The organism is Burkholderia sp. MR1-5-21, from assembly GCF_053427715.1.
In genome coordinates this window covers 1-56,612 of record NZ_JBSAXD010000041.1, presented here as the reverse complement: position 1 = coordinate 56,612, position 56,612 = coordinate 1, and the positions used below count along the sequence as shown (strand labels likewise).

The 56,612-nt window shown below is 64.5% G+C and carries 52 protein-coding genes and 6 pseudogenes (1 of these 58 running past the window's edge); 26 read left to right on the top strand and 32 right to left on the bottom strand.

What is annotated here, in order from left to right; all coding sequences use genetic code 11:
• Window positions 1-262, bottom strand: partial view of a TFIIB-type zinc ribbon-containing protein gene (locus ACV229_RS36050; RefSeq protein ID WP_448087836.1) — the 5' portion only. The gene continues 41 nt to the left of window position 1, outside the view; only the first 262 of its 303 coding nucleotides appear in the window; the start codon lies at window positions 260-262; the stop codon falls past the left edge of the window.
• Between the two features lie 56 nt (window positions 263-318).
• Window positions 319-1,074, bottom strand: a complete 756-nt coding sequence (locus ACV229_RS36045) for a TerC family protein (RefSeq protein ID WP_448087835.1) — start codon at window positions 1,072-1,074, stop codon at window positions 319-321.
• Window positions 1,075-1,216: 142 nt separating this feature from the next.
• Here ACV229_RS36045 and ACV229_RS36040 point away from each other — a divergent pair, with 142 nt between their 5' ends.
• Together ACV229_RS36040 and ACV229_RS36035 are read left to right on the top strand one after the other, a co-directional pair.
• Window positions 1,217-2,101, top strand: coding sequence for a LysR family transcriptional regulator (locus tag ACV229_RS36040; protein ID WP_448087834.1), 885 nt, complete (start codon window positions 1,217-1,219; stop codon window positions 2,099-2,101).
• A 197-nt stretch (window positions 2,102-2,298) separates the two neighbouring features.
• Window positions 2,299-3,480 carry a DUF2242 domain-containing protein gene (locus ACV229_RS36035; RefSeq protein WP_448087833.1) on the top strand — a complete coding sequence of 394 codons (1,182 nt, stop codon included), beginning with the start codon at window positions 2,299-2,301 and terminating at the stop codon, window positions 3,478-3,480.
• A 144-nt stretch (window positions 3,481-3,624) separates the two neighbouring features.
• Here the strand turns inward: ACV229_RS36035 and ACV229_RS36030 are convergent, their stop codons facing one another.
• A complete protein-coding gene (locus tag ACV229_RS36030; RefSeq protein ID WP_448087855.1) occupies window positions 3,625-4,545 on the bottom strand; it encodes a pyridoxal-phosphate dependent enzyme in 921 nt (306 codons plus the stop codon).
• A gap of 155 nt (window positions 4,546-4,700) precedes the next feature.
• Between ACV229_RS36030 and ACV229_RS36025 the strand changes: the two genes are divergently transcribed.
• Window positions 4,701-5,600 carry a LysR family transcriptional regulator gene (locus ACV229_RS36025; protein ID WP_448087832.1) on the top strand — a complete coding sequence of 300 codons (900 nt, stop codon included), beginning with the start codon at window positions 4,701-4,703 and terminating at the stop codon, window positions 5,598-5,600.
• 65 nt (window positions 5,601-5,665) lie between these two features.
• Here the strand turns inward: ACV229_RS36025 and ACV229_RS36020 are convergent, their stop codons facing one another.
• A complete protein-coding gene (locus tag ACV229_RS36020) occupies window positions 5,666-5,803 on the bottom strand; it encodes a hypothetical protein (protein WP_448087831.1) in 138 nt (45 codons plus the stop codon).
• A gap of 210 nt (window positions 5,804-6,013) precedes the next feature.
• Window positions 6,014-6,316, bottom strand: coding sequence for a hypothetical protein (locus tag ACV229_RS36015; protein ID WP_448087830.1), 303 nt, complete (start codon window positions 6,314-6,316; stop codon window positions 6,014-6,016).
• A gap of 419 nt (window positions 6,317-6,735) precedes the next feature.
• Here ACV229_RS36015 and ACV229_RS36010 point away from each other — a divergent pair, with 419 nt between their 5' ends.
• On the top strand, window positions 6,736-7,641 hold the full coding sequence (locus tag ACV229_RS36010; RefSeq protein ID WP_448087829.1) for a LysR family transcriptional regulator: 906 nt from the start codon (window positions 6,736-6,738) through the stop codon (window positions 7,639-7,641).
• A gap of 120 nt (window positions 7,642-7,761) precedes the next feature.
• Here ACV229_RS36010 and ACV229_RS36005 read toward each other — a convergent pair whose 3' ends face one another.
• A complete protein-coding gene (locus ACV229_RS36005) occupies window positions 7,762-8,070 on the bottom strand; it encodes a hypothetical protein (protein WP_448087828.1) in 309 nt (102 codons plus the stop codon).
• A 164-nt stretch (window positions 8,071-8,234) separates the two neighbouring features.
• On the opposite strand from ACV229_RS36005, the gene ACV229_RS36000 reads away from it, so the two are divergent.
• Complete coding sequence (locus ACV229_RS36000; protein ID WP_448087827.1) at window positions 8,235-9,449, top strand: MFS transporter; 1,215 nt, start codon at window positions 8,235-8,237, stop codon at window positions 9,447-9,449.
• 96 nt (window positions 9,450-9,545) lie between these two features.
• Here the strand turns inward: ACV229_RS36000 and ACV229_RS35995 are convergent.
• From ACV229_RS35995 to ACV229_RS35975, 5 genes and pseudogenes are all read right to left on the bottom strand, one after another.
• Window positions 9,546-9,863 (bottom strand): annotated as a pseudogene (locus tag ACV229_RS35995) (histone deacetylase family protein); the annotation flags it as partial.
• Window positions 9,864-9,965: 102 nt separating this feature from the next.
• Window positions 9,966-11,012, bottom strand: a complete 1,047-nt coding sequence (locus ACV229_RS35990; protein ID WP_448087854.1) for a porin — start codon at window positions 11,010-11,012, stop codon at window positions 9,966-9,968.
• Between the two features lie 206 nt (window positions 11,013-11,218).
• A complete protein-coding gene (locus tag ACV229_RS35985) occupies window positions 11,219-12,652 on the bottom strand; it encodes a purine-cytosine permease family protein (RefSeq protein ID WP_448087826.1) in 1,434 nt (477 codons plus the stop codon).
• Window positions 12,653-13,003: 351 nt separating this feature from the next.
• Window positions 13,004-13,666: an SOS response-associated peptidase family protein gene (locus ACV229_RS35980; RefSeq protein ID WP_448087825.1), complete on the bottom strand. Its 663-nt coding sequence runs from the start codon at window positions 13,664-13,666 to the stop codon at window positions 13,004-13,006.
• A 91-nt stretch (window positions 13,667-13,757) separates the two neighbouring features.
• Entirely contained in the window at window positions 13,758-14,210 is a 453-nt protein-coding gene (locus ACV229_RS35975) for a phosphate-starvation-inducible protein PsiE (RefSeq protein WP_448087853.1), read from the bottom strand.
• 22 nt (window positions 14,211-14,232) lie between these two features.
• Between ACV229_RS35975 and ACV229_RS35970 the strand changes: the two genes are divergently transcribed.
• The 6 genes from ACV229_RS35970 to ACV229_RS35945 all read left to right on the top strand — a co-directional run bounded on the left by ACV229_RS35970 (window position 14,233) and on the right by ACV229_RS35945 (window position 23,033).
• Window positions 14,233-14,511 carry a hypothetical protein gene (locus tag ACV229_RS35970; protein ID WP_448087824.1) on the top strand — a complete coding sequence of 93 codons (279 nt, stop codon included), beginning with the start codon at window positions 14,233-14,235 and terminating at the stop codon, window positions 14,509-14,511.
• Between the two features lie 363 nt (window positions 14,512-14,874).
• Window positions 14,875-15,924, top strand: a complete 1,050-nt coding sequence (locus ACV229_RS35965; protein ID WP_448087823.1) for a Dyp-type peroxidase — start codon at window positions 14,875-14,877, stop codon at window positions 15,922-15,924.
• Window positions 15,917-16,729, top strand: a complete 813-nt coding sequence (locus ACV229_RS35960; protein ID WP_448087822.1) for a family 1 encapsulin nanocompartment shell protein — start codon at window positions 15,917-15,919, stop codon at window positions 16,727-16,729. Before ACV229_RS35965 ends, ACV229_RS35960 begins: the two co-directional genes overlap by 8 nt.
• A 173-nt stretch (window positions 16,730-16,902) precedes the next feature.
• A complete protein-coding gene (locus ACV229_RS35955) occupies window positions 16,903-17,166 on the top strand; it encodes a hypothetical protein (RefSeq protein ID WP_448087821.1) in 264 nt (87 codons plus the stop codon).
• Between the two features lie 580 nt (window positions 17,167-17,746).
• A complete protein-coding gene (locus tag ACV229_RS35950) occupies window positions 17,747-20,605 on the top strand; it encodes an AAA family ATPase (RefSeq protein WP_448087820.1) in 2,859 nt (952 codons plus the stop codon).
• Between the two features lie 148 nt (window positions 20,606-20,753).
• Window positions 20,754-23,033: an FdhF/YdeP family oxidoreductase gene (locus ACV229_RS35945; RefSeq protein WP_448087819.1), complete on the top strand. Its 2,280-nt coding sequence runs from the start codon at window positions 20,754-20,756 to the stop codon at window positions 23,031-23,033.
• 187 nt (window positions 23,034-23,220) lie between these two features.
• Here the strand turns inward: ACV229_RS35945 and ACV229_RS35940 are convergent, their stop codons facing one another.
• From ACV229_RS35940 to ACV229_RS35930, 3 genes are read right to left on the bottom strand one after another with little or no spacing between them, the layout of a single operon-like run.
• Window positions 23,221-24,141: a bestrophin family protein gene (locus tag ACV229_RS35940; protein WP_448087818.1), complete on the bottom strand. Its 921-nt coding sequence runs from the start codon at window positions 24,139-24,141 to the stop codon at window positions 23,221-23,223.
• A gap of 8 nt (window positions 24,142-24,149) precedes the next feature.
• Window positions 24,150-25,157 carry a cytochrome d ubiquinol oxidase subunit II gene (cydB, locus tag ACV229_RS35935; protein ID WP_448087817.1) on the bottom strand — a complete coding sequence of 336 codons (1,008 nt, stop codon included), beginning with the start codon at window positions 25,155-25,157 and terminating at the stop codon, window positions 24,150-24,152.
• Between the two features lie 3 nt (window positions 25,158-25,160).
• Window positions 25,161-26,561, bottom strand: coding sequence for a cytochrome ubiquinol oxidase subunit I (locus tag ACV229_RS35930; RefSeq protein ID WP_448087816.1), 1,401 nt, complete (start codon window positions 26,559-26,561; stop codon window positions 25,161-25,163).
• A 408-nt stretch (window positions 26,562-26,969) separates the two neighbouring features.
• Here ACV229_RS35930 and fdhD point away from each other — a divergent pair, with 408 nt between their 5' ends.
• From fdhD to moaD, 5 genes are all read left to right on the top strand, one after another.
• Complete coding sequence (gene fdhD / locus ACV229_RS35925; protein WP_448087815.1) at window positions 26,970-27,812, top strand: formate dehydrogenase accessory sulfurtransferase FdhD; 843 nt, start codon at window positions 26,970-26,972, stop codon at window positions 27,810-27,812.
• A 6-nt stretch (window positions 27,813-27,818) separates the two neighbouring features.
• A complete protein-coding gene (locus ACV229_RS35920) occupies window positions 27,819-29,039 on the top strand; it encodes a molybdopterin molybdotransferase MoeA (RefSeq protein WP_448087814.1) in 1,221 nt (406 codons plus the stop codon).
• A 268-nt stretch (window positions 29,040-29,307) separates the two neighbouring features.
• A complete protein-coding gene (gene moaA / locus ACV229_RS35915) occupies window positions 29,308-30,429 on the top strand; it encodes a GTP 3',8-cyclase MoaA (RefSeq protein ID WP_448087813.1) in 1,122 nt (373 codons plus the stop codon).
• A gap of 46 nt (window positions 30,430-30,475) precedes the next feature.
• Window positions 30,476-31,042, top strand: a complete 567-nt coding sequence (locus ACV229_RS35910; RefSeq protein WP_448087812.1) for a molybdenum cofactor biosynthesis protein MoaE — start codon at window positions 30,476-30,478, stop codon at window positions 31,040-31,042.
• Between the two features lie 49 nt (window positions 31,043-31,091).
• Window positions 31,092-31,349, top strand: a complete 258-nt coding sequence (gene moaD / locus ACV229_RS35905) for a molybdopterin converting factor subunit 1 (protein WP_448087811.1) — start codon at window positions 31,092-31,094, stop codon at window positions 31,347-31,349.
• 76 nt (window positions 31,350-31,425) lie between these two features.
• On the opposite strand, the gene ACV229_RS35900 is transcribed toward moaD, so the two are convergent.
• From ACV229_RS35900 to ACV229_RS35890, 3 genes and pseudogenes are all read right to left on the bottom strand, one after another.
• Window positions 31,426-32,850: an aminotransferase-like domain-containing protein gene (locus tag ACV229_RS35900; protein ID WP_448087810.1), complete on the bottom strand. Its 1,425-nt coding sequence runs from the start codon at window positions 32,848-32,850 to the stop codon at window positions 31,426-31,428.
• Window positions 32,851-33,250: 400 nt separating this feature from the next.
• Window positions 33,251-34,231 carry an NADPH:quinone oxidoreductase family protein gene (locus tag ACV229_RS35895; protein WP_448087809.1) on the bottom strand — a complete coding sequence of 327 codons (981 nt, stop codon included), beginning with the start codon at window positions 34,229-34,231 and terminating at the stop codon, window positions 33,251-33,253.
• Window positions 34,228-34,542 (bottom strand): annotated as a pseudogene (locus ACV229_RS35890) (AMP-binding enzyme); the annotation flags it as partial. The gene ACV229_RS35895 and the pseudogene ACV229_RS35890, both read right to left, overlap by 4 nt.
• 6 nt (window positions 34,543-34,548) lie before the next feature.
• Here ACV229_RS35890 and ACV229_RS35885 point away from each other — a divergent pair.
• Window positions 34,549-34,914, top strand: a complete 366-nt coding sequence (locus ACV229_RS35885) for a hypothetical protein (protein ID WP_448087808.1) — start codon at window positions 34,549-34,551, stop codon at window positions 34,912-34,914.
• A gap of 155 nt (window positions 34,915-35,069) precedes the next feature.
• Here ACV229_RS35885 and ACV229_RS35880 read toward each other — a convergent pair whose 3' ends face one another.
• Both ACV229_RS35880 and ACV229_RS35875 read right to left on the bottom strand, forming a co-directional pair.
• Window positions 35,070-36,896, bottom strand: coding sequence for an acyl-CoA dehydrogenase (locus ACV229_RS35880; protein ID WP_448087807.1), 1,827 nt, complete (start codon window positions 36,894-36,896; stop codon window positions 35,070-35,072).
• Window positions 36,893-37,297, bottom strand: a complete 405-nt coding sequence (locus ACV229_RS35875) for a hypothetical protein (RefSeq protein WP_448087806.1) — start codon at window positions 37,295-37,297, stop codon at window positions 36,893-36,895. The genes ACV229_RS35880 and ACV229_RS35875 overlap by 4 nt, the downstream gene beginning before the upstream one ends.
• Window positions 37,298-37,558: 261 nt before the next feature.
• On the opposite strand from ACV229_RS35875, the gene ACV229_RS35870 reads away from it, so the two are divergent.
• The gene (locus ACV229_RS35870) at window positions 37,559-37,972 is read left to right on the top strand and encodes a lysozyme inhibitor LprI family protein (protein ID WP_448087805.1); all 414 of its coding nucleotides are present in this window, start codon (window positions 37,559-37,561) and stop codon (window positions 37,970-37,972) included.
• A gap of 632 nt (window positions 37,973-38,604) precedes the next feature.
• Here ACV229_RS35870 and ACV229_RS35865 read toward each other — a convergent pair.
• Both ACV229_RS35865 and ACV229_RS35860 read right to left on the bottom strand, forming a co-directional pair.
• Window positions 38,605-38,976: a hypothetical protein gene (locus ACV229_RS35865; protein ID WP_448087804.1), complete on the bottom strand. Its 372-nt coding sequence runs from the start codon at window positions 38,974-38,976 to the stop codon at window positions 38,605-38,607.
• Window positions 38,977-40,032: 1,056 nt separating this feature from the next.
• Window positions 40,033-40,500, bottom strand: a complete 468-nt coding sequence (locus ACV229_RS35860) for a hypothetical protein (protein WP_448087803.1) — start codon at window positions 40,498-40,500, stop codon at window positions 40,033-40,035.
• Window positions 40,501-41,078: 578 nt separating this feature from the next.
• On the opposite strand from ACV229_RS35860, the gene ACV229_RS35855 reads away from it, so the two are divergent.
• On the top strand, window positions 41,079-41,972 hold the full coding sequence (locus ACV229_RS35855) for a DUF2971 domain-containing protein (protein WP_448087802.1): 894 nt from the start codon (window positions 41,079-41,081) through the stop codon (window positions 41,970-41,972).
• 20 nt (window positions 41,973-41,992) lie between these two features.
• Here ACV229_RS35855 and ACV229_RS35850 read toward each other — a convergent pair whose 3' ends face one another.
• The 3 genes and pseudogenes from ACV229_RS35850 to ACV229_RS35840 form a co-directional block, all read right to left on the bottom strand.
• Window positions 41,993-43,168, bottom strand: coding sequence for a PIN domain-containing protein (locus ACV229_RS35850; protein WP_448087801.1), 1,176 nt, complete (start codon window positions 43,166-43,168; stop codon window positions 41,993-41,995).
• A gap of 111 nt (window positions 43,169-43,279) precedes the next feature.
• Window positions 43,280-43,618: pseudogene (locus ACV229_RS35845) on the bottom strand (SOS response-associated peptidase family protein); the annotation flags it as partial.
• A 1,782-nt stretch (window positions 43,619-45,400) separates the two neighbouring features.
• Window positions 45,401-45,682, bottom strand: a pseudogene (locus ACV229_RS35840) (DUF159 family protein); the annotation flags it as partial.
• Between the two features lie 238 nt (window positions 45,683-45,920).
• Between ACV229_RS35840 and ACV229_RS35835 the strand changes: the two are divergent.
• From ACV229_RS35835 to ACV229_RS35810, 6 genes are all read left to right on the top strand, one after another.
• Window positions 45,921-46,391, top strand: a complete 471-nt coding sequence (locus ACV229_RS35835) for a hypothetical protein (protein WP_448087800.1) — start codon at window positions 45,921-45,923, stop codon at window positions 46,389-46,391.
• A gap of 90 nt (window positions 46,392-46,481) precedes the next feature.
• Complete coding sequence (locus tag ACV229_RS35830; RefSeq protein ID WP_448087799.1) at window positions 46,482-46,898, top strand: PAAR domain-containing protein; 417 nt, start codon at window positions 46,482-46,484, stop codon at window positions 46,896-46,898.
• A gap of 3 nt (window positions 46,899-46,901) precedes the next feature.
• Entirely contained in the window at window positions 46,902-47,405 is a 504-nt protein-coding gene (locus tag ACV229_RS35825) for a DUF4123 domain-containing protein (RefSeq protein WP_448087798.1), read from the top strand.
• Window positions 47,398-47,865 carry a hypothetical protein gene (locus ACV229_RS35820; RefSeq protein ID WP_448087797.1) on the top strand — a complete coding sequence of 156 codons (468 nt, stop codon included), beginning with the start codon at window positions 47,398-47,400 and terminating at the stop codon, window positions 47,863-47,865. The genes ACV229_RS35825 and ACV229_RS35820 overlap by 8 nt, the downstream gene beginning before the upstream one ends.
• Before the next feature lie 106 nt (window positions 47,866-47,971).
• Window positions 47,972-48,340: a Tox-REase-5 domain-containing protein gene (locus ACV229_RS35815; RefSeq protein ID WP_448087796.1), complete on the top strand. Its 369-nt coding sequence runs from the start codon at window positions 47,972-47,974 to the stop codon at window positions 48,338-48,340.
• A 5-nt stretch (window positions 48,341-48,345) separates the two neighbouring features.
• Window positions 48,346-49,080, top strand: a complete 735-nt coding sequence (locus tag ACV229_RS35810) for an immunity 52 family protein (protein ID WP_448087852.1) — start codon at window positions 48,346-48,348, stop codon at window positions 49,078-49,080.
• A gap of 39 nt (window positions 49,081-49,119) precedes the next feature.
• Here the strand turns inward: ACV229_RS35810 and ACV229_RS35805 are convergent.
• The 7 genes and pseudogenes from ACV229_RS35805 to ACV229_RS35775 all read right to left on the bottom strand — a co-directional run.
• Window positions 49,120-49,665, bottom strand: a pseudogene (locus tag ACV229_RS35805) (DNA adenine methylase); the annotation flags it as partial.
• 95 nt (window positions 49,666-49,760) lie between these two features.
• Window positions 49,761-50,690, bottom strand: a complete 930-nt coding sequence (locus ACV229_RS35800) for a LysR family transcriptional regulator (RefSeq protein WP_448087795.1) — start codon at window positions 50,688-50,690, stop codon at window positions 49,761-49,763.
• A 78-nt stretch (window positions 50,691-50,768) separates the two neighbouring features.
• Window positions 50,769-51,743, bottom strand: a complete 975-nt coding sequence (locus ACV229_RS35795; protein WP_448087794.1) for a quinone oxidoreductase family protein — start codon at window positions 51,741-51,743, stop codon at window positions 50,769-50,771.
• 750 nt (window positions 51,744-52,493) lie between these two features.
• Window positions 52,494-53,603 carry an acyltransferase family protein gene (locus tag ACV229_RS35790; protein WP_448087793.1) on the bottom strand — a complete coding sequence of 370 codons (1,110 nt, stop codon included), beginning with the start codon at window positions 53,601-53,603 and terminating at the stop codon, window positions 52,494-52,496.
• A gap of 220 nt (window positions 53,604-53,823) precedes the next feature.
• Complete coding sequence (locus ACV229_RS35785) at window positions 53,824-54,426, bottom strand: RBBP9/YdeN family alpha/beta hydrolase (RefSeq protein ID WP_448087792.1); 603 nt, start codon at window positions 54,424-54,426, stop codon at window positions 53,824-53,826.
• A gap of 132 nt (window positions 54,427-54,558) precedes the next feature.
• Window positions 54,559-54,756, bottom strand: a complete 198-nt coding sequence (locus ACV229_RS35780) for a hypothetical protein (protein WP_448087791.1) — start codon at window positions 54,754-54,756, stop codon at window positions 54,559-54,561.
• 280 nt (window positions 54,757-55,036) lie between these two features.
• A pseudogene (locus tag ACV229_RS35775) lies at window positions 55,037-55,294 on the bottom strand (Arm DNA-binding domain-containing protein); the annotation flags it as partial.
• Between the two features lie 722 nt (window positions 55,295-56,016).
• On the opposite strand from ACV229_RS35775, the gene ACV229_RS35770 reads away from it, so the two are divergent.
• Complete coding sequence (locus ACV229_RS35770; RefSeq protein WP_448087790.1) at window positions 56,017-56,289, top strand: hypothetical protein; 273 nt, start codon at window positions 56,017-56,019, stop codon at window positions 56,287-56,289.
• 33 nt (window positions 56,290-56,322) lie between these two features.
• On the opposite strand, the gene ACV229_RS35765 is transcribed toward ACV229_RS35770, so the two are convergent.
• Complete coding sequence (locus tag ACV229_RS35765) at window positions 56,323-56,577, bottom strand: hypothetical protein (protein ID WP_448087789.1); 255 nt, start codon at window positions 56,575-56,577, stop codon at window positions 56,323-56,325.
• Window positions 56,578-56,612: the final 35 nt, after the last annotated feature.

Below are 56,612 nucleotides of genomic sequence, written 5' to 3'. Positions count from 1 at the left end.
GGTGCGGCTCGTGCTGGCGGTCGTCGTCGTGCGGCCGCCGGTCGCGGCCCCACGCATCGTCGCGGCCACGCTGCGCGGACGCGTCCCGATGCACGGGCGCGTCGTGGCGGCGGGCCGGTGCGTCGTCGGCGCTGCGCGCGATCAGCTTGTCGAGCTCGCCGCGATCGAGCCACACGCCGCGGCATTCGGGGCAATAGTCGATCTCGATCGACTGACGTTCGGCAAGCAACAGGTCGGGCGTCTTGCAGACCGGGCATTTCATGGTGCGTCTCCTTTGCGTGACGGGGACAGGTGAGGAATCGGGATCGTGCCGCACGTTCAGCGGCCGGATGCCTGGGCCGCACGCTTCGTCTTCGCGCGCCGCGCCAGCATGTTCATGCCCTCGACGAACGCCGAGAACGCCATCGCCGCGTAGATGTAGCCCTTCGGCACGTGCGAGCCGAAGCCTTCCGCGATCAGCGTCATGCCGATCACGACGAGGAACGACAGCGCGAGCATCACGACGGTCGGGTTGCGGTCGATGAAGCGCGCGAGCGGCTGCGCGGCGAACAGCATCACGGCCACGGCGGCGATCACCGCGACGAACATGATCGGGATGTGCTCGGTCATGCCGATCGCGGTCACGATGCTGTCGATCGAGAACACGATGTCGAGCATCAGGATCTGGCCGACCGCCGCCCACATCGTCAGCCCGCCCGCGCCGTTCGGCGCGCCGGCATCGCCGCCGTCGCGCGACACGTGGTGATGGATTTCGGTGGTCGCCTTCCAGACGAGGAACAGGCCGCCCGACAGCAGGATCATGTCGCGCCACGAAAACGCGTGATCGAACAGCGAGAACACGGGCTCGGTCAGGCGCGCGATCCATGCGACGGTGCCGAGCAGCGCGAGCCGCATCACGAGCGCGAGGCCGATGCCGAGCCGCTGCGTGCGCGCGCGCTGCGCTTCGGGCAGCTTGTTGCTGAGGATCGAGATGAAGATCAGGTTGTCGATGCCGAGCACGACTTCCATCACGACGAGCGTCAGAAGCGCCGCCCAGACGGCGGGATCGGCGGCAAGCGTCAGCAGGTAGTCCATGAAGTTTCGGAAGTGAGGTGGAAAGCCCGATGATCGCCGCCCCAACGTTTCGTAAAAATCAGCGAGAATCTGATTTTTGGTTCGGTTTTTACGAAGTAAATTCCGAAGTGAAATCCGAAGCACCTTCCGAAGAGACGCATCGATGCTGAATTTCCGACATCTGTTCTATTTCTGGGTCGTCGTGAAGGAAGGCGGCTTTGCGCGTGCGGCCGAGCGGCTCGACATGGCCGTGCAGACGATCAGCGCGCAGGTGCGCGAACTGGAGAAGGCGCTCGGGCACCAATTGCTGAAGCCGGCCGGACGCGGCGTCGCGATGACCGACGCGGGCCAGGCCGCGTATGCGCGCGCGGAGGAAATCTTCGAGATCGGGCGGTTGATCCCCGACGAGGTACGCGCCGCCGCGAGCCAGCCGACGGTGCGGCTCGCGGTCGGCCTGTCGGACGGCATCTCGAAGCTGGCCGCCCACGCGATCCTCGCGCCGGTGCTCGGCACGCCCGCGCTCAGGCTGCTGTGCCACGAAGGCGAGCACGACGCGCTGCTCGCCGAACTCGCGCTGCATCATCTCGATCTCGTGCTCGCGGGCCAGGGCGCGCCGCCCAACGCGAACCTGCGCGTGACGAGCGAGCGGCTCGTCGCGTCGCCGGTCGACTGGTACGGGCCCGCGCCGCTCGTCACGCAGGCAGCACGGCAGCGCTTTCCGCAGTGCCTCGCCGAGCTGCCGCTGCTGCTGCCGACCGCGCATTCGGCGCTGCGCGCGCGCCTCGACCGCTGGCTGGAGTCGGAGCGGATCGTGCCGCGGATCGCAGGCGAATTCGAGGACAGCGCGATGATGGCGGTGTTCGCGGCGCGCGGCCTCGGCGTGTTTCCGTTGAGCGAACTGGGTGCGAACGACGCGTCGCTGCTGCGGGGCCTGCGGCGGCTCGGGCGCGCCGGCGACGTCACCGAGGAGATCCATGCGATCCGCTCGCGGCGCGGCGAACGTCATCCGCTGACGTCGCAACTGCTAGCCGTGGCCCGCGACGCATGATCGATCGGGGCCAGTCCCCGTCGAAATCGGACACTGAAGCGAGCGCGCCATCAAACGAAACTATAATAGCGCCCCGGCCCTGCGAGTTTGCCTCGCGCCCACCGCCGGCCGCGCCCGTGCGCGGCGGCATCGATACGACCTTCGCGCCATGTGCGCAGTCCCGGCGCGGCAGCGGGCCGTGCCTTTTGAAAGACGCCATGCACAACCGATTTCGCCTGTTTTCCGTTTCGTGCGCGCTCGCGGCCGCGACCGTGCTGGCGGCGTGCTCATCGCCGCCGAAGCCGATCTACCAGCAGGAACAGTTCGACGCGACGAGCAGCCCGTATGCCCGCTCGTTCCACGCGAAATCCGACGCAACCTGCGAAGCCGCGCGCCGCGCGCTGCTGAGCCAGGGCTACGTCGCGACGTCGTCGCGTTCCGATACGGTCGACGGCAGCAAGAATTTCCAGCCGAACAACGACATGCACGTGGTGATCGAATTCCACGTCGTGTGCGCGGACGCGAACGCGGACGGCACGTCGAGCATCGCGTACGTGAACGCGGTGCAGGACCGTTACACGCTGAAGAAGTCGAACACGTCCGCGAGCGTCGGCCTCAGCGTGTTCGGCTCGCTGTCGCTGCCGATCGGCTCGAGCGACGATGCGCTCGTCAAGACCGCGAGCGAGACGATTCCGGCCGGCGTGTTCTACGAGCGCTACTTCAACCTCGTCGACCACTTCCTGAAGATCGATCCGACTCACCGCGACCGCGCGACCGTGAAGGCCGCGGAGAAGGAGCCCGTCACGCCGCTGCCCGAGCCCGCGCCGACGCCGCAGGGAGAACCGATGAAGATGACGACGCCGATCGTGCCGACGCCGCCCGCACCGCCGGTGCCGGCCGCGGCCGCGGCAGCGCCGGTGTCGGCTGCGTCCGCCGTCGCGGTGCCGTCTGCGCAGGCTGCAGTCGTGCCGGCGCCGGCGTCGGGCGCTGCCGCGATTCCGGTTTCGGCATCGGCGCCGGTGGCGGCCCCGGTTTCCACGCCGGCGGCGGGTTCGGCGTCGACGGCCGCGCCGGCGGCAGCATCGTCGGCGGTGCATGCCACGGCACCGTCGACCACGTCGCCTCCCGCTCACGCACCGGCAACGCCGGCCGCCGCCGCGCCCGCTTCGGCAGCGGCGCCTGCGTCCGCTCCCGTTCCGGCTCCGGCGGCCGCACCGACTTCCGCACCGGCACCGGCCTCCGCGGCCGCACCTGCGTCCGCCCCCGTTTCGGGGCCGACGGACGTCCCTGCCGTCGCACCCGTGTCAGCCGCCGCGCCTGCGCCCGCCAGCGGATCGGCGACCGCACCGGCCACGATCGCACCGGTAACGACCGCCCCGCTCACGACCACACCGGTATGACGGCACCGGTATGACGGCACCGGCCGACATCGCGCCGGCCGAGCGCCATTTGCGCAATGACGCGGAACACCGGGCCTCCCGCGTCGTGCTACAACCTCACTCCGTCTCACAGCGCATACGCCACTTCGAGCGAAGCGCCCGCCTTCATCGAAGCCGGTCGTGCAGCGCCTGCAGGTTCGCAACCGTCGCCGTCACGCCGCCACAGACGATCACCGCGATGCTCGACGCGGCCGCCAGCGCCGGCACCGGCTCGTCGAGCGCGGCCAGTGCGGCGCCGCACGCGGGCTCCACGACGATCCGGTGCTCGTCGAGAAACCGCAGCGATGCCGCCACCGCCGCCGCGTCGGACACGACGACGGTGTGGATCGCGTGCCGCGTCGCCCACTCGACGGCCGCATCGCACGGACGCTTCGCGCCGAGCGACGTGGCAACGCTCGTGATCTCCGGCAACGCGACGGGCCGCCCCTGCGCGACCGAACGCGCGTAGCTGTCCGCGCCAGCCGTCTCCACCGCGACCACCGGCACGTCGGCCCAGCCGTTGCGCGCGAGGCCTTCCAGCACACCGCACAACAGGCCGCCGCCGCCGACCGCGACGACGATCGCGCCGGGCTTCGGCCCGGCCGCCGCCATTTCGTCGATCATCGTCGCGTGCCCATGCCACAGCAACGGATCGTCGAACGGATGCACGAACGCGTCATCCGGACCGGCGATCGATTGCGCGCAGGCATTCGCTTCGGCCCACGACGCGCCGTGCACGACCAGTTCGGCGCCCTCGACGCGGATCAGGTCCCGGGCGCGCGCGGACGTGCTTTCCGGCACGACGACGACCACCGGCACGCCGAGTTCGCGTCCGCACCACGCGACCGCGATGCCCGCGTTACCGCCCGACGACGACACGAAGCGACGCGCGCCGGCCGCGCGCCGCGCTTCGCACACCGCGCCGATGCCGCGCAACTTGAACGAACCGGACGGCTGCATCGCCTCGAGCTTGAACAGCACGTCTTTGCCGAGCCGGCGGGAGGCGGCCTGCGAACGGATATAGGGGGTCTGGATGTGGAGCGGCATGGGACGAAGCGTGAAGGATTGGACGACCGCCGGCGGCGCGCGCGGGCCGGCAATGAAGGCATTCATCGTACGCCGCGCCTGTCATGCCTTCCAATACCATCGGATGCCGGCTGCTATGCTTGCCAGGTATATCCACCAGACAGGAAAGGCCCCGCATGCGTCAGGTCGAATTGCGTCATCTGCGTTATTTCGTGGCGGTCGCCGAGGCCGGCAGCGTGATGGCGGGCGCGCGAGCAGTCGGGATCGTCCAGCCCGCGCTGTCCCGGCAGATCCGCGAACTCGAGGACGCGATCGGCACCCCGCTGCTGATCCGCCGCGCGACCGGCGTCGAACTCACGGCGGCCGGCGCGAGCTTCCTGCGGGATGCGACGCGCGTGCTCGCCGATCTGCGCGACAGCCGCGAACGCGCGCTGCGCAGCGCGGCCGGCGAACTCGGCGAGCTGCGTCTCGGCGTGCTGCCGAACTACCTGCCGCTGCCGATGGTGTCGAACGTCCTCAAGGCGTTCCGGGATGCCTGTCCGCACGTGAAGCTGTCGATCGCGCCGCTGCTGTCGGCCGAGCAGGCGGCGGCCATCGCGCGCGGCCAGCTCGACGGCGGCATCATGGCGTGGCGCCAGGACGAAGCGCCGCACCTGTCGGGCGTGCGGCTGCTGCGCGACCGGTTCGTGCTCGCGATGCCCGCGGCGCCGGGCAGCCGTTTGCGCGCCCCCCGCTCGCTCGCCGCGCTCGCGGACGAACCGTTCGTCTGGTTCGATCCGCAGCGTTCCGCCGCGCACCACCGGTTCCTGACCGAGCAATGCCGGCGCGCGGGATTCACGCCGCGCATTGCCCAGGTCGGCAGCGACATCCCGACGCTGATCGGGCTTGTCGCGGCCGGCATGGGCTGTGCGTTCGTGCCGGAAAGCGCGTCGCCGTCCTGCCCGCCCACGGTGCGGCTCGTCGCGCTCGACGCGCTGGCCGACCGTTTCGACGTCGAGTTCGTGTACGACGGCGCCGCCGCCGCGCCTGTCGTGCGGCAGTTTCTCGCCGCGCTGCGCGCGACCGGCCATCCGTGATGCGCGCAGACGCATCGCCGCCGTCGGGCCCGATCTCGCCCGCGTCGGGCCGCCGTCCGCCGTCGTCAGTGGAAGAACATCATGATCAGATGACGCAGATAGTCAGGAATCTCCAACAGCACATGGCGGATATCCACATCCGCCATGTACAGCAACACCGAAAGCGGACCGACCCACAATACAGCAACCACGAACTCCCTCATTCCCGTTCTCCCGACGGCCGGGCGCCGCGATATGCGACATCGCGCCCGTGCCGAAGCAGCCCCGAATGCTGGTATTCGTTCTGTTCGATCGCGGTGCTCGAACGGCATTTGCCGTTTCCGCGCGCCGGCTGCCGTTCAGGCGCCCGCGCGCATCGCCGCGATCCTTCGCTCACCGATCCGTTCGTTCCTTCAACGCCATCCTCGTCTCCTTCATTGCACCAGCCGCGCTGGCGTGATCACGCCATATGACGGCCCGACGCCGGCCGACTGAGCCCCCTCGCACAGGTCCGGGTTGTTGGCCAGCTCGACGACAACGTACTTGTTGCCCGACTTCTGCGTCGAGTCGATCTTCAGGCACGCGAAAGCCACGACCGTCGGCGTCGTGCCCGGCCCGATTGCTGGATCTGCGACGTCGTGTACTTCGGCGACGTCAGCACGACGCCGTAGCGCGCCGCGGCATGCCCCGCGCAATACTTTTTCATTCAGCTTGGGGGTGAGCAGGTTCCGTGCCACGGATCGCGGACTTCAACTGCGGCATGCGAAGCCCGCCGCATGCGGCAGGCGCGACGCAACGGAAGGCGGCCGTTCGGTTTCCGGCCTGAAACAATCGGCCCGACCGGCCGCGACGAAAAGCGGCGCGAAGCGACGCCGGGCGCAGCGAACGGCGCGCGTGCCACCCCTATCGCACCCGCAGCACGACGGGGTTTCCTGACAAACCTGACAACACGCGCGCATCGCGACAGCGACCGCGCGGCGGGCGCCGCCGGTCCGTCGAAACGTTTCAGAAGCGATACGCCCCCGCCGCCGCGCCCGCTTCATGTGCGCCGCGCCGTGACGGCTTCGCATCGACGGCCGCCGGTCTTCGGCCGTCGGCCGCGCAGGATCCGGCGCGATAATACACGCCGGCACAGCACCGAAAGCGAGGCGCATCGATGGATCGGCTGGCAGCAATGGAAACCTACGTGAGCGTGGTGGAAGCCGGATCGTTCTCGGCGGCGGCGAAACGGCTCGACCTCGGCCAGCCCGCGGTGTCGAAGTCGATCGCGCAGCTCGAGGCGTGGCTCGGCACGCGCCTGCTGCTGCGGACCACCCGCGGCATCACGACGACCGACGCGGGCCAGCGCTTCTACGAACACGCCAAACGCGCGATCGACGAAGCGCTCGAGGCCGAACAGTCGGTGCGGGACGCGTCGGCGAGCCTGTCGGGACGCCTGCGCGTGTCGGCGGCGGTCACGTTCGCACGGCTGCACGTCCTTCCCGCGCTGAAGGCCTTCATGGCGCAACATCCCGCGCTCGACGTCGACGTGTTGCTCGACGACCGCAACATCGACCTTTTAGAGGAAGGCATCGACGTCGCGCTGCGGATGGGCGCGCTCGACGACAGCGCGACGATGACCGCGCGCCGCATCGCGCAAAGCCCGCGCCGCGTCGTCGGCACGCCCGCGTATTTCGACGCCGCCGGCCGGCCGCAGTCGCCCGCCGACCTGAGCCGGCACCAGGCGATCGTCTATTCGGTGCGCGGCGGCGGCGACGCGTGGGCGTTCGAGCGCAACGGCAGCGCCGTCTCGGTCGCCGTGTCGGGCAGGCTGCGCGTCAGCGCCGCCGAAGGCATGCGGACCGCCGTGCTGAATCACATGGGCGTCGCGGTCGCGTCGGAATGGATGTTCGCGCCGGAGCTGGCCGACGGCACGGTCGAGGCCGTGCTGGCCGACTGGCGGCTGCCGGCCGTCGACCTGTGGGCCGTGTTCCCGTCCGGCCGGCTCGTGACGTCGAAGGCGCGCGCGTTCGTCGCGTTCGTCGAGCAGGCGCTCGGCACCGCGCCGGCCCGCCCGGACTGACGCACCGCCCGTTTTCCGGAAGGTCGGCGCCCGCCCCCGGCGGCGACAGCGCGCAGCCTGCGGCCGGGTGCCGGCTGTCCACAGGCGGGCGATGCCTGCCCGGCATCGCGCACGACCACTTCAAGATGACAACGTCATGACTACAACCCCTGCGCGGCCATTCGATTGAAATAGACCCCAAAAACGGCCGTTTAATGTCGTTTGAAATCGTAACGAGTCGAAATATACTGCGCGCGCATCCAACCCTCGTGCCAAAGAGCGGATGCCTATTCGCGCCTCGGTCACGGTCCCCCTGTGACCGAGGTTTTTTTTGGCCGCGTGCGGCTCGTCGCCGACACGGTCAGGCCGAGCTGCCGCCGCGGCAACCGTGATCGACCCTGTGTCGACCGCGGCCGCGAACGCGTGGCGTTCGTCGAGCGTGACTTCCATTATTGATTTGAAATCAAAATAATTTCGTCTATAGATCGCTTTTTCCGCAAAAGTAAAGCGGGCACACTCCGTCCTGTCACCCACGGTCCGCCGGACCAGCTGCGCGGTCCGCCGCGCGAGCGTCCCGCGCCGCCGCCAACCGTATCCAGGAAGGAGCCTTCCGCGTGAACCACCCGACTTCACCCCCGCCCCGCCCGACTCACACGCAACGCGGCGCCGCCTTGCCGCTGCTCGCGCTCGCTGCCGGCGCGTTCGGCATCGGCACCACCGAGTTCTCGCCGATGGGCCTGTTGCCCGTGATCGCCGACGGCGTGCACGTGTCGATCCCGACCGCCGGCATGCTGATCAGCGCGTATGCGATCGGCGTGATGGCGGGCGCGCCGCTGATGACGCTGCTGCTCGCGCGCTGGCCGCGGCGCTCGGCACTGATCGCGCTGATGAGCATCTTCACGCTCGGCAACCTGCTGTCGGCCATCGCGCCGGACTATACGACGCTGCTGCTCGCGCGGCTCGTCACGAGCCTCAACCACGGCGCGTTCTTCGGGCTCGGCTCGGTCGTCGCGGCCAGCCTCGTGCCGCGCGACAAGCAGGCGAGCGCGGTCGCGACGATGTTCATGGGCCTCACGATCGCGAACGTCGGCGGCGTGCCGGCCGCGACCTGGCTCGGCCAGGCGATCGGCTGGCGGATGTCGTTCGCCGCGACCGCGGGCCTCGGCGTGCTCGCGATCGTCGGGCTCTTCGCCGCGCTGCCGAAGGGCGACGCGGGCCGGATGCCTGACCTGCGCGCGGAACTCGCGGTGCTCACGCGCCCCGTCGTGCTCGGCGCGCTCGCGACGACGGTGCTCGGCGCCGGCGCGATGTTCACGCTGTACACGTACGTCGCGCCGACGCTCGCGCACATCACCGGCGCAACGCCCGCGTTCGTGACCGCGATGCTGGTGCTGATCGGCGTCGGCTTCTCGATCGGCAACATGGCGGGCGGGCGCCTCGCCGACCGGTCGCTCGACGGCAGCCTGATCGGCTTCCTGTCGCTGCTGGTCGCGACGATGCTCGCGTTCCCGGTGCTCGCCGCGACGCATGCGGGGGCGGCCGTCACGCTGCTCGTCTGGGGTGTCGCGACGTTCGCGGTCGTGCCGCCGCTGCAGATGCGCGTGATGCGTGCCGCGGCCGACGCGCCAGGGCTCGCGTCCGCGGTCAACATTGGTGCGTTCAACCTCGGCAACGCGCTCGGCGCCGCGGCCGGCGGCGCGGCGATCTCGGCCGGGTTCGGCTATGCGGCGGTGCCGATTGTCGGCGCGCTGATCGCGACCGCCGGGCTCGCGCTCGTCGTGCTGCAGGTGCTGCAGCGGCGGCGCGCGCCGCTCGCCGCGAACGCCTGACTCGTCTGCAATCGGTCAGCCCGGCGGACGGCTCAGGATGACGAGACCGTTGTTGTTGTCGTCGTCATCCGCGCCATCTTTCCCCCGGCGCACGGTTCACGGTGCGCCGTCAAAGCCGCCGAAAAAAGCGCGCGCATTCGCGTCGAGACTCTCGAGGTGATACCCGCCCTCCTGCACGATCACCGTCGGCAGCCCGAGCGCGCCGATCGCGTCGCCGAGCCGCCGGAACCCGTCGGTCGTGACCGCGACCTGCGATTGCGGATCGTCCTTGTAGATGTCGAAGCCGAGTGCGAGCACGAGCGCATCGGGCTGGAACCGCGCGAGCGCGCGCAGCGCATCGTCGAACCGCTCGAAGAACGCCGCTTCCGGGGCGCCGTGCGGCATCGGCAGGTTGAGGTTGAAGCCGTCGCCCGCGCTTCGCTTGCGGAGCGGTTGGGGAAGTAGTTCGGTCGTATCGCGTGCGCGGCGATACACCGCGAGGCGACTCCGGAGCACGTGCCCGGAGCCGCAGCGAGATCAGAAGCGATGCACGATGCCGAGCTGCACGCCGCGCGCATTCGCGCCCGGATAGGCCAGCGGCAGACCGGGGTTCGCCGCACCGGCAAGCGTATAGCCGGCCTGGTTGCGGTTGCGCAGGTACGACAGCGCGCCGTAGAAGCTCGTGCGCTTCGACAGGTCGTACTCGTACATCAGCCCGAACTGGTCCGCGTTGTCGCCCTGCGACGCCTGGTCGTGCAGGTACGCATAGCCGAGCGCGACGTAGTTCGCCGGGTTGATCTGGTATTTGACCGACAGCCCGTAGACGCGGGAATCGATCCCGAGGTCGGCCCACTTCACCGCCGAGAAGCCGCCGTAGACGGTCGCCTTGCCGATCGCGTACGACGCGCCCGCCATGATCGTGCGGTCCGTCGTCGCGGCCGTCGCGTTCTTCAGCCACTGGCCCGCGACGAATGCCGCGAACGGCCCGTGCTCGTAGGTCACGTCGAACTGCTGGCTCGACCCGGCCGAGCGCACGCCGCCCGCATCGCCGAAGCCGAAGTACAGGCCCGCCTGGAATCCGGCGATCTCGGGGCTCTGGTACGACACGGTGTTGCTCGTGCGGAATGCGAACACGGTCAGGTTGTCCATGCCGGACGCCTGCGTGACGCCGCCGAACGCATCCTGCCCACCCTGGTCGTTGAACAGCGGCGAGTTCTGCCGGCCGGCGCGCACCTTGCCCCACTGCCCCGCGATGCCGACCCACGCCTGGCGGTTGAACATGCGTCCGGCATCCGCGAACGACCCGTCGTTCGGATTGAAGCCGTTTTCCAGCGCGAACTCGATCTTCTGTCCGCCGCCGATGTCCTCGCCGCCCTTCACGCCGAAGCGGCTGCCCCACTGGCCGCCCGAGCCGATCGCCGCCGTGTAGCCGTTGCCGGTGTTCACGTACTGCGCGAACTCGTCGATCACGCCGTACAGCGTGACGCTGTCCTGCGCGCGTGCGGCGCCCGAGCCTGCGAGCGCCGCGGCCGCGCATGCGCAATGGAAGCCCACACGGGCGAACGGCAGGCGCGACGACGGCATGCGATTTGTCTTGAATTTAGTCATGCTATTCATTTCGATGGAAAGCACTGACCCGGGACGACAGCAACGTGCCGTCCTGCGGTCAGATGGAATGGGAAATCGGGGCGATGCGTGGCGCCTTGCGACGCCCGACGCGTGGCGCACCGTCGCCCGGTGCGGCCGGTCGGAGACTGGACGGCTCCGCGCGCGGCGCGGAGCCCGCGTCGTCAGTTCTTGAGTTCGCCGTGCTCGAACGGCAGGATCAGCCGTTCGGGGATGCTGCGGCGCGACGCGCGCGCGCCGATGTAATACAGGATGGCCGGGACGACGAGGCCGAGAATCCACGAGATGTCGGTGCCGCCCAGCGCGTCGACCAGCGGCCCCGTGTACAGGTGCGTCGACATGAACGGCAGCTGCACGAGCACGCCGACCACGTAGATCCCGATCGCCATGCCGTTCCAGCGGCCGTAGCGGCCGTCCGGGTCGGACAGCGCGGGCACGTCGTAGCGCGATTTCGTGAAGCAGTAGTAGTCGACGAGGTTGATCGCGCTCCACGGCGTGAAGAACGCGAGCAGGAACAGGATGAACGCGGTGAATTCCTTCAGGAACGAATGGCGGCCGGCGAGCGCGACCATCGTCGAGATGAAGATCATCCCGAAGATGTACACGAGACGGCTCTTCGACGACACCGCGCCCTTGCCGCGAAAGCCGCTGACGATCGTCGCCATCGACATGAAGCTGCCGTACGCGTTGAGCGCCGTGACGGTCACCTTGCCGAATGCGATGCTGAAGTACAGCAGCGCCGCGACCGCGCCCGTCGAGCCGAGCCCGACGATATAGGCGACTTCGTGATGCGCGAACTGGCTGCCTGCCAGCGCCGCGGCGAACACGCCGAACACCATCGCCGCCTGCGCGCCGATCACCGAGCCGAGGCCGACCGCGAGGAACGTGCGGACCGACGACGTCGAGCGCGGCAGGTAGCGCGAATAGTCGGCGACGTACGGGCCGAACGCGATCTGCCACGACGCGGACAGCGACATCGACAGCAGGAAGCTCGCGAGCGAGAAGTGCCGGTTCGCGAGCAACGCGCCGATGTCGTGGTTCGCGAACAGCTGCGCGAACATGTAGACGAACGCGGCGATGCCGATCACGCTCGCGATGCGGCCCACCGCGTGGATCGCGCGGTAGCCGAACACGGTCAGCACGACGATCACGGCGGCGAACAGCAGGATGCCGGTCGCGTCGTCGACCTTCAGCAACTGCGCGACGGCCTGCCCGGCCAGCACCGAGCCGCTCGCCGAGAAGCCCACGTACATCAGGCACACGAGCACGATCGGGATCATCGCGCCATACACGCCGAACTGCACGCGGCTCGAGATCATCTGCGGCAGGCCGAGCTGCGGCCCCTGCGCGCCGTGCAGCGCCATCACCGTGCCGCCGACCAGTTGCCCGAGCAGCAACGCGATCAGCGACCAGAACACGTCGCCGCCGAGCACGACCGCCAGGGCGCCGGTCACGATCGCCGTGATCTGCAGGTTGGCGGACAGCCACAGCGTGAACTGGCTGAGCAGTCCGCCATGACGCTCTGAATCGGGAATGAAATCGATCGAGCGAACCTCGATCAGGCCGCCGCCGGCTTTTCCACTTGAATTCGTTGACACGAAGAAATCTCCAGATTGCTTAGGATCACAAAGGTATCCATTGATACGGGGCGCGTGCTGAGCCGACTTTAGAGGCTCGTCGAAGTGGAACGCCGTGGATCGCCGGCATGCGCCAGGCACGCACGGTCAGCACGCTGGCGCGCAATCAGCACAGCCCGTGCCGATATTGCCTGCGAATGATCTTGTATATACAACTTTGCTGATATTGGTGATTACCCGAAACCAACTAAAAATCGTATTTGTCCGATCAAATGGCCCCACTACCACGGCAGCGGTCCGCCGCTTGGGGATCCGTCGGGCGAAAGCTTCTGGAAAGGCGAGCGAGTCGGCGCGGGACGCCGGCACGCGCCGCTATTTCGGATTCGGTTCGGCCACCAGTTCGTCGCCGGGCAGCAGCTGCAGCATCAGGCGTGCGGCCTCGACGTTCGTCGTATGCAGCCATTCGTCGTAGTCGTCGGCCGGCAGGATCACGACGCCCCGCTTCTCGTCGCCGGGCCGGTGCATCCGCGCGAACACCGGATGGCCGTCCGCGTTGACCGTCAGCATCGACATGCCGACCAGCGGCCGTCCGTCGTCGCTTTCGTAGCGCCGCCAGATGCCGGCGATGCAGCAGGTAGCCCAGTCCGCGACGCCGATCCGGTGCCACACGTTGCGGCCCGTCTCGTAGCACGGCTCGCAGATCCAGCGCGCCGGGATCAGGCAGCGCTGCCCGTCGCGCCACGCCTTCGCGTACAGGCGCGACGTGCCGACCGTCTCGGCGCGCGCGTTCATCGTGTCGAGCTTCTTCTTTTTCCTGCCGTTCTCGTCGACCCGCTCGGGCTGCATGAATTTCGGCCAGAAGCCGAACACGGCCTTGACCACCGCAAGGCCGTCGCCCTGCGCGCATGCGATAGGCGCCGCGTAATCCGGATACACGTCCGGCTCCCACGGATCGCGGCGGAACAGGTCGCCGATGCCGATCTTCAGTTCGCTGATGCCCGGATCTTCGTCCGGCGCGCGGTAGTTGGTGCACACGGCGGCGGCCTGCGATGGATTGGAATCCTTTCATCGTAGGACATCGTGCGCCGCGCAGGTGCATCAATATTTCGCGTGAGGAAACAATCTTTCAGCGCGAGGGCCCGCCCGGCACGTCGTCGGCTTCGTCCGGGTCGGCCGGAAACCGGTGCTGTCCGAAACGCAGGATGAGCACGCCGACGGCGAGCAGCACGATGCCGAGCGTCGTCATCAGCATGTGCTCGGGGCTGTCCGTCACGCCGCGCAGGATCAGGTCCCGCGCGAGCGACGTCATCGCGATATACAGCGGGAAGCGCACCGGCAGCCGGCCGAGGCGCAGGTAGCGGACCGTCATCGCGAGCACTTCCAGATACAGGAACATCAGCAGCAGGTCCGTCAGCGACACCTGTCCCGCGACGACGACCTTCCATGCCTCCTGCGCCATCGCGAACGTCGTCGCGAGACCGATCACGACGAGCCCGCCCAGTTCGGCCGCATGGAGAAAGCCGTCGAAGCGCCGGCGGAGGCGATCTGCTGACGTGAGCAGCGGACGGGACGTGTTCAGTGTGTTCACGATGACTCGTTGCGTGAAAGTTGAAGCGGCCGGCGCGCCGCGCGCGTTCGTCCGGTACGATCGTCGGACCGCGCAGCGATCGCGCCGGCTTCTGCGCAATCGTCCATCCGTTGCGCATCATTTCGTTATCCCGATGATTACCGAGCGCATCGCGTCCGGTTTCATCGATTGCCTGCACGATGCGACGGCAGCCGAGATAGCGCTGGAGCGTGTCGAACTGCGCACTCACCTGCGCGACGCCGACCCGCAGCCTCATCGCGATGGCGCGCGCCGGATGGCCGGGCGGTCTTAATCTACTGCATACGACGCGGCAGCATCAAGAGCACAGCTGCTGCCCGCGAGCGGGCCGGGCCGTTGACGGATCGCCTATTCGGATAACAGATCCGCACGATCTGTTCCAAAGACGCACCGAAGCTGCTAGATTGCTTCCGCAACCATGCAATTCGGCCAGCGCCGCACGCCGGGCTGTGCTGCTGCGGCATCGCGACGCGCTTGCAGCGGCGGCCCGCGCGCGACGGATCGCACGCGCCGCGCGACGGCCGCGCCTGTCACAAAAGAGCACAGCGACACCTGACACACTCGTCCGATCCGCTTTCGTGGTGCATCGTTTCGACGCCCCGCGTATCGTATCGGCGTAACCAACCGGCATGCCCCGATGCAGACAAACCCACCCGCCCCGCAGAACGTTCATAGCCCCCCTACCCGCAACGCGATCTTCCTCGTTGCGACCGTCAACCCCGGCGCCGGCCACGCGGACACGATCCGCGCCTGGTGCGGCGACATTGCCGCGCTCGTCCGCTCGGTCGGCAAGCGCGTGCCGGCCGGCAACCTGACGTGCGTGTGCGGCTTCGGCTCCAACGCGTGGGGCACGCTGTTCGGCACGCCGCGGCCCGCGGCGCTGCACCCGTTCCGCGAATTCGGCGCGGGCCAGCGCGTGGCCGTCGCGACGCCCGGCGACATCCTGCTGCACATCCGCGCCGACGCGACCGATCTGTGCTTCGAACTCGCGACGCTGCTCGTCGGCCGCCTCGGCGACGCGGCGAAGATCGTCGACGAAGTGCACGGCTTCCGCTATTTCGACCAGCGCGCGATGATCGGCTTCGTCGACGGCACGGAGAATCCGGCCGGGCGCGAAGCCGTCGACTTCACGGTGATCGGCGACGAGGATGCCGAATTCGCGGGCGGCAGCTACGTGATCGTGCAGAAGTACCTGCACGACATGGCCGGCTGGAATGCGCTGCCGGTCGAGACGCAGGAGCGCATCATCGGCCGCACCAAACTGTCCGACATCGAGCTCGACGCGGCGGTCAAGCCGTCGTCGTCGCACAGTTCGCTGACGACGCTCGTCGAGAACGGCGAGGAAGTGAAGATCCTGCGCGACAACATGCCGTTCGGCCGCCCTGGCGCCGGCGAGTTCGGCACCTACTTCATCGGCTACGCGCGTTCGCCCGCGCCGATCGAGCAGATGCTCGAGAACATGTTCGTCGGCCGGCCGCCCGGCAATTACGACCGGCTGCTCGATTACAGCCGAGCGGCGACAGGGTCGCTGTTCTTCGTGCCGTCGGCCGACCTGCTCGACGCGCTCGCGACACGCGGCGCGCCGGCCGCCGACGCCGCGTCGTCGGCCGCGCCCCAATCGAACGAGCCGCCTTCCGACGGCTCGCTGAAAATCGGCTCGCTCAAAGGAACCCATCCATATGAATAACCTGCATCGCGAACTCGCCCCGATCTCCACCGCCGCGTGGTCGCAAATCGAAGAGGAAGTGGCCCGCACGTTCAAGCGTTCGGTGGCGGGCCGGCGGGTGGTCGACGTCGTCGGGCCGGACGGCGTCGAGCTGTCGGGCGTCGGCACCGGCCATCTGCGCGACATCGCCGCGCCGCGCGAGCACGTCGGCGCGAAGCTGCGCGAGGTCAAGGCGCTCGTCGAGTTCACCGTGCCGTTCGAACTGAAGCGCGACGCAATCGACGCGGTCGAGCGCGGTGCGCGCGACGCCGACTGGCAGCCGGCGAAGGACGCCGCGCAGCAGCTCGCATTCGTCGAGGACAGCGCGATCTTCGACGGCTATGCGGCCGCCGGCATCGTCGGGATCCGCGAAGCGACGTCGAACCGCAAGATCACGCTGCCCGCCGACGTCCGCGACTATCCGGGCGCGATCGGCGACGCGCTCGAAGCGCTGCGGCTCGCGGGCGTCGACGGCCCCTATTCCGTGCTGCTCGGCGCGGACGCGTACACAGCGCTCGGCGAAGCGCGCGAACAGGGTTATCCGGTGATCGACCACCTGAAGCGGATCGTCAACGGCGAGATCGTCTGGGCGCCCGCGATCAGCGGCGGCTGCGTGCTGTCGACGCGTGGCGGCGACTTCGCATTGCACCTTGGCGAAGACGTGTCGATCGGCTATCACAGTCATACCGGCGACGTCGTTCGACTGTACCTGCGCGAGACGCTCACGTTCCTGATGCTGACGAGCGAGGCCTCGGTCGCGGTGGCCGCACAGCCGCCCGCAGCCTGAAGATCGGCCCGGCGCCAAGGCGCCGGGCCGCTTCATCGTCGACGTCGCGCGCCCGCCCGCATCGGCGCGGGCTCCGCTTCGGCGCGACGACTGTCGCTCGAAGCCGGCCGGGTACGCGAATTGCGGACGCGCGGTGCGACACCGCACGCCGGCGCACTGAACGGGAGGTCCTCATGAGCGACACGGACGATGCCATCCGCCAGCTGCAGGCCACGATCGATGCCGTCAGGCAATCGGTCGACGCGGCGGCCAACCGTCAGACCAGCGAAATCGCCGCGCTCTTTGCGGCGACCGCGCTGATCTTCGCCGAACTGCCGCCCGAAACCCGCAGCATGATCCAGGACTCGTTTTCCGACTGGGCCCGCAGCCTGCCGGATCCGTCGCTCGCGGACGGCATGAAACAGATCGCGCGGGATCGGCTCGGCATGCATTTCTGACGCCGACGCACACTACGTCGGTGTTGTCCCGGGTCTGGTCCCATGCTCGAGGGACGCGCACGCAAGCCGCGGACAGCCCGCGCAGCACCCCTGCGCGTGCGATGCCCGATGCGGCTTCCTCCGGACGAAATCGCGACGCTCGCCATCCGGCGCCGCCCGGCGGCAGCGCGCGTGCTGCCATCGCTGGCCATCCCTCCTCCGCTCCCTGTCTCTCTGCGCGCTGAGCCCGCGTCGCGCATGCGCGCCCGCTGCCTGAATCCGTTCGCGGGACGCCGTGACGCACATCGTTTCCGCAATCATGACAAACGCATGTCCGTCTGTACTCCTCGCATTCGCGCGACACGGGTGCGCAAGGGTGCAATTCGCCCGCCACGACGCCCTCGAACTGTGTCTTGGACAGCGTCTGTCGATCCGCTATTTTTGGACGCAGTCAACGTGATGCGATGGGTTCGTCGAAGCCTGTGCGTTCCCGTCGCCTGCGGTGTCCGCGTCGCGCCCGATGCCGCACGGCCGGCAAGCCCGCGCGCCGCACCGCAACGGCCATTGACCCATCGACCTCTTTACTGACAGGAGCCACCCAATGCCCGCACTTTGCGATATCTGCCATGCCCGCCCCGCCGTGGCGCGCGCCACGGTGACGCAGAACGGCGAGCGCAAGTCGATCTCGATCTGCGACTACCACTACCGTCAGCTGATGCGGCATCAGAGCATGCTCAATCCGTTCGACACGCTGCTCGGCGGCGGAAGCGACCTGTCGCACTTCTTCGGCGGCTTCGGCGAAGGCGCACACGACGACGGCCATCTCGCCGCGGAACTGCCGCGCGAATCGGTCGACCCGACCGACGCATTCAGCGAGCAGACGCTCGAGCTGCTGCAGCGCGCCGCGGAAAAGGCGCACGAGCTGCGACGCACCGAACTGGACACCGAGCACCTGCTGTACGTGCTCGCCGATACCGACGTCTGCGCCGCGTTGCTGAAGGAGCTGAAGCTTTCGCCGGACGACATCACGCGCTACATCGACGAACACGCGCACACCGGCACCGCGGACCCCGACGCGTCCGTCGACCGGATGACGATCTCGCCGCGCGTGAAGAAGGCGATCCAGTTCGCGTTCCAGGCGTCGCGCGATCTCGGCCACTCGTATATCGGTCCCGAGCATCTGCTGATCGGCCTCGCGGCCGTGCCCGACAGCATCGCGGGCACGCTGCTGAAGAAATACGGCGTGACGCCCGAAGCGCTGCGCCAGAAGGTCGTGAAGGTCGTCGGCAAGGGCGCGGAAGACGGCCGCGTCGACACGCCGACCGGCACGCCCAATCTCGACAAGTTCGGCCGCGACCTCACCGCGCTCGCGCGCCAGGGCAAGCTCGATCCCGTGCTCGGCCGCGCGCAGGAAATCGAGAGCACGATCGAAGTGCTCGCGCGGCGCAAGAAGAACAATCCGGTGCTGATCGGCGAGCCGGGCGTCGGCAAGACGGCGATCGTCGAAGGCCTCGCGCAGCGGATCGTCAACGGCGACGTGCCCGAAGTGCTGCGCAACAAGCGGCTCGTCGAGGTGAACATCAACTCGATGGTCGCCGGCGCGAAGTACCGCGGCGAGTTCGAGGAACGCGCGAAGCAGCTGATCGACGAGGTCACCGCGAAGCAGGATGAACTGATCCTGTTCATCGACGAGCTGCACACGATCGTCGGCGCGGGGCAAGGCGGCGGCGAAGGCGGCCTCGACATCGCGAACGTGCTGAAGCCGGCGCTCGCGCGCGGCGAGCTGAGCCTGATCGGCGCGACGACGCTCAACGAATACCAGAAGTACATCGAGAAGGACGCGGCGCTCGAGCGGCGCTTCCAGCCCGTGTTCGTGCCCGAGCCGACCGTCGAGCAGACCATCGTGATCCTGCGCGGGCTGCGCGACAAGCTCGAAGCGCACCACCAGGTGACCTTCACCGACGACGCGTTCGTCGCGGCCGCCGAATTCGCGGACCGCTACATCACGTCGCGCTTCCTGCCCGACAAGGCGATCGACCTGATCGACCAGGCGGCCGCGCGCGTGCGGATCAGCGCGACGTCGCGGCCGGCGGAGATCCAGGAGCTCGAGGCGGAACTCGCGCAACTGAAGCGCGAGCAGGACTACGCGTCGTCGCGCAAGCGCTTCGACGAGGCGAAGGGCTTCGAGGAGCGCATCGCCGACAAGCAGAAGCAGCTCGACGACCGCATGGAGGCGTGGCAGCGCAAGACCGGCTCCGAAACGCTCGAGGTGACGGTCGCGTCGGTCGCCGATGTGGTGTCGCGCCTGACCGGCATCCCGGTCAACGAACTCACGCAGGAAGAACGCCAGAAGCTGCTGCAGATGGAGGCGCGGCTGCGCGAGCGCGTCGTCGGCCAGGAGGATGCGGTGGTCGCGGTCAGCGACGCGGTGCGGCTGTCGCGCGCGGGCCTCGGCCAGACGCACCGGCCGATCGCGACGTTCCTGTTCCTCGGGCCGACCGGCGTCGGCAAGACCGAGCTCGCTAAGGCGCTCGCCGAAACCGTGTTCGGCGACGAGCAGGCGATCATCCGCATCGACATGTCCGAATACATGGAGCGGCATGCGGTTGCACGGCTGATCGGCGCGCCGCCCGGCTACGTCGGCTACGACGAAGGCGGCCAGCTCACCGAGCGCGTGCGGCGGCGCCCGTACAGCGTGATCCTGCTCGACGAGATCGAGAAGGCGCACCCGGACGTGTACAACGTGCTGCTGCAGGTGTTCGACGACGGCCGGCTGACGGACGGCAAGGGTCGCGTCGTCGACTTCAGCAACACGATCCTGATCGCGACCAGCAACCTCGGCGCCGCGATCATCATGGACAACCTGACGCAGCCAGAGGCCGCACGCAAGACCGACAAGGCGATCAAGCAAGAGTTGATGCAGGTGCTCAAGGGACATTTCCGCCCCGAGTTCCTGAACCGGATCGACGAGATCATCGTGTTCGATGCGCTGTCGAAGGACAACATCCGCGCGATCGTGCAGATCCAGCTCGACCGCGTGATCCGCACGGCGGCCGCGCAGGACATCACGCTCACGATCGGCGCGTCGCTCGTCGACCATCTCGCCGATGTCGGCCACCAGCCCGAATTCGGCGCGCGCGAACTGAAGCGCCAGATCCGCCAGATCATCGAGACGCGCCTCGCGAAGGAGATTCTCGGCGACAGGCTCAAGTCGGGCGATCGCGTCGAGATCGACTACGACAAGGCCGGCGACGACGTGACGTTCAACACGCTGCCGCCGGCGGCGGACGCATCGAAGGACGGCAAGGCGACGGCCGACGGCAAAGCATCGGGCGACGGCGAAACGGCGGCCGAGGCGGCCGGCGACATCCCGTCCGACGTGAAGGACGCCGCCGGCAAACCGGCTGCCCGGAAGGCCTCGCGCGCGAAGTCGTCCGGCGACAAGAAGGAAGCCCGCTAGCCCTGCTACCCGGGCCCCGAACGGCGCGTGCACCGGCACGCGCCACCGGCGCCGCGACGCTCTCGCGGGACGGCGCCGCACATAGCCGCGACGCGGCATAACCCGAGCCCGGTTCCGGCGTGTCCGGCACGGCTCACGGAGCATTCACATGACAAATCGACGCGAAGTGCCAGGTATCAGGAAGTACGAAGGGCCCGCCGGCGGTTGGGGCGCGCTTCGCGCCACGGCCGACGCGGTGCGCACGCAGATGGACGCCTTCGAGGCGCCGATCATCCTGATGCGGACCAACCAGCCCGACGGCTTCGACTGTCCCGGCTGCGCGTGGCCCGACAAGGAGCACCGCTCCACGTTCCAGTTCTGCGAGAACGGCGCGAAGGCCGTCACGTGGGAAGCCACCACCAAGCGCGTGACGCCCGAATTCTTCGCGGCGAACACGGTATCGTCGCTGTTGCGCATGTCGGACTACGAACTGGAGAACATGGGCCGGCTCACGCATCCGCTCGTCTACGATCGCGCAACCGACACGTTCCGCCCGGTCGAATGGGACGATGCATTCGCGCGCATCGGCGACGTGCTGCGCGGCCTCGCGCCCGAGCAGGTCGAGTTCTATACGTCCGGCCGCGCGTCGAACGAAGCTGCGTACCTGTACCAGCTGTTCGCGCGCGAATACGGGACCAACAATTTCCCCGACTGCTCGAACATGTGCCACGAGCCGACGAGCGTCGGGCTGCCGCAATCGATCGGGATCGGCAAGGGCACCGTGTCGCTGGAGGATTTCGACCACTGCGAGCTGATCATCTCGATCGGCCACAACCCCGGCACGAACCACCCGCGGATGATGGGCACGCTGCACGAATGCTCGCGGCGCCACGTGCCGATCATCGTGTTCAATCCGCTGCGCGAGCGTGCGCTCGAACGCTTCGCCGATCCGCAGGACATGATCGAGATGGCGTCGTTCGGCTCGACGCGGATCGCGTCGACGTACTACCAGCTCGACGCGGGCGGCGACGCGGCCGCGCTCAAGGGCATCATGAAGGCGCTGCTCGCGCTCGATGCCGAACAGGGCGACGTGCTCGACCGTGCGTTCATCGCCGAGCACACGAGCGGGTTCGATGCGTTCGCGGCCGATCTCGAAGCGACGTCGTGGGACGACATCGAACGCGCGAGCGGCCTCAGCCAGGCGCAGCTCGAACAGGTCGCGCTCGCGTATGCGAAGTCGAACGCGACGATCGTGACGTACGGGATGGGCGTCACGCAGCACAACAAGGGCACCGCGACCGTGCGCCTGATTGCCGACCTGCTGCTGCTGCGCGGCAACTTCGGCAAGCCCGGCGCCGGCATCTGCCCGCTGCGCGGCCACTCGAACGTGCAGGGCAACCGCACGGTCGGCATCACCGAGAAGCCGGCGGCGGACTTCCTGAAGAAGCTCGAAGATGTATTCGGCTTCACGCCGCCGACGCATCACGGCCACGACGCGGTCCAGGCGATGCAGGCGATGGTCGCCGGCACCGCGAAGGCGCTGATCTGCCTCGGCGGCAACTTCGCGGTCGCGCTGCCGGATCCCGAGCAGTCGTTCCCGGCGATGGGCAAGCTCGACCTGAGCGTCCATCTCGGCACGAAGCTGAATCGCTCGCACCTGCTGGTCGCGAAGGAGACCTACATCCTGCCCGTGCTCGGCCGCACCGAGCTCGACGTGCAGGCGAACGGCCCGCAGTCGGTGACCGTCGAGGATTCGATGTCGATGGTCCACGCGTCGGCCGGCAAGCTGACGCCCGCGTCCGAGCACCTGCGCTCGGAGCCCGCGATCGTCGCGGGCATCGCGCACGCGACGCTGCCCGCCAGCAAGGTGCAGTGGCTCGACCTCGTCGCCGACTACGACCGGATCCGCGACCTGATCGACCGGACGATTCCGGGCTTCGAGGCGTTCAACACGCGGATCCGCACGCCGGGCGGGTTCCGGCTGCCGCTGCCGCCGACCGAGCGCGTGTGGCCGACGCCCACCGGCAAGGCGATGTTCTCCGTGTACAAGGGCGTGAAGGAAGACGCGGACGTGCTCGGCGCCGACGAGGTGCTGCGCCTCATCACGCTGCGCAGCCACGATCAGTACAACACGACGATCTACGGGCTCGACGATCGTTACCGCGGCGTGTTCGGCCGCCGCGACGTGCTGTTCATGAACCCGGCGGACCTCGAGAAGTTCGGGCTCGAGCACGGCGACCTCGTCGACATCGAGACGGTTTCGCCGTCGGGCCGGCCGCTGCGCCTCGAAAAGATCACCGCGATCGAGTACGACATCGCGCCGGGGTCGGTCGGCGCGTACTATCCGGAAGCGAACGTGCTGGTGCCGCTCGACTACATCGACAAGGAAAGCGGCACGCCGTCGTACAAGTCGGTGCCCGTCAAGGTGACGCGCTCGGCCACCGTGTGACGGCAGGCGGGCTCGCCGCATCGAGCTTCGGTGCGGCGACCGTCAGGAATGGAAATTGAAATGGCGCGTCATCGGGACGCGCCATTTTTTCAGCCCTTTCGAAGTACATCGCCGCTCTGCTGCGCTCGCATGCGTCGTCTTCAACGACGACGCCGGGCGCGCATGCCCTTCCGCACGCCGCCGGCAGTCAGGTCAGCTGGTATGTCTCGGATGGCGCGACTTCCTTCGGGATCTCGTTGCCGCACAGTTCGAGCACCGAGCGCTCGATCGTCCGGGTGATCGCGTCGAGCGCCAGCGCGTTGGGCGCCACGCCGAACGGCTCGGCGACTTCGTTCGCGATCGCTTCGAGCGCGATCAGCGTGTATGAAATGAATACGCAGATCAGCGGCGTGAAGAACTCCGTCGAGTCGACGAGACCGAACGGTAGCATCACGCAGTACGCGTAGACGGTGCGATGCAGCAGCACGCTGTATGCGAACGGGATCGGCGTCGACGCGATCCGCTCGCACCCGCCGACCGCATTGCCGAGCTGATCGAGCTGCGCGTCGAACATCCATGTCGTCACGTCGGCGCCCGCTGCGCCGCCGCGCATCCGCACCAGGTTGCCGCGGATCTCGTCGAGCAGCGCGACGGGCTTGTAGCACTTTCCGCTCAGCGCGGCGGCGTGCGCGGGCCCGAGGATCCGCGTCAGGTCGTCGGCGGGATCGGTGTGGCGCAACTGGTGCTTCAGTGCATAGACGAATGCGATCAGCAGGTCGGTCGTCTGGTTGCGTTCGGCGGCGTCGACGTGCCCGGGCAGGTAGTGACGCATCTGCGACGTCAGCGCGCGCGACGCGATCAGCAGGTTGCCCCACAGGTGCCGCGCCTCCTTGAAGCGCTCGAAGCTCGCGTTGTTGCGAAACGCGAGGAAGATCGCCAGCGCGAGCCCGAACAGCGTGAACGGCGCGGTATTGAGCGGGATCTTCTCGCCGAAGATGCGGCCGTTCGTGAAGACCGCCAGCGTGCTGACGGTCGCCATGAACACGAGTTGCGGAATGATCGATTGCAGGACCGAGCCGTTCCACACGAACAGCATCTGCAACCAGTTCTGTCGCGGTCTGACGATCATGATGCGTGTCAGTGGTAGCCGACGTCCCCTTCCCGCACCTTGCCGCGGAACACGCGGTACTGCAGCGCGTTGTAGACGAGGATGATCGGCAGCACGATCACGGTGCCGACCAGCGCGAACAGCTGGCTCGAATGGCTCGACGACGCGTCCCAGATCGTCAGCGACGGCGGCACGATGTTCGGCCAGATGCTGATGATGAGGCCCGTGTAGCCGAGGAAGCAGATCGCGAGCGTCAGCAGGAACGGCGTCGCCTCGTGCTTGCGCCGCACCGTCCGGAAGATTCCCCACACGCACGCGAGCACGAGCACCGGCACGGGCAGGAACCACACGAGGTTGCCGCTGCCGAACCAGCGATGCGCGACGGCCGGCAGCCCGATCACGGTCCACAGGCTGACCACGCCCATCATCGCGAGCAGCACGCCCGTCAGCGGCTTCATCAGCAGCCGCATCTTGCGCTGCAGTTCGCCGTCGACCTTCAGGATCAGCCAGCCGCAGCCGAGCGTCGCGTAGGTGACGAGCACGCCGATCCCGCAGAGCAGGCTGAACGGCGACAGCCAGTCGAACGCGCCGCCGACGAACTGGCCGTTGGCGATCCGGATGCCCTGCAGCAGCGAGCCGAGCACGATCCCCTGGCAGAACGCGGCGAGCGCCGACCCGCCGATGAACGCGAGATCCCACAGGTGCTGCGTGCGGGTCGCCTTCGCGCGCAGCTCGAACGCGGCGCCGCGGAAGATCAGCCCGACGACCATCAGGATCAGCGGCAGGTAGTTCGCCGGCAGCAGCGTCGAGTAGACGACCGGGAACGCGCCGTACAGCCCCGCGCCGCCGAGCACGAGAAACGTCTCGTTGCCGTCCCACACCGGCGCGACCGTGTCGAGCATCACCTGCCGCTCGGCCTTGGCGTCGAAGAACGGAAACAGCAGCCCGATGCCGAGGTCGAAGCCGTCCAGCATCACGTAGATGTACACGCCGAGCGCGATGATCGCGGCCCACACGACAGGAAGATCGATTTGCATGGCTTACTCCGCTTCGGTGACGTTCAGCGGCGTGGACAGCGCGCTCTTGCGCAGCCCCGGATGCCGGTGCAGTTCGATGTACCCGGCGTTCGCCGCCGGCCCGTGCATCATCAGTTTCAGCATGTAGTAGAGGCCCGTTCCGAATACGAGGAAATACACGACGATGAAGATCAGCAGCGACACGCCGGCCTGCTGTGCACTGATCGGCGCGACCGAATCCGCGGTGCGCAGCACGCCGTAGACGGTCCACGGCTGCCGGCCGACCTCGGTCGTGATCCAGCCGGCGAGCAGCGCGACGATCCCCGACGGTCCCATGCACAGCACGAACCACTGATACCAGCGCGCTTCATAGAGTCGCCCGCCCTTTCTCAGCAGCAGGCCGGCGAGCGCGGTGAGCAGCATCAGCATGCCGAGGCCCGCCATGATCCGGAACGTCCAGAACACGATCGGCGAGTACGGACGGTCCTGCGGCGGGAATTCCTTCAGCCCGCGGATCTCGCCGTTCCAGCTGTGCGTGAGGATCAGGCTGCCGAGATGCGGCACCTGCACCGCGTAGCGCGTGACTTCCGCCTGCATGTCGGGCAGGCCGACGAGGTTGAGCGCCGTGCCGCCCTTCTCCGTTTCCCACAGCCCTTCGATCGCCGCGATCTTCGCGGGCTGGTATTCGCGCGTGTTCAGGCCGTGCGCATCGCCGACGAAGATCTGCACCGGCGCGAGCAGCAGCAGCATCCACAGCGCCATCGAGAACGTGCGCTTGACCGGTTCGTCGCGGCGGCCCTTCAGCAGATGCCACGCGCCGCATGCGGCGACGATGAAGCCCGCGACGATGAACGCCGCGATCGTCATGTGCGCGAGCCGGTACGGAAACGACGGATTGAAGATCACCTTGAACCAGTCGACCGGGACGACGATGCCGTCCTTGATCGCGTAGCCCTGCGGCGTCTGCATGAAGCTGTTCGACGCGAGAATCCAGAACGTCGAGATCAGCGTGCCGACCGCGACCATCAGCGTCGCGAAGAAATGCGCGCGCGGGCTCACGCGATTCCAGCCGAACAGCATCACGCCGAGGAAGCCGGCCTCGAGGAAGAACGCCGTCAATACTTCATACGTCAGCAGCGGCCCGGTGATGTTGCCCGCGATACGGGAAAACCCGCTCCAGTTGGTGCCGAACTCATACGCCATCACGACGCCGGAAACGACGCCCATCCCGAAGCCGATCGCGAAGATCTTCGACCAGAACTGGAACATCGACTTGTAGGCCGCGTCGCCGGTCGCCAGCCAGCGCCACTCCAGCACCGCGAGGAAGCTCGCCATGCCGATGCTGATCGCGGGAAACACGATATGAAAGGACACCGTGAACGCGAACTGCAATCGCGCGAGGTGGATGGCATCGAAGAGTTCCATGACCGTTATGTGCCCGTGATGATGAAGACAGGGGTTCGATGCGGCCCGTCCCGCGACGGCCCGCCGGCCGCCTGTGCGGCCCCGGCAGTTGCATGCGGATTGCGCCCGGCATCGAAGCGTGATCGACGATATCGCGATTCGAATGTCGTTCGCAATCCATCGCTTGCACGCACGAACTGTGCTCATGGCGTCGCCTTCGATGTGTACATCTAAACCGCGTAGGCAGCAAGCGCGATCGCCCGCTGTACTGCTTTTCCGGTTGTCATGCTGTGTACACACAGCGCATCCGATCGCCCATACGCTGTCGACAGGTTCGAGGTCGCGGCGGGCGGCGCACATGTGCGCGATGCCGTCCGCCCGCCCGTCATCCTTTATCCGTTATCCGCCGGCGACAACGCAAGGACACTCATGCAGCCAGACACCTACCTGAACGAGCCGACCGGCAGCGTCGCGCGCGACGTCATGCGCCATCGTGCGGGCGAGTTCGAGCGGGTCGTCGACCGCGTCGTCGACGAGTGCCCGGTCGCGCTCGTGTTCAACGGCATTTCGCATGCGGTGATGATGGCGACGCCGATCGACCTCGACGTGTTCGGCCTCGGCTTCGCGGTGAGCGAAGGCATCGTCGAACGCGCGTCGGAGGTCTACGACATCGAAAGCGAATACACGGCGGCAGGCGCGGTGGTGTACCTCACCGTGTCGCAGCGCGCGTTCATGGCGCTGAAGGCGCACCGGCGCGCGCTCGCCGGCCGCACCGGCTGCGGCGTGTGCGGGATCGAAAGCATCGCGCAGCTCGACCTGCATCCCGCGCGCATCCGTCATGCCGGCGCGGCGGCCGGAATCGGCACCGAAGCGGTCGAGCGCGCCGCGCGTGCCCTGCCCGCGCATCAGGCGCTGATGCGCGACACGGGCGGCATACACGCGGCCGCGTGGTGCAGCCGCGATGGCGCGGTCGTCGAGGCGTTCGAGGACGTCGGCCGGCACAACGCGCTCGACAAGCTGATCGGCCGGCTCGTGCGTGGCGCAACGGATCCGCGCACGGGCTTCGTGTTCCTGTCGAGCCGCGCGAGCTACGAGCTGGTCCGCAAGGCCGCACGCATCAACATCCCGATGATCGCGACGATCTCCGCGCCGACGTCGCTCGCGATCGATGTCGCGCGCGAAGCCGGCATTCGCCTGCTCGGCTTTTGCCGCGGAAACGGTTTCGTCGAATATGCCGACGGCATCGATGCACCTGAAACTGCAGACGTATAACCCGCCATGACTCGCCCCATCGACTTCGACACCGCCCAGCAGCACTTCGCGCACGCGTTCGCGCGCTCGCCTGCTGCAACGTCCGTCCCGACCGCCGACGCGGCCGGCCGCATCCTCGCCGCGCCGTTGACCGCCGTGCTCGACCAGCCGTGCGCCGACCAGAGTGCGATGGACGGCTACGCGGTACGCTTCGCCGACCTCGCAAGCCGCGCGCCATTGCGCGTTGCGCAGCGCTGCTACGCGGGCGACATCCCGCAGCCGCTCGGTCCGCGCACCGCGGCGCGCATCTTCACCGGCAGCCTGATCCCGCCCGGCGCGGATACGGTCGTCATGCAGGAAGACGCGCAGGAGCAGGATGAACACGTGACGTTCGGCGAACGCGCGCGGGCCGGCACGCATATCCGCCGCCGTGGCGAGGAGCTGCGCGCGGGCGACGTGCTGATTCCGGCGGGCGTCCGCTTGCACGCCGCGCACGTGGGCATCGCGGCCGCACAAGGGATCGAGCGGCTCGACGTGCATCCGGCACTGCGTGTCGGCATCCTGACGACCGGCGACGAACTCGTCGCATGCGGCGCACCGCGAATGCCGCAGCAGATCTACAACAGCAACGCGCCGATGCTGGCCGCGCTCGTCGCCGGGACCGGCGCCGTCGTTTCCCGGAACATCCATGCGCGCGACACGCGGGACGCGATCGACCGCGCGCTGCGCGACCTGCTCGCACACTGCGACCTGCTCGTCTGCGTCGGCGGCGCGTCCGTCGGCGACCGGGATCTCGTGCGTCCCGCGCTCACCGGACTCGGCGCGTCGTTCGTGCTGTCCGGCGTGCGGATGAAGCCCGGCAAGCCGGTTGCGCTCGCGCGGCTCGACGGCAAGCCGGTCGTGCTGCTGCCCGGCAACCCGGGCGCCGCGCTGACGACGTTCGCGCTGTTCGTGACGCCGCTGATCCGCAGCCTGCACGGCCAGGGGCGCGACGAACGCGTGCCGGTCACGCCCGCGCTGCCGCTCGACGCCGACATCGAGGCCGACCCTGCGCGCGACCGCTTCCTGCGGGTTCGCTGCCGAGTCGCGCCGAACGGGCAGCCCGTGCTCGATACGCTGCGGCGGCAAGGCGCCGGGATGCTGCAGTCGCTCGCGGACGCGAGCGGCCTCGTGCGGCTGCCGGCCGGCCGCGCGATCGCGCGCGGCGATGCGCTGCCCTACTACGATTTCGCGCAATGGCTCGCATGACGATGAAGACGGCGGCGCGCAGGCTCGTGTTGCGATGCGGCACCGCATCGGCCATCGCATCGACCGGCGCGTCGCATGGTGCACGCACCGCGTGCCGGCGGCGAACTGTATTCCTGCAAATCGGCCGGGATTGTGTCTCTGTTTCGACGATCCGGAGAACTATCCTCCGGCAAGGAGCCTGTCACGGCCCGCGCACGTTCCGTCGACACGACATGCGCGCCGTCGAGCGCTCCGCTCCTCTCAACCCGCGCAGGCCAACGGACAGATCGTGAACGTCATCGATTCCGTCACGCCGACAGCATCCGCGTCGAGCCGCGGCGCGTCGGCGGGCGACCTCCCCCGCATCGTCGACAGGTTCGATCGTCCGCTGCGCGACCTGCGGCTGTCCGTCATCGATCGCTGCAATTTCCGCTGCACGTACTGCATGCCGCGCGACAGCTTCGACGGCGACCACGCGTTCATGCCGTCGTCGGACCGGCTGTCGTTCGCGCAACTGACCCGCATCGCGCGCGCGTTCGTCGCGCTCGGCGTCCAGAAGATCCGCATCACCGGCGGCGAGCCGCTGCTGCGGCGCGGGCTCGAAACGCTGATCGAATCGCTCGCGTCGCTGACGACCGCGAGCGGCCAGCCGGTCGACATCGCGCTGACGACGAACGGGTCGCTGCTCGCCGCGAAGGCGCGCTCGCTGCGCGATGCCGGGCTCGCACGCGTGACGGTCAGCCTCGACGCGATCGACGATGCGGTGTTCCGCCGGATCAGCGACGTCGATCTTCCCGTGTGGCGCATCCTGGCCGGCATCGACGCCGCGCAGGCGGCCGGGCTCGCGCCCGTCAAGGTCAATGCGGTGATCGAGCGCGGTGTCAACGACAGCCAGCTGCTGCCGCTCGTGCGCGCGTTCCGGCACACGGGCGTGGCCGTGCGCTTCATCGAATACATGGACGTCGGCGGCGCGCAATCCTGGTCGACCGACAAGGTCGTCACGGCCGCGCAGATGCGCGACACGATCGACGCCGTGTATCCGCTGCAGCCGACCGGCGACGGCGACACGAGCGACGATGCCATGCATGCCGGCACCGCCATCGGCTATCGCCACGCGGATGGCGCGGGCGAAGTCGGCTTCATCGCGAGCGTGTCGCGCGCGTTCTGCGGCACCTGCACGCGTGCGCGCGTATCGGCCGACGGCCAGCTCTATACGTGCCTGTTCGCGACGCACGGCACCGATCTGCGGCCGTGGCTCGCCGACACCCTGCCGCTCGACCCGCTGACCGCCGCGATCCGCGATCGCTGGCTGCACCGCGACGACCGCTACTCGGCGTTGCGCGCGGCACGCACCGCGCGGCGGCCGGGAAAAGCGTATCCGACCGTGCGCATGTCGCTCGTCGGCGGCTGACACGCAGCCGAACGATGCGAGACGCGCCGCCCTCTGGAGAACAACCATGACGTCACCCATCGATTCGCCCGCCGCGCCTGACGACCCGGCCCAATCCGACCCTCGCCACGGCGACGACACCACCGCGCTGCCCGTTCGCACGCCTCCGGCGATCGCCGCCGGCTTCGAGGTGCGCGTCCAGTACGCGCCGATCGACGTCGATGCGGAAATCATGCCGATCGCGCGCAACCCGCGGGTTGGCGCCCTCGTGAATTTCCTCGGTGTCGTGCGCCAGACCGGCGATTTCGACGACGTCGTCGCGCTCGAGATCGAGCACTATCCGGGCATGACCGAACGGTCGTTGTGGAGCATCGTCGAGGAAGCGGCCGCGCGCTGGCCGCTCGAAGCGGTCCGGATCGTCCATCGGATCGGCCGGATCGCGCTCGGCGAGCCGGTCGTGCTGGTCGTCGTCGCCGCGCCACATCGCGCGTCGGCATTCGACGCGTGCGAATTCCTGATGGATTTCCTGAAGTCCCATGCGCCGTTCTGGAAAAAGGAAATCCGGCATGACGGCGCGGCCGAGTGGGTCGAGGCCAAGGCGCGCGACGACCAGGCAATGCGACGATGGGGCTGATCAATCCTCTGCATTCCGCAGCATTTCTTCTATCCGGCAACGACCCGCCATGAGACTGACGATCAAGTACTTTGCAAGCATCCGCGAACAACTCCGCGTCGACGAGGAAACCGTCGACATCGATGCGGCCGAGCTCACCGTCGACGCGCTGCGCGGCACGCTCGCGGCGCGCGACGAACGAACCGCCGACGCGCTGCACCGGGATCGCCCGGTGCGCGTTGCGGTCAATCAGGAAATGGTGAACGGCACGTTCGTCGTGCGCGAGGACAGTGAAATCGCATTCTTTCCGCCTGTCACCGGCGGCTGAACGATGTCGCGTGCTGCGAAATACGCGTCGTGAACGCGAATGCGCGGCGTGCGGTGACGCGCGCCGCGCTCGCCGTTCAGCGCGCGCAGATCGCGGCCAGCTTGCCGACCGTGATGACGGCCTGCTCGATCTGGCTCGACCATGGGCTGCTGTAGTTCAGCCGGATGAAATTCCGGTAGCTGTCGGAGATCGAGAACATGTAGCCGGGCCCGATCGTGATCCCCTGCTCGAGCGCGAGCTGATACAGCCGCATCGCATCGACCTTCGCCGGCAGCTCGATCCACAGCACGTAGCCGCCGGCCGGGCTCGAGATCCGCGTGCCCTCGGGGAAGAACCGCGACACGATCGCGCGCATCAGGTTCGCCTGCTGCGCATACGCCTTGCGGACCCGGCGCAGGTGATGCTCGTAGCCGTCGCGCTCGAGGTATTCCGCGATCGCGAGCTGCGGCAGCGACGGCGTCGCCAGCGTATTCAGGAACTTCAGCTTCTCGACCTGATCGCGGTAGCGGCCCGGCAATGCCCAGCCGATCCGGTACGCGGCGGTCAGGCTCTTCGAGAACGACGAGCAGTGCAGCACGAGCCCCTTCCGGTCATAGGATTTCAGCGTGCTCGGATGCGTATCGCCGAAATACAGTTCGTTGTACACGCCATTCTCGATGATCGGCAGATCGGCCTTCGCCGCGAACTCGACCAGCTCGCGCTTGCGCTCGTCCGGCATCTGGAAGCCGAGCGGGTTCTGGAAATTCGGCATCACCATGCACGCGGCGATCGGCTGCGATTTCGCGATCGCCGCGAGCGCCGCGATGTCGATCCCGTATTCCGGATGCGTGGACACCTCGATCGCCTTCATCCCGAGCCGCTCGATCGCGTGCAGCATCGCATAGAAGGTCGGCGACTCGACGGCGATCACGTCGCCGGGCTTCGCGACCGCCTGCAGGCACAGGTTGATCGCCTCCGTCGCGCCGACCGTGATGATGATCTCGTTCGGGTCGACCGACATCCCGTTTTCCAGGTAGCGGCGCGCGATCTGGCGCACGAGCCGCGGATGGCCGGGCGGCAGCCCTTCCGTCACGCCCCACAGCGACTTGTCACGGCCGGCGGCATACGCATACCGGTTCAGCTTTTCGAACGGGAACAGGCTCGGGTCCGGATACGGCGAGCCGAGCGGCACCGCGTCGTCGACGCCGATCGAGCGCAGCGTCGACAGCACGAGGCGGCTCACGTCGACCGATGACGAAATCGCGATCGGCTTCGACGGGCGCAGGTCGCGCACCTGTCCGTTGCCGTCGTCGCGGCGCAGGTCGACGAAGTAGCCCGACTGCGGCCGGCTTTCGAGCAGGCCGCGGCTTTCGAGCAGCAGATACGCGTGCAGGACCGTCGTGATGCTGAGCCGATGCTGCTGGCTCGCCTGCCGCACCGACGGAATCCGGTCGCCATGCCGGTACACGCCCTGGCGGATCAGACGCTCGATGTCGTCCGAAAGCTTTTCGTAAAGTTTCATCGCGCGCTCCCTGCCGTGGCCGGCTGTCGATGCGTCGCGATCCTTCCGTCCGGTTTTGCCTGTTCCATCACTGTGGGCTCTCATGAAGATGCATCCGCAAGCCCGGTATCCCGGGACCTGCGGCGCTGTGCTTTTGATGATGGAAGAGTAAAAGCAGAACAGTCGCCCGCAGGCACACACATCCTTCATGCGTGCAAGAGTACAGTTTAGCCAAGTGGCCGGGGTACGGGCGAACTGTATGTCTTACGAAATCCGGGCCGGTGCCGGATGGCTGGGGGTTCGGATCCGCAGAGGATGTCGGTCGTGCGGCGACCGGAAAGGCGTGCCGGGCAGCGTGCGCGATCACGCCCGCTTGCCCGGCGCGCGGACTTCGTCTTCGGGCCGCCGAGCGGCGCCCCGGTTACGCGTCCGGCAGGATCACCACCTTGCCCTTGACCTGCCGGTTCGCCATCCGCGCGATCGCGTCCGCCGCGCCCGCGAGCGGCACGCGCTCGGTGATCACGGGCCGCACCTTGCCCGCCGCGAACCATTCGACCAGCTGGCGCATATTGGCCGCATGCTGCGCGGGATCGCGCCGCACCGCGTCGCCCCAGAACACGCCGAGGATGTCGCGCTCCTTCAGCAGCGCGAGGTTCAGCGCGATCTTCGGAATCTCGCCGGCGGCGAAACCGACCACGAGGTAGCGGCCGCGCCAGGCGCTCGCGCGCAGCGCCGCCTCGCTGTACGCGCCGCCGACCGGATCGTAGACCACGTCGGCACCGCGCCCGCCGGTCAGCTCGTCGACACGGCGGCGCAAGTCTTCGGTCGCGTAGTCGATCGTCTCGTCCGCGCCCGCGTCGCGGCACAGCGCCAGCTTGTCGGCGCTCGACGCCGCCGCGATGACGCGCGCGCCGAACGCCTTCGCGATCTCGATCGCGGCGAGACCGACGCCGCCCGCCGCACCCAGCACGAGCAGCGTCTCGCCCGGCTGCAGGCGTGCGCGCTGCTGCAGCGCATGCAGCGACGTGCCGTAGGTCAGCACGAAGGCGGCGCCCTCGTCGAATGCCATCCCCGGCGGCAGCGCGGCGATCTGGCGCGCGTCGGCCACGCACAGCTCGGCGAACCCGCCGTGGCCGGTCGACGCGATCACGGCATCGCCGGGCCGCCACCCGCTCACGCCTTCGCCGACCGCGTCGATCACGCCGGCGAGTTCCGCACCGGGCGAGAACGGCAGCGCCGGCTTCACCTGGTACAGCCCCTGCACGATCAGCGCATCGGGAAAATTGAGCGACGCCGCCTTCACGCGAATCCGCACCTGGCCCGCGGCCGGTTCGGGCGCCGCGACGTCCTCGAGCCGCAAGCGGTCGATCGGACCGAATGCGGTACACAGCAGAGCTTTCATGCTTTCCTCCCCTCTCGTTGCGCGGCCTGGCGTGCCGCTTCCTGGTCCTGCAGCTGGCGCCACAGGATCTTGCCGCTGCCCGACTTCGGCAACGCTGCCACGAACTCGACGACGCGCGGCGCGTTGTACGACGCCATGTGCTCGCGCGCCCACGCGACGACCGCGTCCTCGGTCAACTGCCCGCGCTGCGCGTGATCGCCCACCACGACAGCCTTCACCGGCTCGCCGCGATACGGGTCGAGCGTGCCGATCACGCACACCTCCTGAATCGCCGGATGGCCGTACAGGATCGCCTCCACCTCCGCCGGCCAGTTTCAGTGAGGAATGCGACCGCGCTCGGCCGCGCGCATCTCGCGGCGCTGCCGGCCGAGCTGTTCGAGCGCTATCTGCAAGGCGCCCGTGCGAGCAGCCCGCCGGACCAATGGCCGACACTCGAAGCCGGGATCGTCGCCGCGCGCGAAGACTACGAGCGGCTGGGCTTCTGCCTGTCGCTCGGCGGCTGGATGCCGGACCTGTTCGCGGTCGGCGTGCCGATGGTGTCGGCCGATCACTCGCGCATCGTCGCGTTCAGTTGCAGCGGGCGCGTGTCGACCGTCACGCGCGACCGTCTGGTCGAGAACTTCGGCCCGCGGCTCGTCGCACTGCGCGACGAAGTGTTCGCGCGCGTCGGCGGCCATTTCTAGTCGGCGTTCAGGCATCGGTGCGGGCTCAGACCGCACTCGTGCCGCCGTCGACTGCGACGATCCGCCCGGCCATGCGTCGGCCCGCCGGCGACGCGAACGGCAGCTCGATGACTCCCTGCATCGTCAGTTCTCCGGAATGAATGCGCTGCGCATGCTCAGAACCATGCGTCGCGCATGTCGAGCGTCGTCGTGTCGAGACTCGCGAGCAGATCGAGCTGCGCGTCCACTTTCGGCAGTTCCCAGCGGAAGAAGTAGCGGGCAGCGGTACGTTTGCCGGCGTAGAAGTCACCGCTGCGCCCGTGCGCGGCGAGCGCAACGTCGAGCCACAGCCACGCGACGACGAGATGCCCGAACGCCTCCAGATAGACACTCGCGTTCGCAAGCCGCGCCTGCGGATCGCCGATTGCGCCCAGCTGGCGCGTGACGTCGCCGAGGCGCGCCCAGCGCCGCGCCAGCGCGTCGGCATGCCCGCACGCTTCGCCGTCCACGGCCTGTGCGCGCGCGACGGTCGCTGCGATACGCGCATCGAGCGCACGCAACGCGGCGCCGTCGTCCTGCCCGACCTTGCGGCCCAGCAGGTCGAGCGCCTGGATGCCGTGCGTACCCTCGTGGATCGGATTGAGACGATTGTCGCGATAGAGCCGCTCGACCGCGTAGTCGCGCGTATAGCCGTAGCCGCCGTGCACCTGGATCGCGAGATCGTTCGCCGCGAGGCACCACTGCGACGGCCAGCTTTTCGCGATCGGCGTCAGGATGTCGAGCAGGCGCCCGGCTTCGGCGCGTGCATCCGCGTCGGTCTGGGCGCGCGCGTCGTCGACGAGCCGCGCGCAGTACAGGATCAGCGCGAGGCCGCCTTCGACGTAGGCTTTCTGCGCGAGCAGCATCCGGCGCACGTCCGGGTGCGCGACGATCGGCGTCTGCGGCGAGGCGGCGTCCTTGCCGGCCGGCCCGAGCGGACGCCCTTGCGGCCGGTTGCGCGCATAGTCGAGCGCGTGCAGGTAGCCCGTGTAGCCGAGCGCCACCGCGCCCGCGCCGACGCCGACGCGCGCCTCGTTCATCATGTGGAACATGCAGGCGAGACCGTGATTGGGTGCGCCAACCAGATAGCCGATCGCGCCCGCGCGGCCTTCCGGACGATACCGGGTGCCCTCGCCGAAGTTCAGCAGGCAGTTGGTCGTGCCGCGATAGCCCATCTTGTGGTTCAGCCCCGCGAGCACCACGTCGTTGCGCTCGCCGCGCGCACCGTCGGCGCCCGGCAGGTACTTGGGCACGATGAACAGCGAGACGCCGCGCGTGCCGGGCATCAGCCGGCCGTGTTCGTCGGGAATCTTCGCGAGCACCAGGTGGACGATGTTCTCCGCGAGTTCGTGCTCGCCGCCCGAGATCCACATCTTGTTGCCGGTGAGCCGGTAGCGCGGGCCGAGCGGCGATTCGCACTCGTAGTCCGCGCGCGTCGCGATGTCGGACAGCGACGAGCCCGCCTGCGGCTCCGACAGGCACATCGTGCCGAAGAAGCGGCCTTCGAGTTGCGGGCGCGCGAACGTGTCGATCTGCGCGGCGCTGCCGTGTGCGACGAGCAGGTTCGCGTTGGCGACGGTCAGGAACGGATAGGCCGCCGTCGCGATGTTCGCGGCCTGGAAGAACAGGAACGACGCCGCTTCGACGAGCTTCGGCAGCCGCATCCCGCCGAGCGCCTCGTCATGACCCGCGGCGATCAGGCCGGCGTCCGCGAACGCGCGCACCGCGGGCGCGACCTCGGGTATCAGCGTGACGCGCTCGCCGTCGAATTGCGGCTCCTCGCGATCGCCACGCGCTGCATGCGGCGCGAACAGATCGGTCGCGATCCGCTCGCTGGTATCGAGCACCGCATCGAAGGTCTCGCGGCTGTGCTCCGCGTAGCGCGGCAGCGCCGCAAGCGCTTCGGCATCGAGCCAGTCGTACAGCAGGAACGCCAGAGCGCGGCGCGACATCAGCAGGCTCATCGTGCGGCCCTCCTGCGTGCCCGGCCCGGCGCAATGCGTCGCCCGCTTGGCATGCCCTGCGCGTCAAAGCCGGCGTACGCGCGCTCGATCGATGCATGCTCCATCACGTCTGTCTCCTGTCGGGCGGCACGATGACGTGCGGCCCGGTAGTTTCGTTTAGCGAAACTTGATAAGCGACCCAGGCTGGTTGAAACGCCGGCGAAAAATTTAGCACTGTCGTTCGCAAATCGCAATGCTTGACTGCCTGCGGACCAATTTGCATCTTCGGTAATAACTGGGCGGTTCGTCATGCCCAGTCGCGTGCTCGAATTGGCGGCCTTGCAAGTTTCGACAGATGAAACTTTGACGATGATCTGGTACTCACGAAATCGCGCTTCGGGGATGCAGCATGGATCGGGCACGCCGGCCTTTCCGACCGATCTGGCCGCAATGTCGACGCCGGTGCGCTCACATGGGCTCGGCAACTGTTGCCAACTCGAGCCCACCCTGCCCTTCTGCCGTCAACAGGGTGCTCAAAGAGAAAGCTCGCATTCGGACTGCTTCTGCTCGGCTTCCAGCGCTTTCACAGACCAGACGCCGGCCGACGAAATCTCCGCACGCAGCGGGCGGCGGCGAGTGAGGTCAACGCGTTGCTCGCCAGCTGCGATTTGCACCAGACCAGCATGAATGTCTGCGCGTGGCGCGACAGGATCGTCGCTGAGCGCGAACTGCAACAGGCCGTCGACAGACAGGCGAGCGAGCATCCGGCGCGAAAGGCCGCGCTCGAAGCAAAGATGACGAAATGGAAGAAGGCGCGCGGCGCGCCATGCGAGAAGGCGGCGCGCAACGATTGGGGCGACGGCTCGATGCGCCCGGCAGCGCTGGCAATCTTCCAGACGGAATCAACAAAGAAGATGACGAAGAAGCTGTCGGCGGCGTCTTCCCGCCAAACATACACCGATGATGCAGCAGTACCTGCGCCTTATCTGACAAAGGTCGGCGCACAAAGCTACGCTAAGACCTACGCCTGCGTTTTTTGGGAACCGGCCGTGACCGACCCAGAGCGGTTGTTCGGTGAGCGCATGTATCATCCTTGATGCGACGCAATAGCCATGCCGAGCTGCTGTTCAAGCGTCGAGTTAGATCGAGTCGGAAGTAAGTGGGCAGGTCATTCGCAGCCACCTGTCGAGCGGCACGGAAGATACCGGCAAGTTTCGCAAGGCGTCCAAGGACAGCCCTTCAGTAAAATGGATCAACGCCTGCGCGGCTGGTCGTTCAAAGCATGCCCGGGCCTGCGGTTTCAGGGGTAACAGTGGGCTATCGTCGGAGCCTAATGCCTGACGGCGAGTGGCTGCTTGAAGCACCGGATCAAAATTCAGACCCATAAAAACAGCGGTTGACGTGTCTGCTATTGCTCCTGAAGCGATTACCGCCAGAGCAATCAGTACGCATGCCTTTCGCATTGGAGCCTTCTAGTTGTCGTATCGCTAGATCCTTCGACTTTCCCTTTCGTCGACGTCGCATCTCCATAGATTGTCGACGATTTAGCCATACGCGTCGACGGTCTGTTCATGGCCGACACCGGAAGCCTGCCTTCTGAACGCGGCGACGCTCAACGCTTAACTCGGCGCCTGTTCGTAACAGTTACGTTGGGTTACATTTCTGCCTGAAGCCCATCCCAGCGTCGAGATCGTCGGCAGTAGGATGGTTGCCATCGATTCATACGACGTCACTCCTCCTCGTCGTCACTACACGGGTAGTAATTGATCGAGAGCGACAAGCGGAAATCATCGAGGACGTCCAGGAGTGTGCGAGACAACCTCACTGGAACGAAGGCGTAGTCCTTAGTTGCGAAAAAGGCTCCGACTCGCACCGTCGCATTCAACGCGCTCAACGAGGACCGGTGCGAAGCAAACGGGCCGAGAAAGTTATTCAACACTGTCTCTAGGTTCGAATCCTTCTGTTCTGAACTGTCCGTCCGAACATAGATGGTGCCATCCTTACCCCTCGTACCGAGAGTCGCCGTTGATATCCTCTGGACCAAGTCCTGCACCGCCAATTCATACTCTTTGTCAAAAGCAAGTTCGACGTCAAATTCCATGACGATCCCTCACGCATGTGATCGACAATTATAGCGACGTCAACGGCGGCCGTTGCCGGACGCTTCCGACTCATGCGGTTTCGCATGGATCATCGCAAGTTCGTTACAGCGCGATCGGCGGCACACGACCCACAGCTGACTGTCATGGCAATCCATAGCGGACGTAGAGAGCGGCGATCCGAAACCGCTTGCAATCCGAGCTCGGAAAACTAACGAGGTAGCGGCCAGTGCCATCATAGAACTCGTCGAGCGTCTCATGCATAATTAGCAAGGTGCAACACGCGCCGCTCGCATTGGTTGGTCGTCGAGATGAAAGGGTGATTTATGAAATTCTGGAGACGGTGCCTGAAAACTCTTCTTGCAATTTCGATAATATCATTTTTATCGGCAATCTACTTATCGTATTACTTTGTCAATTCGCGCCCAAAGGTATGTGATCCTTCCCAAGGCAGAGTATATCGGCACAACGTCCATGGACAGATTGCCTGCCTTAACAAAGATGAATATCACACTCTGAATGGCTTGTTTTGGATTGCCGGCATTAGTTTCATAATTTGCATTGTTATTGACAAATCCAAGGGCCCCTTCCAGTGACGAGCTTTGGGTCATTTCGAATGTTTGCGTCTAGACAGATCCAGCGAGAATCCCGGCTCGTGTAGTGTGCTGACTGTCGACGATGTGCGCGAGGGTCGACCGGCCGTTAATGGCCGCACTGCGTCCAACGGCAAAGCGCTGCAATCGTTTCAGGCAACTGCCCCATGCAATAGGCATAAGACGACCCGAAGCCGTCAGTCACGGTTCCGGAAAGCGGCCGTTCAACATTAGACAAGAGCGGCCGTCGGCTCGCATGATTGACGGGAGCGTCAGCAACGTTCAGCGCCGTGGCATACACAATTGCAAAATAGATCTATTGTTGACGCGCTAGCCGCTCTTGAATCTCTTGCGCCACGGAAAGCTCCGCGAGCAGACGACCGTCTCGATTTGCCGCGTGTCCGTTAAGAATGAATCGAAAGCGGAGGCCGTATCCGCATAGACGGTCATTGGCTTCCGTGATTGCTATAGAATCTTGCGCTCTGTAGACATACACGTCGGAGCGGTCGAGTTCGTGCACGTCGTGCGCGGATCTACGAGTAGCACCGCATCTGGCAGATGAGGGCTGTCCCCCCACGTCCAATGAGCAAGCTTGTTTCTGTCCTTTTCGTTCGTCTTCGCGATTGCGAGGATCGCCCGGAGGACACGGAGTTCTGCGTCTCGATCCTTCAGCACCGAGGCGGCCGCGGCATTAATTGCAGCGGACTTCGCGGCCTGCCCATCGAGAGAGAGGAACACTTCGGTAGCTAGCGAGTTATGGCCACCAAAAAGCTCCACAAACAGGCCGAGCATGAAGCTCTCCACGTTCGACCAGGAAGCGATCGCCTCGATCGCCAGTACCGCTAGGTCCGGATGTCTTGCGAGCGGGCGATCACCAGCATTGCCAATTGCGATGCCGGCCTCTGGCGCAACGCGCGAGAGTGGTTGAGGCATATTGTCACCTAACAGTTATTCAAACGTCGTCGGGTTTACGTGGGCAGCCGTCTAAATCGTTCAGGATGAAAGTTCCGGCGATCAATTTTCGACGATTTAGGTGGTCATGTCGAACAGCTGCTCTTGGCCGGCAGCCGCCGGTCGTGATCTCCGGTGACTGGCCGAAAGGCGAACTTCACGCTTGCACGTCAGGGCCGCTGGTAAACTCGGGCAGCCAAAGCAACTTTTCCCGGTCACATGAGCACCCAACCCACCGACGCACCTGCCAACGTCACTCCAATGATGCAGCAGTACCTGCGCCTTATCTGACAAGTCCTCGATCAAAAAGCTACGCCAAAACCTACGCTCAGGCCATTTTGGGACCGTCCGCTCCCGGCGCAAAGCGGATGCTCAACGCATTTGCAAGCAGTCGTTCACGCCTAGCGCTTATCCCAAGGCCCAATGGCCTCACATCACGCCAAAGATTAGTCGCGAGAATTTAGATGCTGCGGCCTATGCTACATTCGTCACCGAATAGCGGTTGACGCCCCATGCAGGGTTTGGCCCAATTTAGGCGACGCACGAGGAAGGGAAACGACGTGGAATCTAATCAGTTTGAAGACGATAAGCAAACCTCGTTGCTCAGGAGGGTCGGCTTCAAGTACCGCTCGGGACCTGCCGCGCTGCGCTGCCTATCTGACGGTTCGGTCTATTTCGCAAAACCATCCGAACTTAATGACTGCCTTGAAGCCAAGTTCGATCTTTCGAGTGCGGCTGACTACATTGAGCGCATGGATCGGTCGATCAGAAGTGTGGCTGAGCAGCGTGGTTGTGCTGGCGGATACGCGGTGCCGGAGGGCGAGCTTGCGTCGTTTGAAGCCAAGAACGCCCGCGATAATGCAAAGTTCTTGGAAGCGACTCAGCGAGTCGGTATCTACTCGACGGCGAGCAGGCCAGACAACCAACCCATGTGGGCCTACTACTGCGACAACTCAAAGGGCTTCTGCTTTGAGTTGGAATGGCCTGACACCGTGTTGGGCCGATACCAGATTGCCCCAGTCGGTGTGCTTTATTCATCCGAGGCACGCGTGCACAACCGCGCCGAAATCTTTGACACTTTGATCCGTGAGGAAGCTGAGTTGCATCCTGATTGGTCGATGGGCCGAATCCTTGAAGAAACTCGGTCTGACTTCTTCAGATTCCGCCTTCAGATGTTGAATAAATGCCGCGCCGTATCAATTAAGCACAGCGACTGGTCGCACGAACACGAAGTCCGGTTTGTTACTCCCCGTTCCGGCCCCTTGCCGATCATGGGCCAGCTGCTCACGCGTGTTTACTTCGTGCGTACGGATTTCCCCGAGTGGGGACCTGTAATGATGTTGCTGCATCAGCTCTACCCGAACGTTGAGCTAGTGAAGTTGACCTTTCAACATATCGAGCCATATGTGAAAGTGCAGGGCATGACCAGGAAGCTGGTGCCGATTCACGAATAGCCGAAAGGCAAACGTCGCGCTTAGCCTCCCCCGTCACCCACTCCACGATTAAAGGCTACTGCAGCCGGTTGCTCTACCAAGTCAAGCGATTCTATCGTCGCACGCGTGAGCGTTCGATGTCTCGAAAAAGTCGCGCTCCATCGAATAGAGATAACGTCCTTAGCTGGTTTCTCAACTTGCTTCCACTCTCCCGCTGATGGCTGCAAACCGAGTAGTCCAGACAGGCTACTTCTAGGCAATTGCTCGCTTAGTGTGGGTAGACCGTGACGAGCGGGACTTACAAATTCCGCAACCGTCGTTGCTGGGTTGTCTTGCCGAACACTCGGTGCGGGTACCCACATCCGAAATCCCGACCGGATCATTAAGGTCGACTCGAGATGAACTCGGTTTCCTTCTTTTGACACAAGCCTCGCATTCGAGAGCTCTTGCCCCAAAAACACGTACGTTATGCCCGTCGGCACCTGCCTCAGTCGATCACCGTGTTCAGTCCAAACTCGTTCGTGGATCCGCTCCCTTAACCATAGACTGGTCGGATCGTCAGGCTTTCCCCAAGGATAGAACCGCAGTTGTGCAAGGCGCTCAATGTCTGCTTGCGTAGCCTCGTCAACATTTGCGACGCGCAACTGAATCTCATCGTTCAACGCTTCAAGATCATCGACCACGCGCGCCCTATTGCCAGCGATTCCGCGAGCCTCGATGTGCCGCCTAACCAATTGGTCGTTGGACACCAGCACGGCAGTGTCCCCGCCTACGAGATCAGACGCTAGTTGAATAAAGGTCTCGCAAACGACAGCGTCGCGGAAGCCCTTCTCAGTCTGGCCACGTTCAAACGGAGGTTCGCGAAAGCAAGCCCGACGCATCACATCATTCCAATCCACACGCCCGGCCTCACAAGGCACTACATCAATACGCAACTCCGCGAGATTTTCGTTAATACGCGCAGCAATACGCTGTTCTACCGCGTCCTGCGTGACACCCCATTGCTGGCCAAACAGACTCTCCGCCTTTGTAACGTGTGCACTGACATTTCGAAATTCGTTCCGCATTTGAAACTCTCGCTCGCCGCGCACAATGTCCGGGATTACCCAACGAACGCCCAAATCTCCGTGATTTGAATGCCGGCCGATCAAATCACGTGCAGCACGACAAACTAGCGTGTCAAATTCCTTGTTAAAAACAGCATTGGTATCGAACACTACAGTAAGTATTCTGCGCCTGCGTGGCCTGCCACGAGCAGCCATACTTCCCCCGTTGATTGGGTATTAATCCTGGCTTTATACTACCTCCCGCACATTCGAACGAGCAAGTTACTTTGGCTCTGCGACCAGGTCGCCAGCCGGATACAGATGCAGCATCGCACGTGCTGCCTCGACATTCTTCGTGTGCAGCCATTCGTCATAGTCGACTGGCCGCAATATCACCACGGATCGCTTTTCATCGCCGGTCTTGTGCATACGCCCCATCACGGCATGGCCTTCGGCGTTGACGGTGAGCATAGACATGCCAATCAGCGTGCGACCATCGTCTCCGTCGTAGCGCCGCCAAATACCTGCGACGCAATACGGCCGCCAGTCCGTCAGCCCGATCCGCTGCCAGACGTTCCGACCTGTCTCGTAACACGGCTCGTATATCCAGCGTGCCGGTAACGGCAAGATGCATCCCATGGACGCGCACACCGCAAGGTGCCAGATATGGACGCATACCATTGTGGGTGGCCACTGGCGACGGGCAATTGTTGACCCGGATCCGTCGTTCGCTCCGGCGATACTTCGGCGGCTGCCATTGACTCAGCCAGCGTCCGCTGGCTGGGCGGAACCGGCGCTTGAGCGTCTCACGTGCACGAACGGCAAAAGATGGCGGATAGGCGAAGAAGGGAATCACCTGCTCCCATTAGCGTTGCCACATGGCCGCGACGGTGGGGAATTTGCGGCCCCATTCGCCTTGGGCGAAGGCGTCCAGGGCCGGGGCCGCCGCACGCACCTCTGGGGCCAATCTGCTAGGAATCAGCAAAAGAGGTGACAAGAACATGGTTTGCAAAAATGGGGTGGCCATAGATTTCAACACTATTAACCGGCCTCAGCACACAAGATTTCTCACAACTCCAACGCCGCAGCGATGCTGATTCGTCCCAACCATCAACCTGGGCTCCAACGCTCATGCACAGTCTTCCTGTGTCACATAAGTACTTTGTTACATGAAAGCCACCCACCTGTTTCCGACTCGAGTTTTAGCACCGGACGCCCTGGAAGCCCTCCCTGTGGAGGACCGACCGTGATCCTCAGTCCATGCCAGGACCCCGCCATCCCAAGTGCGTTGCCACTTTGGTCACTCACCACCGAGGCAGTGTATGTTGTTGCGAATACAAGGTCGCCAGGAAACAGTGCAACGCTAAAGGTAACTGTATTTGTAGTGGCATCGAAACTGCCCGTTATCGAGGGAGTGTTACCGTCGGCATCCCGCACAAAAGAGTCCTGCAGTGCTCCCGACGCCGCGTCCACGCCTACTATACCTAGGCCGATAAACGATCCGCCGTCGTTCATGTCATAAGTTCCCCTAATATCTAGCATTTTCTTCCTCCGGTAATGCATTTCACATTCGAAAATGGCCACAAAAGGTTATATTCGTAGCACTTAGATAGTAGTCGTTTACTTGCCTCACATGGCGCGCGGCCTTATGATGCCATGTTGAGAGAGATTGTATCGCCAATACAAAATTGGATTCTTCACTTGGAGCTGTTCGATCATTCTATGGCGATCAGAGCGCACCGAGCGCTGCGGTGGCGTGCAAATCGATCGCACTAAATTCGCGTCCGGATCTTCTCGCACCATTTTTATCTCCTTCCAACTACCTAGGGAGGCCAGTGGAGTGCGTTGCGAAAGGCGTGCCAGCGCTGCCCGGCCCTTGGTTGCTCAAAATAAAGACCGACGCCCCCTCGAAAACACTCGAAAACGTTTCACTGCCGATACGTGAAGGTGGAAGCAGGCTGCCGGCACGGTTGTTATGGATGCTTGTCTCACCGGCCCGCTGCAAATAAATTTCGGCGGCGTCGTCTTCAACCCTATGTTTCTATTGACTATATCGCGGCTCGCGACGCCCGCCGATGAAGTGTATGCAAGAGGCTAAAAACGTTTCGTCTGTGATCACAGAGGGATTCGACCGGTGAATACAACACACTGAATGTCCCTTATCTAGACGGAGCCGACGTTCGAATGTCCGCCTGACAGCGCGACCGAAGGCCCGCTATTGGCCGACTCCTGTCCCACGGTTCAACTGGAGGGACGGCACATCTCGCGGGCCATGTGCCATGGACGCTTGCTTGGCAAATTATGAGAAAGCAGTAGTTCCATGGACGCAACTGGAACTTGAACGAAACCAATGTCAACCTTGCCTGACACGGCTGTCCATACTCCGGCTATTTACCGTTAGGCCGGGATGAGGCAGCGCTGGCCGGCTCGCCACGACTTGCCGTACAGTCGCGACTCCCCGACTATTTCCAATCGGGCGTTGACGGTGTCGAGCTTCCTCCGCTTCTTACCGTTCTCGTCGACACGCTCCGGCTGCACGAACTTCGGCCAGAACCCGAACACGGCCTTGACGACGCCAAGGCCGCCCCCATCCGCCCACGGATCGCGGCGGTACAGAGCACCGATGCCGATCTTCGGCTCGTTGATGCCCGGATCTTCGTTTGGCGCTTTGTAGTTTGTGCACACTGCCCGCCCCCATTTTTGAGACTTGACGGCCCCATCTTACCGCGCGATAAACTGTATATCCATACAGTGTTTCACGTGCATCATGATGCTGCCCCCATTTGACCCGCCCCGGTTCGACGCTATGTCGGAATGGTGGAACACGTGCACATACGCCGAGGTTCATCGGCTGATTCTAGAGGTGCTACACCTGCGGATTACGTTGACCGAGATGAGTTCGCTTACTGGCGACGCTACGCGCATGATCGCGTACCTGGAGCAGGCCGACACATTGAGGTACACCGCGCCGCTGCGTCGTTTGGCGATCAAGATCGACAAAGAAATTATGCGAGCCGGACGAATGGGCAACCCACGTGCGCCCATCGCGCCTTTCTCCGACGAATGGCGCGCACGCGAAGCCATGAAATGCAGGCTCCACGACGTCCCCGGCGAACCGGATCCGGGCTCCGACAAGGCGACAAAGTTGCCCGAATTCCAGCGCCTGACTTGGGCGGAATTGCGCGACGCGTGGAGCGCGGCCAATTTCAAGAAAAATCGATCGCTGACGCTAGAGCAGAGCTTCGTGTTGGAAGTCGTGCATGTGCGCCGAACACTGCGACTAATGGAAAAAATGGTCTGCGCCGCCGAGCTGGAATCGAAGAAGAACGGCTCGCCCGACTTGTTCGCACTTGACCAGCTCCGCCGCATGATCGACGGCGCTCGCTTCGATTGACAATAGTTGACTGAGTGCGAGATAGCCAACGACCGACCTCTCTCCCGGAAATGGTAAATTCATACAAAAACCACACCTACGAGAGAACATATGGCCCGAGCCATGATTTGCGTCGGCGACACGACGACGCATGGCGGCCGCGTGCTGGAGGGCAGCGCGACCGCGACCATTGATGGAAAGCTCATTGCCGGCGTTGGGCACAAGGTACTTTGCCCCCAGTGCAAGGGAGTCTTTCCGATCCTGCCCGCCACGGGGCGGCAGTACTCGCATACGTTCGACGGTCGAGAAACCGCCATCGAAGGCATGAAAACCGCCTGCGGAGCGACGCTGATCGCCTCGCAGTCGTCCGCGACGTTCGACGACGTCGGATCTGGCGAAGCGACGACTGGCGGCGCAAGCGCTGCCGTCGCAGCCACTGCTGCAGCGCTCGCCCCCTCGCCGACACTCTGTCTCGAATGCCTGAAAGCTGCGGCCGAGAACGCCGCGACGATGATCGCGCGCGGGTAGCACATGACCGAAAATTCGATCGAAGCTTTCTTCTACAAGCGGCAACGGCAGTTGACCATGCAGGTGCATCTCTATGCACTTGTCGACGGCCTGCTTTACGCGAACGCAACCAATGGGGCAGCCCCTCAACGATCTCGGTCGGCCATAGCTGTATTCGACGGCACGCAGGACGCGTCACTCGCCGACGCTGGACCGTGGCTTTTTGCCTACGAGGCTGCGGCTGGCAATATCCGGCGAACTCTCTCCACAATGGCCAGCAGCTCCACCGGCGTGTCCTGGCTGATCAGCGCATATCCGATCGAATCACTCGCTGACGAGCTGCGCAGCCGCCTCGACGTACGCTTGCCGGACGGAAGCACAGCCCTGCTCCGCTTCTACGATGCCCGCATCATGGCCGACATGGCGTCGCTGATGGAATTCACGCAGCGCATGCAGTTCTTCGTCGTGACATTCGACTGGCTCGTCGAAATGAATGGAAAACTGAAGGGAGTGCACCCGCATGCTTGAGCTGACAAGCGAACAGGTCGCCGGCCTTGCTGAGATCGACGCACGCGGATATGTCGAACGCGCTCGGCAGGATCTCGTCAAAGCGGATCCGAAGCTGGCCGAAGACGGCACGCTATCCACGCGCCTCTGGAACGCATACATCGCTGCTCGACAGCTCGGCATCCAGTCCGACGAGAATGTCGCCGCGTTTCTTCGGATCGAGTCATACGCTCCGAAGTTTTACGAGAGACCTGCGACGCGCGCGTGGCTGACTCGGCCCGGACGCTCGGCCGACGAACGTTTTCACGATTACCTACGCGTCATGAAATGGCGCATCGAACATCAGGACGACAAGGGAGGGGCTGAGCATGGCGGGATTGGTGGTGCCGGCGATCGAAGCGGCGATAGTGGAACTTGGACCAGTCTAGGCTCGCGCTGGAACCGCCTTATTGGGCGGGGCCGCAGTGGCCGGGACGGCTAGTCTGTCGGGAGACACATCGAAAGATGCAAGTAAGGCGGAGCCTGCCGTCCGTGCTATACCGCGTACAGGAGAGAGCTGCAAGAAGTGTCCACCTGAGGCGGGGAGCATGCAGCGCCGCAACTGGAGCATGAGTGACAACTCCCGAGAGTATCAAGGGCGAATTACGGGGTTCCCCTATAGCGTTGATGAGGCCTGGAGCATGGAGTGGGTCTGGCAACGTGACTTCGACGGCTTTCGACCGGAAAGCTGTTTGTTGATGGAAGCGAAGGCAAAGTACGATCAGTTCTTGAACAGGGACGATGTACCGTACACCAAGACCTTTGATGACATGGAGGAGCAGGCCGCAGCTCAGGCCGCGGTTGTGGATGATCATCCTCCTGCGAGGTTGAAATGGTATTTTCAGACGGAGCGGACTTGGAACTACATGAGAAAGCCGCTTACCCGTCTTGAAGTCGAATCAGAATGGGTGCCCTGACAAACATGGAAATAGTTACGCAATTTCGTAGCCCTGCCGATTTCGCCCAGCTTGGCGATTTTGCGGCTCATCTTGTCCGTCTATGGCCGGTGGTTGAAGCCATGTCACGCGAGGACGAACGTCTAGGGCAGTGGTGGCTGAAGGCGGATACCGAGGAAGAAGCCCGTCTGTATCCCATGTATGAAGCGCCCGGCATACCTTCGACAGCCGTCTTGGCAGTCTTGGCGCAACGGTACGAAAAAAAGATGGACCTTCCTAAAGTATTTGGCTTTTGGAATGGTCAGATGGACGCGGCCGACAGCGCGAGGCTGAAGTTAGCCATCGATGCGAAGAGGCGGCCAAGCGAGGTAGAAATTGGGCTACCGGCACAGAGCGCAGTCTCGGCGGACGAGCGCAGCTATGAGGGTGTGGCGAAGATAGTGTCCGCGATGGTCTCGGTTTATGACCCGATGTATGTCTCTGTTTCACCACGAGAGTATTTTCCCCGGCAGGTGTTTGATGACAAGCCGGGCGTTGGCTGGATGCTGTATCTCCCGAAGCTCCTCACGGCTCAGCAAGTCCCGGAAGCACGCGAATTGATTCCAGTTCCCGAAGCCGGTCGGAAGCAGACCGGGACGATCATTGTGAGCGTCCCTGATGCCGTTTTTTCAGTGGACAACTCCGAACACGTCGAGGTTGCCAACCGTATCGAGATTCGGCTCGTCGACCAGGACCTTCTGCCCGCATTCACTGACCTTTAAGCACGATGCCGGCGCGAGAGTCCGCGCCGGCATCGTCGGTTAGAACAGCCCCACAGGCTGCGCAGCGTCGTCCCAACTGAAGATGATCAGTTCGTTCCGGTCGACGGCTTCGATGTAGAACCCATCGAACACGCGCCGGATATCAGGGTGATCGTTGAGACTCACAATCGCGCGCCCTTTGAGACGCCGCAGTCGCTCCGCCATCTTTTCATACTCAGCGAACGGGAACGGCACACCGTACCCCTGCGTCCCGTGATACGGCGGATCGAGATAGAACAGCGTGTGCGGCCGATCGTATCGATCGATACATGCCGCTCAATCCAAGCGCTCGATAAAGGCATTTGCCAACCGAAGATGCATTGCTGACAGTTCCTCCTTGAGACGCACGGGAATCAATCCCGGCGGGGACAAAGTCTTTGAGCCAAATGTCTGCCCTTCGAGCTTCCCACCAAAGCAACTTTTCTGCAGGTAGTAGAACCGTGCAGCGCGCTGAATATCGGTGAGCGTTTCCGTGACCGTCTGCTTCAACCAGCCGAACACCTCTCGGCTCGTAAACGCCCAATTGAACTGCCGCACGAGCTCGTCGGCAGCAGTACCTGCGCGTTATCTGATAAGGCCGCGTCACCGTAGTGACGCCAAAGCCTACGTCAACATTTCGCCCCGACGCGTCGATCGCCCCCCTACCGCACATCCCGTTGCCAGGGTGCGCCGTGCGAAAACGCTTCCTCGATCCACTCCTTGAATGCGGCTGTCGTCGCCGAGCTGTACTTGGCAGACGGGCGAACCAGATAGACGCCGGCAGCGACGTCCAACTGCCACTCCGGCAGCACCCTGATCAGATTGCCGGCATCGATGTCCTTCGTCATCAGCCAGTCGCCGCCAGCAAGAATGCCCAGTCCGAGGCGGGCCGCGGACAACAGCGCCTCATTGTCGTTGCTGATCATGCCGCCGTGCACCTTGACGGCATGCTGCTGACCATCACGCGTGAGCTTCCACTCGGGGTAGGTGTGCAGCCCCGTAAAACCGAGGCAATTGTGACCAGCGAGATCAGCGGGATCTGTTGGTTCACCATGCCGCTCCAGATAGGCGGGCGCAGCGCACAGGATGCGGCGGTGATCACACAGCTTTTTAGCAACCAGCCGACTGTCCGAAAGCTCGCCGATTCGGACCGCCGCGTCGAAACCCTCTGCGACAATATCGACGAACCTCTCGGAATACTCGACCTCCACCACCACCCCCGGATAGGCCATCGCGAATTCCGACACGATCGAACTCAGCCAGATACGCCCCATCGCTGCGGGCAATGCGATCCGCAACCGCCCTCGGATCTGCGCCGCGCCTTGTGCCGCGTCCTGCTCGGCCTCGTCGATCAAGCTAACGGCATAACGCAGACGTGTTACCAGACGCTCCCCTTCGGCGGTAAAGCGGAGCTGCCGGGTGGTTCTTTCGATCAGGCGTATGCCCAAACGGCGCTCCAATGCACCGAGCCGCTTCGAGAGCACGGTCGGATGACGTTGCAGCACCCGCCCCGCAGCAGCGAACGAGCCGTGCTCCCAAAGCGCCAGGAGCGTCGCTCGCTCGTCCGCTTGTCGACTATCGAGAAAGTCCATGCCGCTTCCGGGCCTCGCAGAACCAGTCACACAAATTTTCTGACGACGGCCTCGGCGGACACGTTTGTGACCTCACGTTCACGGTGTGAGCACGATCGCGCCTTGTGACCGGCCGCTCTCGAGATCGACGTGCGCGTCGGCCACGTCGGCCAGCGGGTAGCGACGCCAGACTCGTGGCTGGATGATACCGTCTGCAATCGCCCGCAATACCGCCTGCGCCCGCTCCTGATATTCGTCTGCTGTCGCCGTGTGTGCGGCGAGCGAGGGTCGCGTCAGGAAGAGTGAGCCCTTGGCATTGAGCGTACCGACCTCGATGGAAGGCGGCGCACCCGACGTCATTCCGAACGAAACCAGCAGACCACGGGGGCGCAGGCTGTCGAGCGACGCCTCGAAAGTCACGCGGCCGATCGGGTCGTACACGACATCGACCTTTCTGCCGTTGGTCGCTTCGGCGACTTGCGCTGCAAGCGTCGTCGGGTTGAACACCATGACCTCGTCGCAACCCGCTGCCTTTGCACGCTCGACACTCTCTGGCTTCGATACGACGCCGATCACGAACGCACCAAGGCCTTTCGCCCATGACGCCATGATCTGCCCTACCGCACCCGCTGCACCGTACAGCAACACGCTTGAATGCGACCCGACAGGATAGGTTGCGTTGAGCAGGTATTGAGCGGTTATTCCCTTGAAGAGTACGGTGGCCGCCTCGTCGAAACCCAAGTCGTCCGGAAGCTTCACGAGGCGATTTGCCGGATAGAGGCGGCCCATCGCGTACGCGCCCAGCGGACCGGTGGCATACGCAACCCTGTCGCCGACCGCAACCTCGGTCACGCCCGGTCCGATCGCGGCGACATAGCCAGCCCCTTCGAGGCCCAGACCTGACGGCAACGCGATGCGGACAGCACCCGACCGTTGACCCACATCAAGCGGGTTCACCCCGATCGCCGCCTGCTCCAGCCAGACTTCTCCCGGTCCCGGCGTTTGCACAGCAGTCTGCTCGAGGCGCAGCACTTGCGGCCCGCCAGCTTCATGGACTCTGATCGTACGTACCATCGTGATCTCCTGGTGAGTGTGCGTTGTAGTGTAATTATTCGAACGCCAATCACTAGTGGTACGAATTGCAGGTCATATCTGCACTGGGTGCAGCATTCTCCCACCGAAGTGAGGCCGGTCGCCACGTGCGTTGGCGTTGGCCAGCGTTTTCCGGACAGGTCTCTTTCGCGCTAATGCCAACCCAACATCCGGATGCAACCAGATCCCGTTGGGCGTCGCAAAACAAAAAACCCCGCAAAAACAGGAATTTTTTGCGGGGTCTTCGGACTGCCTCAGACGGCAATTTGGTGCGGGGACCGGAATGGAAAAATTCCGCCTATTCGTTGCCAGGAAACGAAGCTCCGGATTCTCGCTCAGAAGATACCAACGAAAGTACCAACAACCCGCTGGATCATCCTCACTTTTTCGTCATACCGAACCGGAAATGATTCCGAATAACCCACGGCGATCAACTTCCACTAGGCAATCGGCGAGTTCGCTTAAGATCTCTGTTCCGGGCCTGGGAGCATCTATGTTCGACCGATATTCCGTTCACGTGGTGAAAGGCCAGTTCAGCGTAGCTCAAGACTTACCCACCACCTTCCCCCCGATCGAAAAGGCACAGGAGTTCTCAGATCAAATTGAGATTGGGCCGAACGGGCGCTAATGCTGCTTACTGACGGGGAGAATCCTACACCGATCAAAATGGGAAAAGACTGCCCGCGGTGACGGCGGCCGCCATCCGCACTGCGCCCAGCTGACACCGCCGCGTCATCCTTGCGCAGCGCTGCGCGGCCCGCTTCCACTGAGGCGAGCCGACCATGCGTAGAACCGCGCGCGGCACGGTATCTCGATGACTTCGCAAATAATATGTGCGATTCCGAAGCATACGAATAAAAACCCTGCCGCAGCGGCTGCTCGACCCACGAACGTATCGCGGGCGCTCTCTATGGAGTCGAACGCCAAACAAAATACCGCGTGGGTCAGGTAAAGCGAGTATGAAATGCGGCCGAGATACTGAAACGGCCGCATATTGAGAAGCGCTGCAACAGGGCCGCGATCATCAGCCAATGACGCGATGAGTGGCGCAAATACGAGCGGCGCTGCGCACGCTAGACCCGGTAAGCGGTCCGCGTAGATAACGAACGCGACTGCAATAGCCAGCGTCGCGAGTTGCGCAACATTCCCCCGCAGCGCGCGGAATGTGCCGATGTTCCGAAACTCGGCGACCAACGCTCCCGCGAAGAATCCCGCTATGCATCGCGCCCATCCGAAGCTTATCGTCGAGGTGAAGCATTCTCCGTGGGTAAGACATTTTCCGAGATATACCGCTGCCCATACCGCGACCCCATATCCAGCGATTGCGAAACCTGCAAAAGCAGCTAGGCGAGCCTTTCCGCGCAGCGTGATGCACATCAGGCAGAACAAGAGATAGACGTAAAATTCGTCACTCGTTGACCATGCCGAGCCATTGCCCACGTAGTGATCAAACAGATTAAGCGCTTGCGTCATCGTGCCAAGAGATAATAATTCGGCAGGCGTGGGAATTTCTGGTGCGTAATAATGTCCACTTCGAGCCAGCAATGCTACGACGCTGTTATAGACTGCGTAGTGCATTAACGTCGTGACGATGAAGACCGGATACAAGCGGCCGAAACGCCTCAAGATGAATATGCGGGATTCAGCGGCGCTGTCAAGCCTGCGGCCGTACGCCGAGCAGATTACGAAGCCGCTTAGAACAAAGAACAGGTCAACCGCCAAATAGCCGTTCCGCGCCAACCCGAACCATAATTGGTGCATCGCCAGGAACATGTGGAATACGACGACGAGCAACGCAGCGGCGCCACGCAGCCCCTCAAGACTGAGATTGGTCTTCCCCATCACTGCCCCCCGTTCTTTTTGGTTTTTCGACAGCGTGGACTGAGTTATAGGAGGGAACCGCGCCAGACTCAATATCCCATAGGGAAAGCCCTGACACGACTAATCGCTAAAGCATCACGGTGCCAATTATGGTAGGCCACTCAATGAGGATCCAGCGAAATGTTTCCGGTCAGCATAAGGCCAAGAATATATTCAGCAAGGCGCAGCGCCAAAAAATTAGTTAATGAACGGGCGCGATAATATTTTCAATCGCCGCAAGCGCCTCGGCAAAACACGCAAATCCTTCACAATCAAGGAAATGGCCGCCGCCCCGTATGACTTGGGATTCCGCTTGCAAATTGGTGGAAAGCTCAATCGAAGCCACTGGCTCAACAATCGAATCGTTGTCTGAAAACAGCGAGATAATTTTCTTTGAGCGTCGGCGAATTTCAGCATAGTCCAGGGGAGCGTTCGTGAATGCGCGCAGTTCAGGCAGTGTAGATACCGCTCTGTCGAAGCCCGACACCAACACTATGCCACCGACGCAAGTGCCAGCGGGCAAAGCCAGCAAATGCCGAAGTACGGTGATACATCCGAGGCTGTGTCCAACAAGGATCGTATTTTCACCTGCAATTGGCAGAGTCTTAAGCAGAGTAGAAGCCCAATTGATCGGATCGGGTTGAAGCGAATCAGGCATTTGGGGGACGCTGACTTGCGCGCCATCATCCCGCAGCGCTTCCGCTAGCCAAGGAAACCAGTTTGCGCTCGGGGAGCCGGTGTAGCCATGCACAATCACAACGTGCTTACCTTCAAAGCGTTTCGGCTCACTTCCATTTGGATGCATTTGGAATGTACGAGGCAATACGATTTAACGGGACATCGATAATACATGCGATGCTGCAGCTCTATCCAGCCGACGAGATGGTCGCCGAGGCCGCGCCGAAGGCGTCGAGCTAGTCGGGGTCTTCGTCCCAGTCTAGGTAGGCGTCGGCGTGAAGGTCAATCTCCGCGCCGATCTCGCGCATCTTTGCGGGCACGCGCTCGAATCCCCGTCGAACAGCGCGAGCCGCGCCGCGCGGAGGAACAGGATCTGCGGCCTAAGCTCGCGCGGGATCGCGCCGCCCGTGTACTCGCGCCATTGCTCGCCGCCGGCCACGCCGAACAAGTCAGCCATCTCTTCGGCTATCCTTGAATCTCCCCTTCGAGGGCGTCGAAATGCCATCCAGACCGAAAACCCCTGTCGTGCCCGTCTACCGACAGCCGTCGGAACTCGATCGGTTGAGGCGCGAAAACCGGCGGCTCGGAGACGAGCTATTTGGCGCACGCCGGAGCCTGATCCGCCTCATGGATCAGCAGGATTTGCTGAGAGGGTACCTGGGCGTTGAAGACGATATCCAACTCGGCGCCTGGTGACGCGCGGCCTTGGCGGCCGTAATGGGCAATGCTCAGGTTCGCCCCGGCGCAGAGATGGGCGACGCACGCTGGCCGCGAGCGCTTTGCCCGCTATGCCGACAGGGTGCGCAAGGAACGCGCGACGTCCGAGGGTAGACACCAATCGCCAGCAGCTTTTGCTTACCGTGCAGCCGATAAGCCATGCGCCAGTACTTCGCGCCATTGGGCTGCACAAGCAAGTACATCCCGCCGCCGTCGGTAAGCTTGTAGGGCTTGTCCGCCGGCATGGCGTTCTTCACGGCTGTATCGGTAAGTGGCATGGCTCGTCGATGTCCGCAGATACCAACAAATTGACCTTGCGTACCAACCAATATACCAACTCTTGATCGAGATGCAATGAGCGCCAAAGAGCGGCCATGAAACAAAAAACCCCGCTAGAACAAGGTTCTGAGCGGGGTTCCGAGATTGCATGAGATGCAGAGAGATGAATCCTTGGTGCGGGGACCGGAACAGAATTATTCTCCGGGAGGCTTACCCATAAAGGCACGCAATCAATCGACGACTTTGCATGCCCCCAAAAGTGCCCCCTGAGGGTACTTGTTGCAGATCCAGCAATCGAATGACCTTACAGTACCGTGCAGGACGGCAGCGAACGAAACGCCCTCAATATAGCTCATGTTCCCGACCACTGTCCGTCTTGCTCAGGTCGACAATTGCGTCGCTTGGTGGAATCGGTGATCGCCCGCTTACCCGCCACAAAGCGCTGTAGACGATCCCAGGCCGCAAGGTACCGATGCTTCGGCGCCGCGGCCAACTGCTCGTCATGGACGACCAGCGTACGCTCGACGTCAGCCAGCTCGTCTTCGCGAGCGATTCTCCGCGTGTGGGTGCAAGGAATACCGTGGCCCGGTTGGGGTCGGCAAATGCGGGAACCTCAGCGTGATAAAGCGGCTCAGCCCAGCTGAGCGGGTCCCAGTAAACAGTGCAATCATGTGAGCGAGCTTTCCCGTCTCCTCGCGAGAAAGTACTTAGTGAGATGACGTTGACTGCCCTACTTCGCCGCGTCAAAGCCGAGAGCGATACGGTTGACCGCTTCGCGACCGCCCACGGCTTCCGCTCAAGCTTCCGGGATTGGGCGAGCGAACACGGCTACGCGCGCGACCTTGCCGAGCGTGCGCTCGCGCACACCGTTGCGAACAAGGTGGAAGCAGCGTACCACCGAACTGATTTGCTGGAGCAGCGACGTCCGCTCATGGAAGCGTGGGCGCAGCACGTCTATTCCAGCTTGCTGACACCGAATCGACAGAGGATGTGACATAAGGGATACAGGCCATCAAGCCTGTACCCTTTATCGCTTCTGGAGCCACGCAGGCATCGTGTAGGCAGTTTCGGTCTGCATCAAACCCTGCACGCGCGACACGATATGGTTGCGCTGCGAGTTTAGTTCAATATCGGGCGAACCGAGCCACGGCGCCCACGCGGAAGACTCCGGATTCGTCGCCTTCGCAGCGTCATGAGGCACCATGCCAGCGAGCATCGACACCACGGTTGAGCGCGTCGTCATTGGACGGTCCCTCGCGTCAAGGATTTTCACGATGGACATGGAGCACATGTGTTACTGCTAAAGCGGAAACAAAC

Bases quoted from the DNA above. Each gene is read 5' to 3' on its own strand.
- ACV229_RS36020 (WP_448087831.1), bottom strand. From the start codon at position 5,803: ATGAGGGAGTTCGTGGTTGCTGTATTGTGGGTCGGTCCGCTTTCGGTG.
- ACV229_RS35830 (WP_448087799.1), top strand. From the start codon at position 46,482: ATGGCCCGAGCCATGATTTGCGTCGGCGACACGACGACGCATGGCGGC.
- ACV229_RS35790 (WP_448087793.1), bottom strand. From the start codon at position 53,603: ATGGGGAAGACCAATCTCAGTCTTGAGGGGCTGCGTGGCGCCGCTGCG.
- ACV229_RS35955 (WP_448087821.1), top strand. From the start codon at position 16,903: ATGAGCGACACGGACGATGCCATCCGCCAGCTGCAGGCCACGATCGAT.
- ACV229_RS35950 (WP_448087820.1), top strand. From the start codon at position 17,747: ATGCCCGCACTTTGCGATATCTGCCATGCCCGCCCCGCCGTGGCGCGC.
- fdhD (WP_448087815.1), top strand. From the start codon at position 26,970: ATGCAGCCAGACACCTACCTGAACGAGCCGACCGGCAGCGTCGCGCGC.
- ACV229_RS35860 (WP_448087803.1), bottom strand. From the start codon at position 40,500: ATGCCTCAACCACTCTCGCGCGTTGCGCCAGAGGCCGGCATCGCAATT.
- ACV229_RS36005 (WP_448087828.1), bottom strand. From the start codon at position 8,070: ATGGAAGTCACGCTCGACGAACGCCACGCGTTCGCGGCCGCGGTCGAC.
- ACV229_RS35800 (WP_448087795.1), bottom strand. From the start codon at position 50,690: ATGGACTTTCTCGATAGTCGACAAGCGGACGAGCGAGCGACGCTCCTG.
- ACV229_RS35910 (WP_448087812.1), top strand. From the start codon at position 30,476: ATGACGTCACCCATCGATTCGCCCGCCGCGCCTGACGACCCGGCCCAA.
- moaD (WP_448087811.1), top strand. From the start codon at position 31,092: ATGAGACTGACGATCAAGTACTTTGCAAGCATCCGCGAACAACTCCGC.
- ACV229_RS35900 (WP_448087810.1), bottom strand. From the start codon at position 32,850: ATGAAACTTTACGAAAAGCTTTCGGACGACATCGAGCGTCTGATCCGC.
- cydB (WP_448087817.1), bottom strand. From the start codon at position 25,157: ATGCAAATCGATCTTCCTGTCGTGTGGGCCGCGATCATCGCGCTCGGC.
- ACV229_RS35780 (WP_448087791.1), bottom strand. From the start codon at position 54,756: ATGGCTGACTTGTTCGGCGTGGCCGGCGGCGAGCAATGGCGCGAGTAC.
- ACV229_RS36010 (WP_448087829.1), top strand. From the start codon at position 6,736: ATGGATCGGCTGGCAGCAATGGAAACCTACGTGAGCGTGGTGGAAGCC.
- ACV229_RS35960 (WP_448087822.1), top strand. From the start codon at position 15,917: ATGAATAACCTGCATCGCGAACTCGCCCCGATCTCCACCGCCGCGTGG.
- ACV229_RS35765 (WP_448087789.1), bottom strand. From the start codon at position 56,577: ATGTCCATCGTGAAAATCCTTGACGCGAGGGACCGTCCAATGACGACG.
- ACV229_RS35880 (WP_448087807.1), bottom strand. From the start codon at position 36,896: ATGAGCCTGCTGATGTCGCGCCGCGCTCTGGCGTTCCTGCTGTACGAC.
- ACV229_RS35785 (WP_448087792.1), bottom strand. From the start codon at position 54,426: ATGCATCCAAATGGAAGTGAGCCGAAACGCTTTGAAGGTAAGCACGTT.
- ACV229_RS36040 (WP_448087834.1), top strand. From the start codon at position 1,217: ATGCTGAATTTCCGACATCTGTTCTATTTCTGGGTCGTCGTGAAGGAA.
- ACV229_RS35835 (WP_448087800.1), top strand. From the start codon at position 45,921: ATGATCGCGTACCTGGAGCAGGCCGACACATTGAGGTACACCGCGCCG.
- ACV229_RS35825 (WP_448087798.1), top strand. From the start codon at position 46,902: ATGACCGAAAATTCGATCGAAGCTTTCTTCTACAAGCGGCAACGGCAG.
- ACV229_RS35945 (WP_448087819.1), top strand. From the start codon at position 20,754: ATGACAAATCGACGCGAAGTGCCAGGTATCAGGAAGTACGAAGGGCCC.
- ACV229_RS35815 (WP_448087796.1), top strand. From the start codon at position 47,972: ATGCAGCGCCGCAACTGGAGCATGAGTGACAACTCCCGAGAGTATCAA.
- ACV229_RS35990 (WP_448087854.1), bottom strand. From the start codon at position 11,012: ATGCCGTCGTCGCGCCTGCCGTTCGCCCGTGTGGGCTTCCATTGCGCA.
- ACV229_RS35940 (WP_448087818.1), bottom strand. From the start codon at position 24,141: ATGATCGTCAGACCGCGACAGAACTGGTTGCAGATGCTGTTCGTGTGG.
- ACV229_RS35865 (WP_448087804.1), bottom strand. From the start codon at position 38,976: ATGGAATTTGACGTCGAACTTGCTTTTGACAAAGAGTATGAATTGGCG.
- ACV229_RS35920 (WP_448087814.1), top strand. From the start codon at position 27,819: ATGACTCGCCCCATCGACTTCGACACCGCCCAGCAGCACTTCGCGCAC.
- ACV229_RS35965 (WP_448087823.1), top strand. From the start codon at position 14,875: ATGCAGACAAACCCACCCGCCCCGCAGAACGTTCATAGCCCCCCTACC.
- ACV229_RS35795 (WP_448087794.1), bottom strand. From the start codon at position 51,743: ATGGTACGTACGATCAGAGTCCATGAAGCTGGCGGGCCGCAAGTGCTG.
- ACV229_RS35820 (WP_448087797.1), top strand. From the start codon at position 47,398: ATGCTTGAGCTGACAAGCGAACAGGTCGCCGGCCTTGCTGAGATCGAC.
- ACV229_RS35870 (WP_448087805.1), top strand. From the start codon at position 37,559: ATGAATGTCTGCGCGTGGCGCGACAGGATCGTCGCTGAGCGCGAACTG.
- ACV229_RS35810 (WP_448087852.1), top strand. From the start codon at position 48,346: ATGGAAATAGTTACGCAATTTCGTAGCCCTGCCGATTTCGCCCAGCTT.
- ACV229_RS36045 (WP_448087835.1), bottom strand. From the start codon at position 1,074: ATGGACTACCTGCTGACGCTTGCCGCCGATCCCGCCGTCTGGGCGGCG.
- ACV229_RS35930 (WP_448087816.1), bottom strand. From the start codon at position 26,561: ATGGAACTCTTCGATGCCATCCACCTCGCGCGATTGCAGTTCGCGTTC.
- ACV229_RS35895 (WP_448087809.1), bottom strand. From the start codon at position 34,231: ATGAAAGCTCTGCTGTGTACCGCATTCGGTCCGATCGACCGCTTGCGG.
- ACV229_RS36035 (WP_448087833.1), top strand. From the start codon at position 2,299: ATGCACAACCGATTTCGCCTGTTTTCCGTTTCGTGCGCGCTCGCGGCC.
- ACV229_RS36030 (WP_448087855.1), bottom strand. From the start codon at position 4,545: ATGCCGCTCCACATCCAGACCCCCTATATCCGTTCGCAGGCCGCCTCC.
- ACV229_RS36025 (WP_448087832.1), top strand. From the start codon at position 4,701: ATGCGTCAGGTCGAATTGCGTCATCTGCGTTATTTCGTGGCGGTCGCC.